The sequence below is a fragment of the Streptomyces sp. NPDC006551 genome (genome assembly GCF_040611675.1).
Classification (GTDB): Bacteria; Actinomycetota; Actinomycetes; order Streptomycetales; family Streptomycetaceae; genus Streptomyces.
Genome location: NZ_JBEXOT010000009.1, coordinates 112775 through 168889 on the forward strand (window position 1 = coordinate 112775; position 56115 = coordinate 168889).

Genomic DNA, 56115 nt, shown 5'->3' on the forward strand with positions numbered 1-56115 from the left:
CGCCATCACCTTCGGCTTCGGCGCCATTCTCACCACGTTCTTCGACGTGCCGACCGGTCATACCGGCTACTACTTCGCCGTCATCGCCGCGGGCAACTTCATCGGGCCCCTGCTGCTCGGCAAGCTCTTCGACACCGTCGGCCGCCGGATCATGATCTCGACGACGTACCTCCTCTCGGGTCTGCTGCTGTTCGGCACCGCATGGCTCTTCGACCGGGGCTCGCTGACCGCGTCGACGCTGACGGCCTGCTGGTGCGTGGTGCTGTTCTTCGCCTCGGCGGGCGCGTCGAGCGCGTATCTGACGGTCTCCGAGATCTTCCCCATGGAGACCCGTGCGATGGCCATCGCCTTCTTCTACGCGCTCGGCACGGCCGCGGGCGGTATCAGCGGCCCGCTGATCTTCGCCGACCTCACCGCGTCCGGCGTCGTCGGCGAGACGGTACTCGCCTTCCAGATCGGCGCCGGACTGATGTGCGCGGCAGGCATCGTGGCCGCGTTCCTGGCGGTCGACGCGGAACGGCGCTCGCTGGAGGACATCGCCGAGCCGCTGTCGGTGGTACGGGAGGGCGCGGCTCCGGCCGTCGCCACGACGACCAGCCATGGCCGGATGTGACAGGCAGCCGTCATTGCGGTCATGCCGCGCCACCGTGACGATGGACGCATGCCCACTCCCCACCGTGTCGTCATCGCGGTCTTCCCCGATGTCGATCTGCTCGATGTCACCGGCCCGGCCGAGGTGTTCGCCCTGGCCAACCGGGAGGCCGGCGACCGGGCCGCGTACACGGTCCGTCTGGCGGGCCCCGACGACGGCCCGGTCGTGACGTCGGCCGGAGTGCGCCTGCTGGCGGACATGGCCTTCGCCGAGGTGGGGGCCGCGGTGGACACAATGCTGGTCCCCGGCGCGGTGGAGCTGCGCCCGGAAGGTCCGGTGGCCCGGGTCGACGACACCGTGGTGGAGTGGGTGAGGGCCACGGCGCCGTACGCACGGCGGATCGCGTCCGTATGCGTGGGCGCGCATCTGCTCGCGGCGGCCGGGTTGCTCGACGGGCGGCGGGCGACCACCCATTGGTCGACCGCGGCGCAGCTCGCGGCCGACCATCCGCGGGTACGGGTCGACGCCGACCCGATCTTCGTCCGCTCCGGCCGGGTGTGGACCGGGGCGGGCATCAGCACCTGTATGGACCTGGCACTCGCGTTGGTGGCCGAGGACCACGGTGAGGAACTGGCCCTGGCCGTGGCCCGGCAGCTGGTGATGTACCTCAGGCGGCAGGGCGGGCAGAGCCAGTTCAGCGTGCCGCTGAGCCGGCCCGCGGCGGCCCGCAGGGACATCGACGAGCTGCGTGTGTTCATCACCGAGCACCTCGACGACGATCTGTCGGCGCCCGCGCTGGCAGAGCGCATGTGCCTGAGCGAGCGTCACTTCGCCCGGGTCTTCCGGCAGGAGACCGGCACCAGCCCGGCCGCCTATGTGGAAGCCGCCCGGGTCGAAGCGGCCCGCCGCCTGCTGGAGACCACCGATCAGCCACTGGAGCGGATCGCGGCGACCACCGGGTTGGGCTCGGTGGAGACGCTGCACCGCGCGTTCCGTAAGCAGATCAACACCACCCCGGCCTCCTACCGCCGCCGTTTTCGTACCGCTTCCTGACCCCCCGGGCGCGACGAGTTCGCCACAACCGCGGTCTTGTCATGCCCTTTTACGATCCGAAAGGTCCCTTTCACCCATGAATGCCTCCGCGTCCCTGCGTGACGTCATCGGTCTCGACACCACGCTCCCCCGTCTCGGCGAGACCACCTTGATCATGATCGATTTCCAGAACACCTACCGCACCGGTGTCATGGCCGTCGACGGCGTCGAGCCCGCACTGGCCGCCGGGGCCCGGCTGCTGGCCGCCGCTCGCGCGGCCGGCACGCCGGTCGTCCACGTCATCAACGACGGGGGCGAGGGCACCCCGTACGACATCCGCGCCGAGATCGGCGCCATCAGTCCCGAAGTGGCGCCCGTCGACGGCGAAGCGGTCGTGGTCAAGCGGTTCCCCGACTCCTTCCACCGCACCGACCTGGAGAAGACGCTGCGCGACCTCGGCTCGGCACCCGACCTGGTGCTGGCCGGTTTCATGACCCACATGTGCGTCGCCTTCACCGCGCAGGGCGCCTTCAACCTCGGTTACCGGCCCACCGTCGTCGCCGAGGCGACCGCCACCCGCTCCCTGACCGCGCCCGACGGCAGCACCGTGCCCGCCGCCCTCCTCCAGAAGGGAAGCCTGACCACCATCACGGACCTGTTCGGCACGGTGGCTCCCACCGTCGAGCACCTCACCACCTGACCCGACCGGTCAGGGCAGTGGTGCGGGCCGTTCCGGCCGTCCGGGCGCCGACGGTCAGCCGGCGGCGCGCTCCGCGCCGGCCCGTTGGTGGAACGTCCGTCGGTAGGCGCTGGGCGACATGCCGACGATCCGGGCGAAATGGGCCCGCAGGCCGGCCGGCCCACTGAAGCCGCAGGTCGCGGCTATCCATCCGATGGGCCGGTCGCTGGTCTCCAGGAACTGCCCGGCCCGGCGCACCCGCCGCTGGAGCACCCAGCGCAGCGGCGACATCCCGAGCGCTTCACCTCCGCGGGCGCGGTGGCCGGCATCACGCCGTCACCGCGCCGATCGTGGTCGAGGCCGCCGGGCGAATCCTGACCGGCCGCGGCCGGGCCACCGGGGTCGTCACCGCCGGGGAGATCTTCGACGCCCAAGGACTTCCAGCGCGGCCTGCCCCCGGACGGCCTGGCGCTGGGCACGGAGTAGTCAGGGCAGGCGTCGGCGGTCCTCGTCGGTCCACGCGCGGGTGTCGCGCGGTTCGACGTAGGGCTCCTCGTGCTCCGGATGGCCGCCGAGGATGGCCCGCTCGCGGGAGAGTTCGGCGTCGAACTCGAGGCCCAGCAGGATGGCGAGGTTGGTGATCCAGAGCCACACGAGGAAGATGATCACTCCGGCGAGGGTGCCGTAGGTCTTGTTGTAGGAGCCGAAGTTCGCCACGTAGAAGGCGAAGCCGGCCGAGGCGAGCAGCCAGATCACCACGGCGAGGGCGCTGCCCGGACTGACCCAGGTGAAGCCGCGGCCCTTGGCGTTGGGCGCGGCCCAGTAGAGCAGCGCGACCATCAGCATGACCAGGACGACGAGCACGGGCCACTTCGCGATGGACCAGACGGTCATCGCCGTGTCGCCGACTCCGAGGGCCGTACCGATCTGCCGGGCGATGCCGCCCGAGAGGACGACGATGAGCGCGCTCGCGCAGGCCATGAGCATCAGGGCCACGGTCACGCCGATCCGCACCGGCAGCACCTTCCACGCAGGCCGGCCCTCGGGCAGGTCGTAGACGGCGTTGGAGGAGCGGATGAACGCGGCCACGTATCCGGAGGCCGACCACAGGGCCACCAGCAGACCGACGATCGCCAGGACGGAGCCGACCCCGGCGCTGCCCTGCAGCTGGGTCACCGCGTTGGTGATGATGTCCCGTGCGGCGCCGGGTGCGAGCTGCTGGATGTTGTCGAGCACCTTCCGCGTGGTGTTCGCGCCGGCGATGCCCAGGAGGGAGACCAGCACCAGCAGAGCCGGGAAGAGGGCCAGGACGCCGTAGTAGGTCAGGGCGGCCGCCCTGTCGGTGAGCTCGTCGTCCTTGAACTCCTTGAGCGTCCGGCGCAGGACGTGGCCGAAGGATTTCCCCGACAGCTCGGTCGGCTTGTCGGGGGCCTCGCGCTCCACGTCCGGTCCGGGTCCGGGTTCCTCGCTCGCGCCGGTGGCCGGCCGGGGTTCGTCGTCACCCTCACGTCGTGGGTCAAAACGGTTCATACCCACCGTATGACCCGTGTAGCGGGGAGAAAACATGCTCGGTGGCCAGGGCGGCCGGCGCCGCCACCCGCCGGACCGGTCGGCGGAGACACCCCCGCCCCTGCGCGCGTCATCTCGCTCCGGCCGCCTCCTGTCCCGCACACTGTCAGGGCGCGCCGGCCTCCGAGCTGAGCTGCGCATACGTGACGGGAGGCAGACCCTGTTCATCAGCCACACCCTCGACAACGGCATCCTGCGTGTGAGGATCCACCAGAACCTCGACGTCACGAACCGTGCCGCCGCCGCGCTGCAGATCGAAGCACTCGTCCACGCCCACCGCCCCGCCGAGGTGACCGTGGAGCTGCCCGCGAGCGAGCCGTCCCCGGCGACGCTCAGCGCCGTCGCCCGCGCCCGCCGCATGTGCCAGAGCATCGGCGTCCCCTTCGGCCTGACCGGCCCCGGCGCTCCCCTCGCCGATCGCGACGCGGGGCAGGCACCCCAGCGGCTCGAGTTCGGCGCCCGGCGTGACCATTGACCCCGTACGGGGTGGGTGGGCAGCCCGACGGACCGCAACGTACGGTGTGGCCAAGGGTGTTGGTGAGGCGCGGGCCGGGGAAGGGGAGCCATGGTTCCGGGGACGGTGCAGCAGCTGACCATTCTGCTGATCCTGGTGCTGCCCGGCGTCTTCTACCAGGCCGTGCGCGAGCATCTGCGGGGAGCCGTGGCCGCCGAGCAGGAGCCCCAGAACCGGCTGGTGCGCGCGATCGCGGCGGGTGCGCTGCTCGACGCCGTGTACGCGGTGATCGCGGGGCCGTGGCTGGTACGCCTGCTCGTGGGCGACGGAGCGGGCCCGCTCGCCGGGGCGACGGCGCGGCCTCGGGAGGCGGGGCTCGCCGCGTTGCTCCTCGTGGTCCTGGTGCCGTCGGGCATCGCGTGGGCTGAGGCCGCGTGGGGCAGGCGTCGCAGCCGGGCGCGGTACGAACCGACGCCCACGGCCTGGGACGCGCTCTTCCGTGACCGGGGGTCCTGTTTCGTACGGGCGCGCATGAAGAACGGTCTGTGGGTGGGCGGTTGGCTGGGGACGCGGTCGGCCGTGTCGGCGTATCCCCAGCAGGGGGACGTCTATCTGCAGGCTCAGTACCGCATGGGGCCCGACGGCAGGTTCCTCGGGCGGGTGCCGGGGACCGGGGGCGTGTATCTGCGGGCCGCCGACGTCGACGTACTGGAGTTGCTGGATCCGCCCGCACCGGTTCACGTACCGGTTCCGGTTCCGCCGGACGGCTCCGCGGACACCGGGGAGGAAGGAGAGCAGGGTGACGCAGTACGAACACGAGCCCAGTGACGAGGAGTTGGAGGCGCTGCTCGAGGAGTTCTCCGAGCGCCGCACCTACCGGCCCACCGACGACGTCCCCGAGCCCGAGGACGTGCCGCAGGCCCCGTCGGGCACCGCACTGGGCGACACCGCGGATCCGGCGGCCGGCTGAGCCCGGGCCGTCAGGGCCCGGTGTGGATGTGCGCGGCCCAGAGGTGCGGTGCGTGGACGAGACGGGCCCGCAGGGCCCGGACCGGACCGTGCAGGGCCGTGGCCGGGTCGATGGGGCGGTCCCCCGCGAGGTCGTCCGCGAGAGCGGTGTAGAACCGCTCGGCCACGCGGGTGGCCACCTTGTCGGCGACGGGCCAGAGGGTGCTGATCACATGCGGGTACCCGGCCAGTTGGAACGAGGACGCCAGATGCACGGACTCGTCGGGGAGCAGAAGCCCGCCCTGGGCCGTGGAGCACGCCGAGAGGACGGCGAGGACCGCCTCGTCGGGACGTTGCGCGGCGGCGTCGAGCGCGGTGAGCCGTCCGTCGTGGAGGATCAGGCCGCTCTCGGACGGCTCGATCGGGTCGCTGACGCCGTGGCAGCTGAAGTGGACCCAGGGGTGGGCGGGGAGTTCGCGGCGCACGGCGTCGACGGTGGCCGCGGCGCCGGCCAGTTCGACCGCCGCGGGGAACAGGTCGCGCAGCAGTCGCGCTTCGTGGGACGCGCCCGGCAGCGGGTTCGCGCCCGGGGTCTCGGCGAGGGCGACGACCAGCGGGGCGGGGTGCCGCGGGGTGGCCGTGGCGGATGCGCGGCGGGCGCGGACCAGCGCGCGCAGGGTGGGTGTGTACGAGGAGACGACGCGGTCCATGACGTTCTCGGCCGAGCCGGGGCGCACGCGGCCCGCGGCGTGCAGCGGCAGGAAGGACAGCCACCCGGTGGGGCACCACCACAGCCGGGTCCAGGGTTCGTCGTCGATCGGGGTCGTGCGCAGGCCGAGGCGGTCCAGGACCGGTTCGGCGACGGCGTCCCACAGCCATTCCAGGGTGTCGGAGAGCGTCCGCATCGCGACGAGGGCCTGGGGGGCGGCCGTGGCTCCGTAGGCGTCCTCGACGGCGACGAGGAAGTCCGCGGCGCGGGTGACGGCTTCGGTCGGTGTGAGGGCGGGCAGCGGTACGACGTCGATGCCGCCGTCGGCGGTGACGACGAGCGCGTCGGAGCGGTACTGGCTGACGTTGACCACGACGACGGGACCCGCGGCGGCCGCGGTGAGCAGGTCCGCGACCGCCGGCGGGCTCAGGAAGCGTTCCAGGCCGGGAAGTCGGCGGATCCGGTCGAGCAGGTCGTCCCAGCTCCGGGCGAGTGCGTGCCGTGACTCGGCCAGCAGCCCGGCGTCGTCCTCGGCGTGCCGGCGGTCGGGAGCGGTGAGGTCGGTCCGGATGCCCGCGGGACGCGGCGGAGTCACGCTCAAGGCGTCGCGGACCCGCTCGAACTCGTCGGCGAGGGCGGGGTCGGCCGCACGCAGCCGGGAGAGGTCGCCGCGGGCCTCCAGGCCCTGGGCGAGCAGCACTCCGCGACCCTGTTCGAGGAGGGTGAGGGCAGCCACCGGGTCGTTCGCCCTCAGGGCGAGCGCGGCGGCGTCGGAGGCGAGGCCCGCGCCCGCGCCGAGCCGGTCCTCCTGGTCGGCGCGGGCGAGACTGCGCGGGGCGAGCCGGGGAAGCAGGCCGACGGCGTAGGTGTGACCGGTGAGCGCCTCGGAGTGCCGGCCCGAGGCGGCCGCCGCGTCGCCCCAGACCCGCGCGGCGAGCAGCCGGACCGCGACCGGCGAGACGGGGTTGTGCGCGGCCTGCCTGGCCAGCCGGGTCGCCTCGGCCAGGTCGGCCTGCTCGCCGATCAGGGCGCGCCGCGTCTGGGCCCGTGCGAGGAGCCACTGGATGCGGGCCTGGTCGGCGTGTCCGTCGGGGACGCGGGCGAGTGCCTCCCGGGCGGCGCTCACCGCCCGGTCGAGGGCGGAGCGGGCGGCGGGGCCGGTCTCGTCGTCGGCGAGTTCGGCGGTGATCACGCATGTGGCGGCGAGGTTCATCAGGGCGAAGGTACGGCGGGGGTGGCCGTCGTCGAGGCCCGCGACGGCGTCCTCCAGGACGTCGCGGGCCTCGGCGAGTGCGGCGGGGTCCGCGTCCCGGGCCAGGGCGTGGCCGGGGGTGGCGAGGCTGTGCAGGAGGACGCCGAGGCTGACGCGGGCGAGGTCCCTGCCGTGCCGCACGCCGTGTTCGAGGGAGATGGCCTCCCGCAGCAGGCGGGCGGCTTCGTCGGCGTCGGCCTGTTCCCCCGTGTTCTCGTACCGGATCCGGAGCGCCTCGGCGAGGTTGGTGAGCATCACGGCGCGCGCGAAGGCGGTCGGTGGGCTCTCGTCGACGGCGCGGCGCAGCACGGTCACGGCCTCGGCGAGCCAGGTGCGGTCTCCGGTGATCCGGACGCGCGTCATCAGGGCGGAGCCGAGGTTCGTGAGCACACCGCCGAGCCCCGTGTGCCGGGCGGGCACGGTGGCGGCCGCCTCGCGCAGCATGCCGATCGCGGTGTCCATGAGAGTGTCGTCGGCGGTGTCGACGGCTCGGCGCCACAGGGTGTATCCGTAATCGGTGAGGACGACGGTCCGGTCGCCGGGGGTGCGGGCGGCCGCGAGGGCCTCGCGGTAGAGCGCGAACGCCTCGGCGCGAAGCGACTCGTCGTGGGTGCGGCGGAAGCGGTCGACGAGACCGCTGGCGAGGCCGATCAGGGCGGCGGGCAGGGCCGCGCCCTGTTCACCGATGGGGTGCTCCGTGCCGTTCCGTGCCGCGTCGACGGCCTGCCGGTGCCAGTGGACGGCTTCGTCGAGCGGAGCGGCGTCTCCGGTGAAGCGGGCGAGCGAGCGCAGCGCGTTGCCGAGGCGGGCGAAGTTGCGGGATCTGCCGGTGCCGGCGGCGCGGCCCGCCTCGCGCAGCACCTCGACGGCCTCCTCCAGCAGGTGGGGGTCGGAGCGGAACTGGGCGAGGTGCTGGAGCGCGTCCCCCAGGTTGCCGAGGCGATGGGGGCGGTAATGGTCGCCCGGCGCTGTCACCCTGACGGCGTCCCGGTGGGCCCGCACCCCCTCGGCGAGCAGTTCCTCGTCGGCGTTCAGCGCGGCCAGGGTGATGAGGGCGGCGCCGAGGTTCGAGCGGCGCGCGGCCTCCTCGGCTCCGCTGCCGGGGGGTGTGCACGCCACGGCCTGGCGCAGGAGGCGCACCGCCTCCGCGTAATCGGCCGGGTCGCCGGTTTCGGCGGCGTGTTCCAGGTGGAGGCAGCCGTAGTCGGACAGGTACTCCGAGCGCCGCGGATCGTCGCGTTCCAGCAGCGCGAGTGCCTGCCGGACGAGGGCGAACCCCTCCTCCCGGTCCCGCCGCCCGTCTTCCCGCCGGGCGTCAGGGTCGGCGTCCGGGCCGGCGGCCTCCGATTCCGCCGCGGGCCGGTCCGTGCGACGGGCGAGCGCCATGCCGAGGGCGAAGCGTATTCCGGCTTCGTGGGAGCCCCCCGAGTCCGGCCTCGCCAGGCAGTCTCTGAAGATCCGTACCGCCTCTTCGGCGGCCGCCGTGGCCGCCTCTCCCGGGCCGTGTCCCAGAGCGTCGAGCGCCCTGGCCAGCTTCACCAGGACACGGACCCGATCGGTGGAGTGGGCGGGGGTGTCGTCGGCGAGGCGCCGCAGCAGGGCGACGGGCTCGGCGAGGGCGACGGGCCCGCCGACGGCGCCGGCGTGCATTCGCAGCAGATCGGCCAGGTCCACGCCGCGGTCCACCCGCTGCGGTTCGTCGGGCCCGGTGGCGTCCCACGCCTGGCGGACGCTGTCGATCGCGGCTTCGAGGTCGTGGAGACCGCCCCGGGCGACGTACCGGGAGCGCAGGACCTCGCCCATGATGTGCTGCGCCCGGACGTGCGCGGGGTGTCCGGGCGGTGCGGCCGCCAGGCCGTCGCGCGCGGCGTCGTGGGCGGCGTCGAGGACGCCGGGGTTTCCGGTGCGCAGAATACGGGCGTTGAGGACGAGGGCGAGGTTGGTGAGGTAGAGGGCGCGTTCGACGGGGTTGGGCGCCGTGTCGGCCGCTCGCCGGCAGGCGTCGATGCCTTCGTCGAAGAGGGCTTTACGGTCGGTGTCGGCGGGTGGTTGTTCCGTGGCCGTCCCGGGTGCGAGGGAGAGGACGACCAGAGCTGTCCCCAGGTCCGAGAGGTAACCGGCGGGCGGTGGCTGGTCGTTCGACTCGGCTGCCAGGGCCTGGCGCAGGACCCGCACGGCCTCCGGCAGCAGCGTGGTGTCCTCGAGCGACACCGCCGCGGTGACCAGCGCGGAGCCGAGCTGGGCGAGGTGAAGGCCGTGGAACGGGTCGCCCGGTTCGCTGATCCGCATCGTGTGCCGCAGCTCGGTCACGCTCTCCCGAGCCGTGGCCGGGTCCGCCGTCGCCTCCGCCCAGTGTCGGAGCACGAACCCCAGGTTGCCGTGCCGGCGCGCCTGTTCGACCCGTTCGCCGGGTGCGGCGGCCACCGCGGCGCGGCTGTGTTCCACGGCCTCGGCGAGCACGGCGTGGCCGGCACCGTCCCGGAACGCGTAGAGGTACGCCAGGCCGAGGTCGGACAGGCAGGTGCCCTGTTCGGCGCTGCCGGGCGGGAAGCCCTGGGCGGCGTGGCGCAGCAGGACGGCGGCGAAGGGCAGCGCCGCGGGGTGGCGGCGCTGCTGGTAGAGGACGAGGATCGCGGCGCCCGCCTGGTAGGCGTCGCCCGGGTCGGTGTCCGCTCGGGCGGGTTCGCCCGCGAGGATGGCCAGCAGCGGAGCGAGGACGGGCGGTACGCTCCCGGGATCGGCGTGGTAGGTGTCGACGAAGCAGAGCATGGCCGAGCCGAGCGCCGCCGCGTCCGTACCCTCGCCGGCGAGATACCGGCACCAGTCGTAGTACGCGATCGCGTGGACGCCGACGAGCAGGACGTTCCCGTCCGGCAGTCGGGCGTCGCGACGCACGTCGTCGGCGGCCGCCGCGGCCTCGTCGGTCAGGAACCAGCGCAGCGCCTCGGGATCGTCGTCCGCGCGCATGGCGCGGTCCAGAATGATGTGCGCCGTGTCGTCGACCGTCACGTGCCTGTGTCCTTTTCCCGTCCCCGCACCGCAGCTCACGCCGCCGGCGACCCGGTCTATGCGCCGGGTATGTCGTCGGCGAGCAGCAGGACGAGTTCCTCGCGTGTGGGTTGTTCGTGTCCGGCGAGCCGTCCGGCCTGGCTCTCGATCATCGCCTCGAACAGGGTGCGCGCGTCGCGTCCGTTGGCGGTGTCGCCGCGTCGGGCGCGCCGTTCGAAGCGTTCCGTGAGCAGCGCCGCGACCTCGGGGGCGAGACGGTATTCGAGGGTGTCCGCCTGGAGTTCGACGATCCGCGTCAGCTCGCCGGGCTCGTACGCGACGAATTCGATGGTGCGGGAGAAGCGTGAGCGCAGCCCGGGAGTGGAGTTGAGGAACGTACGCATCTCCTCGGTGTATCCCGCCGCGATCACCACGACGTCGTCGCGGTGGTCCTCCATGAGTTTGGTGAGGACGTCGATGGCCTCCTGGCCGAAGTCCGCCCCGGATCCGAACGTACGGGCCAGGCTGTACGCCTCGTCGATGAAGAGGACTCCGCCGCGGGCCCGTTCGAAGACGCGCTGGGTCTTCTGGGCGGTGTGTCCGAGGTACTCGCCGACGAGGTCGCCGCGGGCCACTTCGACGAGGTGTCCCTTCTTCAGCGTGCCGAGCGCGGCGAGGATCTGTCCGTACAGCCGGGCCACGGTGGTCTTGCCCGTCCCGGGCGGGCCGGAGAAGACCAGGTGGTGGGCGACGGGCGGTACGGGCAGGCCGGCCGCCTTCCGCCACTTCGCGAGCCGGATCAGATCGACCTGCACGTCGACCTGGCGCTTGGCGGCGTCGAGGCCGATCATGCGGTGCAGCGCGGTGAGGGGGGCGGCCTCGGGCGGGCGCGGGGGCCGGCCGGCGGTGTCGGCGCCCGTGGCATCGGTGCCGGTGGTCTCGGCGCCGCCGGTGCGGACGTCGTCGAAGCGGACGCGATCGCTCGTCCCGGAGATCGCCTCGCCTCGGTAACCGGTGATCTCGCAGTCCTCGAAACGGCCGAGGACCGAGGCGCCGAGACGGATGCCGTCGCCCTCGCCACCCCGCAGCACGGCGTGCGCCACCGACACCCGGCAGTTGTCGCCGGCGATGACGCCGCAGCCGCCGGAGTCGGTGACGGTGAGCCGGTCGACGTTTACGTGCGCGGTCGACACGGCGAGCAAGCCGGCCTCGCCGGGGGCCGTCACGACGCACTCCCGAGCCGAGAGGTGCGTGTCGTCGCGGCAGTTGAAGCCGAACAGCGACGTCCGCTCGATGGTGCAGCGCTCGACCGTCAGCCGCGCCGTGCCCTCCATGGCGACGCCCGCGTGGGTCACGTCGGTGAGGGTCGCGTCGGCGAGCGTGACGTTGACCGACGCGCCCCGGGCGAGCAGCCCGGTGGCGCAGCCCCGCAGGTGGACGTCGCTCAGTTCGACGGCGGACTCGTCACGGATCAGCACCGCGCTCGAGGTGTGGTCGCTGATCCGCAGGCCGGTGAACCGGCCTTGCGCCTTGTGGACGACGACCCCCAGCCGCCCGTCCCGGAGCCGGCAGTCGTCCACGACGGGCGCGCCGCCGTCCGTGACGTTGATGCCCGTGTCGCCGATGGTCTCCCAGGTGCAGTCCGTGAGCCGCCCGAGGCCCTGCTCGCCCACGCTGACGCCGGTGACACGGCAGTTGTCGAACCGGCTCCCGCGTACGGTCGGGTCGGCGCCGCGGGCGATGTACATGCCGTGTTTCGCGCCGGAGACGGTGGTGTCCTCGATGGTGCCGCGCGCCTGGTCGACGAAGGAGAGTGCGGTCGAGTGGATGTCGCGGGCGACGCAGCGCGCCATGCGGACCTCGGCGTGCTGGGTCGCGAAGACGGCGTGGCTTCCGGTTCCGTGCAGTCGGCAGTCCTCGATGGTGGCGGTGGAGCCGGTCACGCTGATCCCGCAGCCGCGGGCGTCGGCCACCTCGCAGTCGGCGAGGTCGGCGTGGGCCCCCTGGGTGAGGGCGACCGCGTCGCCCTTGGCGGCCAGGAACTTCGTGCGGCGCACCGTGGCGCGGGCTCCCGGGAGCGCGGTGCGGCCGACGCGGATCTCGCACTCCTCGATCGTCAGCTCGGCCTGGGGCAGCGCTTGTACGGCGTACTCCCCCAGCCCATCGACGCGGCATCCGGTCAGCTGGAGCCGGCCGCCGACGCGCAGGGCGGCGGTGGAGCGGTTGACGATCGTCAGGCCGGTGAGGGTGACGTGTCCGGTGCAGTCGACGGTCACCTCCTCGGTCGCCTCGATCACCACGGTGCCCTGTCCCTGTGCCGCACGGAGCTCGACGGTGCCGGGCAGCGTGAGCGGCTGGGGGTAGCGGCCGGGTTCGATCAGCACCCGTAACGGGCGGGCGCCGGCGTCGACGCGGAGGGCCGAGGCGATGGTGCGGTGGGCGCCGGGCGTGGTGGGCGAGACGTGGAGGATGAGGGGTTCGCCGGTGGCGGGCGGGGGCGGCACGCGGCCGCCGACCGTGTCCGCGGCCGCGGCGCCGTCGGGGCCCGCGGCCGCGCCGCTGCCCGTTCGCTCGCCGGCACCGGCGCCCGGTCCGACCCGGCGGAGCGTGGCGGCCAACTGGTCGGGGAAGACGCCGAGTCCGCTCCCGTACGCCTGGTGGGGGGAGCGCAGCGGCATGATCTCGACGAGCCGCCGGTCGGCCTGTGCGGGGAAGGCCCGGTGCGGGAGGGGAGCGGGCGGGGACGCGCCCGGGGCGAGCCGCGCGAGGACGGCGGTCGTCGGGCTCACGGAGCCGCCACGCCGGGCGAGAACCGGGCCGGTCGTCACTTCGCTCACCTCGCCCCAGGTCAGGGCGCGTTCGGTCGAGCCGACCCTGAGTCGTACCCCGTCCTGGTCGACACGCAGCAGGCACGGGTCTGCGAGGCGACGGGTCAGCCGGCCCAGACCCGTCACGGCGACGGTCAGCCCCGCTGTGGCGACCGCGATCGTCTGCGGGAACGCGATGGCCTGCCCGGCCGCCGCCGCGCCCGAGGCGCACAGAACGGCGAAGGCCGACAGCGGCCGTGTCCGCAGCACCAGGGACGCGTACCAGGGCAGCAGTCGTCCGGGGACGGTGACCCCGCCCGACCGGTCGAGGGGCAGCGCGGCGTCGCCGTGCCAACGGCCGCCGGCGAAAGGCGCGAAGAGCTCACCGAGGCGGGCGGGGGTCAGGGACAAGGCCCGCGGGTCGAACTCGACGGCCTGCCAGGGCGCCGACCACTTCGGTGTCCCTCGTGACGCCAGGCCCGCCGGGGACCCGGCGCGTGTCCGGACCATGAGCCGCCCCCGGAACACGGCGGGCGCGCCTACGGCGGGCGTCCCGTCGGCGGGCGGCGCGGTGCGGGGATCGGGCACCAGGAACACGCCCTCGACCTCGTCCCGGGCGAGCCGAACGCGCCGCCGCCCCCTGCGGAGTTCGAGTCGGTCGGGGGCGACGACGAGCTCCACCGTCACCACGGCCCGTGCCAGGAGCCGTAACAGCACCACCGCCCACACCACCGCGCCGAGGCCGACGACGGTCGTCCGCACCGGCGTGGCGTCGGCGGCGGCCGCCCCGAAGGCGCACAGCGCGAGCGCGCCGACGACGGGCACGGCGAGGAGGAGCGGTTCTCCGCGTGCCTCCCTCGGCATACGGACACGGACAGCCTCCGGCGGCGCTCCGTCACGGACGTCATGATCAAGCGCCTGTGCCATCACACCCCCGTCGGCATGCCCCCTGCATGTCCGCTCAACGTAGCCCAGCGCCGCCGCCGCCCGCGAGCGGTTCGTCCGACGACGCCCGGCCCCGTGTCGGCCTCACCGTCCCACGGCTTCGCGGCGCCGTGCTCACATACGGGCGTAACTTCCCTTCGGTGTCAGGGTGTCGAACGGCAGGCGTACCACCACGGCCGTGTCCGTGGCGAAGGAGTCGGCCGTCGATCGCAGCGTCGTCAGCTCGGTGTCCGACAGGGCCCGGCGGGCCAGGAAGAAGTCGTCCATCGCACCCTGGAGCCGGTCGGTGGTGGTTCCGTCGGGGCGGGCGCCCAGCTGGAATCCGCGGACCGAGAAGCTGTCACCGTAGGTCAGCGAGCCGGCCGGAGCGGTGGCGGTGGCTCTGGCGCTCGTGCCGCCGTCCGCCGCCGCGCCGTCGACCGACAGCGTCAGCGTGCCGGCCTGGCGGCGCAGGACCACGTGACGCCAGGTGTCGTCGCCGAACACCGTCCCGGCGGGGGCCCTCACCTCCACCGTGGTCGTCGCGGTGTCCGTCTGGAGCAGGGCGATGACCTTGTTCTCCTCGGGCACGGCGCGGATCCACAGCTGGCGCTCCGCGGAACCCACCCCGTACGCCCACGCCAGGACGGGAGTCTCGTTGTCCGCGGCCGTGTAGCGCACCCAGGTGGCGAGCGTGAAGTCGCTCCCGCCGAGGGCCTTGGCGTCGCCGTACGGGAGTTCCACGGCGTCGTCGGTGCCGTCGAAGGCCAGGCCGCGTCCGAAGGCGCCGGTCGGGCTGAGGGCCGCGCCGCCGCGTACGTAGGCGTGGCCGCAGTGCTGCGAGGCGTCGGGGGTGGCCCGAGTGGCCGCGTCGACGGCGGGCCTCATGACGAGGTGCTCCTCGGTGTTGCCGCCTTCCATGGACCACCACAGGGAGGGGTTCTTCGGCGGGCTCCAGCCCTGCGGGGCGGTGTCGAGGATATCGGCCACCTCGGCCTCGGTCAGCGCCCGCTTGTAGTAACGGACGTCGTCCAGCCTGCCGGTGAGGACGTCCGACCCGTCGGGCTTCGAACCGACCCTGATCCCCTCGGGCGCGTCGACCCCGTCCGTGAAGGAACCCGTGGAGCCGTTCGCCGTCACCACATGGGCGCCGGGCGCGCCGGGGACGATGCCGTCCACGCCCACCGCGAAACGGTCGCCGCTCCGGGTCACGGTGAGCAGGTGCCAGGCGTCGTCGCCGAACGCGACCCGGTCCTCGCGGGGGTCCAGAAGATCCACCGCGATCGAGCCCTCGGTGGTCTCCGCCCGTGCCACCAGCCGGTCTCCGGAGGGCCTGGCCCGCACCCACAGGGACGGCGCCCCGGAGGTGGATCCGTACGCCCACATCAGTACGGCGTCCTTGGTGTCCTTGGTGGCGGCATAGCGGAACCACAGGGAGAACGTGAAGTCGCCGGCGCCGTTGTCCACGGCGGGTACGTAGGGCACTTCCACACCCGGCAAGGTGGGGGACACACCGAGCGCGCCCTTGCCCACGCGCCCTTCGACCAGCACGTCGCCCGACTCCGTACTGGCGGTCCCCAGCAGGGTGCCGTCGGCGCAGTGGCCGGACACGTCGTCCTGGATGCGTGTGGTGGTCAACGGTGCGGTGTCGGCGGTGTCGACGACCTGGAAGGGAAGGTGCGCGGCCAGCCTGTCCGCGGCGACCTCGCTCGCGCGCGTGCCGCGCAGCAGCCCTCGCTGTTCCTCGGTGAGAGCGGTGCGGTAGAGCCGGAACTCGTCGATGGTGCCCTTGAAGCCGTCGTAGGGCTTGCCGGGTTCGTCCTCGACCGGCTTGTCCCCGATCCGGATGCCGAGGCCCTTGACGTTGTTCTCGCGGGGCCCGGCGAGTGCGCCGACGACCTTGCCCTCCTGGGGCGCCGCGTTCCCGCCGTCCACCTGGAGGGTGACGGTCTCTCCGGTGCGTACGAGTGTCAGGTGGTGCCACCGGCCGTCGCCGAACGCGGGCTTGGAGGTGTCCGGGCCGGTGAGCGCGGCCCACGCGGTCCCGTTCGCGCCTTGGACCCAGGCGAGGATCCGGTTCTGTGCGGGCTGCGCCCTGACCCAGACCTGCGGTGTGCCGGAGCCCTCCCCGTACGCCCAGAACAGTGCCTGCTGCGGTGTGGTGGAGGTCGCTTCGTATCGGAAGTGGAGGGAGTAGGTGACGTCTCCCGCGCCCGGGTCCAGGGACGGGGTGAAGGGGAGGTCGGCGTGGCCGGTGACTCCGTCGAGCTGAAGGCCCTGACCGAAGTACACCGGCTTGGGGGTGGCGGGCAGGACGGCTCCCGCGCCGAGGGTGGCGCCGGCACCGAGGTAGGCGTCGTTGGCCTCGGGTGTCACGTCGGGTGTCGTCCGCCCGGGGGCGGGTGTCGGCTGTGGAAGGGCGGAGCCCTTCGACGTGACGCTCGCCGGGAGGCCGAGCTCTCCGGCGGTGAAGCGGTTGAAGTAGATGTGCTGGGCGGAGAAGACGGTGCCGCCCTCGTAGACGAGACCGAACTCGCCCTTGGCCATCTCGGCCATGTCGGAGTACCCGGCCCGGTCGGCGAGCACCTTGCTCACCTGGCCTCCGGGAGCGTCGATCCAGTTCACGCCCTTGTCGAGGGAGTAGCGGATCCTCATGCCCTGGCGCAGGGTCTCGTGCGACGGGGTGGACATGAGCAGGAGGTCGCCCGGGGTCTGCCGGTAGGTCCGGCGCGGCGCCAGGACGGACACCTGGACGTCGGGGCCCTTCCAGTTCTTGGTCGGTCCGAAGACCGGGACGGTGGCGCCGTCGTCGGTGCTGACGGTGTGCATCCGGTGACCCGCGATGTCGTACGGGCTGCGCGCGCTGAGGTGGACGTCGCCACCGGGGAGTTCGGCGACCACCGGCTCGCCGGGTTTGAACATCGGGTCCTCGGGCTTGGTGTTCGGCGGCGGGTCCGCCAGATCCTCGGCCCGGAGGAAGGAGTTGACCGTCTTGCTCGCTTGCCAGGTGTCGCCGTGGTCGTCGCTGTAGAGGACGCCGGCTCGCTGGTCCTCCGCGCCCGGCGTGCCGCTGACCGTCTCGTACGCGCCGACGATCAGACGTCCGGCGTGCGGGCCGTCGTGGAGCTGGATGCCGTGGGAGGGCCCCGTGCCGAACCAGCCCTTGCCCGACTCCGTCAGGCGGGGTGCGGGCAGGGGCGCCCCGAACGTGATGCCGTCGTCGGAGCTCCTCTGGAACCACGACCTGCGCACGTCTCCCGGTGTCGCCTTCTCCGAGTTGGAGAAGAGGAAGACGTCGCCGTCCCGGTCGGCGACGGGTGAGGGGTTGCCGCGTACGTGGGGGGCCTCGGCGTCGGTCTCGCTGCCCGAGGACACCACCCGGATCGGGCTCCAGGTCCGCCCGTCGTTCGTGGACCTGCGCATGACGATGTCGATGGGGCCGCGGTCCGCGCACGAGGGAGAGGTCCGTCCCTCGGCGAACGCCAGGAGCGCGCCTGTCTTGGTCGTGACCAGGGTGGGGATGCGGAAGCAGCCGTAGCCGGCGGTCCCGGAGCGGAAGAGGACCTGCTGGGTGCCGAGGGCGGCGCTGCTGGAGAGCTCCGTGCCGCCGGCCGCCGCGGGGGACGCGGTGGCCAGGCCGGCGAGGGAGGCGAAGGAGAGCAGCGCCGCCAGAAGTCTTGTCCGGTTCATGATCGTGACGCTAACCCACCGTCAGAGCCCTTACGACACAGTTCTGTCCGATCGCGGGTCACGAAATTCGTCCCCGGCGCCGTCGGGTCCGCGGCCAGGTCGTCGGCGGCGCGCGTCCGGGCGCGGCGAGGACGTCGTCCAGCCACGAACGCGCGGGGTCCTCGGCCGGCGCCCGTGGCGTGGACGTCTCCCGTGTCGCCGCCGGGGACCCGGCCGCGGCGGCCCACCGGGGCGGGGAGGGGATGACGAGGCGCGGGAACCGGCCTGGCCGCAGGGCCTGGGGCCCGGTCGCGCCGTGGGTGCGAGCGTCGCCCTGCCGCGAAGGGCCCGGAGACGTACCGTCGTACGGAATCGCCTGAAATTGGGCGCATCGGTCACGTTCAGGTCGAGCGCGACCGGGAAAGCGCGCAAACAGACACCTGATCGACCCACTCAGAGTGAGGCAGGTATGACTACGGCACGCGAGATCATGACCGAGGGCGCCGAGTGTGTGGACGAGCGGGAGACGGTCCTCGCCGCCGCCCGGAAGATGACCGAGCTGGGGGTCGGCGCGCTGCCGATCTGCGGCGAGGACAAGCGGCTCAAGGGGATGCTCACCGACCGTGACATCGTGGTGAAGGTGCTCGGTGTGGGCAAGGACCCGGCCACCTGTACGGCGGGCGAGCTCGCCCAGGGCGAGGCGGTCACCATCGGCGCGGACGACGACAGCGCCGAGATCTTCCGCACCATGGCCGAGCACAAGGTCCGCCGGCTTCCCGTGATCGACGGACACGACCTCGTCGGCATCGTCGCGCAGGCCGACGTCGCCCGTGCCCTTCCCGACCCGCAGGTCGGAGACCTGCTCCAGGCGCTGTCCACGGACTGACCGCCGAGACCACCGGGCGGGCGATCCGGGCCCGGCCCGTTCCCGGGGGCGGCCCCCACTCAGGGGCCGCCCCCGCCCTCGGCCGCGACGGCCCCGGTCCGGGGCACGCGCGCCTCTCCCGTGACTTTCACCGCCCGTACGGCCCAACCCTCGCGCGATTTCGCCCTCCGTACGGCCCAACCCTCGCCCACTTGTCCGGCCGGCCCTTGGGCCGACCCCTCCCGCACGGCTGCCCGCACCCAGGAGAGCCCCATGACCGAGAATCGTTCAGCCCAGGAACAGCCGGCCGCCTCCGGCCAGGACCAGCCCGAGGCGGTCGTCCCCGGGCGCCCCGCGGCCGAGCCGCCCTCGCTCCGGGAACCCACCGATCCCCATGGGCCGCTTCCGGCCAAGCCCGACCAGAGCGGGCCGGAGACGGTCGGTCCCACCGGCCAGGCGACGGGCGAGGACCCCGCCCGCTCCGCGCAGAGCGGCTCGTACCTGACCACGGCCCAGGGGGCGAGGCTGTACGAGTCGGACCACTCCCTCAAAGCCGGCCCGCGCGGTCCGGTGCTCCTCCAGGACCATCACCTGCGGGAGAAGATCACCCACTTCGACCATGAACGGATCCCCGAGCGGGTGGTGCACGCGCGGGGCGCGGGCGCTCACGGCGTCTTCCAGAGCTACGGGACGGCGAGCCGGGTGACCAAGGCGGCGTTCCTCGCCGAGGACGTCGAGACGCCTGTGTTCGTACGGTTCTCCACGGTGCTCGGCTCGCGCGGCTCCGCCGACACGGTGCGGGACACCCGCGGGTTCGCGACGAAGTTCTACACCGAGGAGGGGACCTTCGACCTCGTCGGCAACAACATCCCGGTGTTCTTCATCCAGGACGCGGTCAAGTTCCCCGACATCATCCACGCAGGCAAGCCGCATCCCGACCGGGAGATCCCGCAGGCGCAGAGTGCTCACGACACCTTCTGGGACTTCGTGACCCTCCACACGGAGGCGACCCACCACACCCTCTGGAACATGTCCGACCGCGGCATCCCCCGGTCCTTCCGCATGATGGAGGGTTTCGGCGTCCACACCTTCCGGCTGGTCGACGCCGAGGGCGGTACGACGCTGGTCAAGTTCCACTGGAAGCCGAAGCTCGGCGTGCACTCCCTGGTGTGGGAGGAGGCGCAGATCGTCGGCGGGATGGATCCCGACTTCCACCGGCGGGACCTCTTCGACGCCATCGAGGCCGGGGCCTTTCCCCAGTGGGAGCTGGGGATCCAGACGTTCCCCGACACCCCGGAGCAGACCTTCGAGGGCATCGATCTGCTCGACCCGACGAAGATCGTGCCGGAGGAGCTGGCTCCCGTGCAGCCGGTCGGTCTGCTCACGCTCAACGCCAACACGAAGAACTTCTTCGCCGAGACCGAGCAGGTCGCCTTCCACCCCGGTCACCTCGTCCCCGGCATCGACATCACCGACGACCCTCTGCTCGCCGGCCGGCTCTTCTCCTACCTGGACACCCAGATCAGCCGTCTCGGCGGCCCCAACTTCGCCCAGATCCCGATCAACCGTCCGCACGCCCCCGTCAACGACATGCTGCGCGACGGCATGCACCAGACGGCGGTGCACACGGGTACGGCGCCCTACCGGCCGAACTCCCTCGACGGAGGCTGCCCGTTCCTGGCAGACGCGGAGACCGGCGCGTACATCGAGACCCCGGTCCCCGTGCCGTCCTCGGTCAAGCGGCGCGAGGCACCGGAGTCGTTCTCGGACCACTTCGGCCAGCCCCGGCTCTTCTGGCTGAGCATGACGCCGACGGAGCGCGAGCACATCATCGCCGCGTACACCTTCGAGCTGAACAAGTGCTATGAACAGGCCATCAAGGAACGGGCGCTGACGGTACTGGCCAATATCGACCCGGTGCTGTGCGAAGGTGTCGCGACCGGACTCGGGCTTCCCGTGCCGCCGGCCACGGTGCCGCTCGCGGCGGCGGAGCCCAGTCCCGCGCTGTCGCAGCTGGGGCGGACGTGGCCGCTGAGCGGGCGCGTCATCGGCATCGTCACCGACGGGAACGGTACTTCGGCCGATGTGCGGTCGGTCCGCGCGGCCGCGCTGGACGCCGGGATGGTCCCGCTGGTCATCGCGCCGACGGGCGGCACGCTCGACGCCGACGGCGAGTCGGTCACGGTGCAGCGCACCTACGCCACCGCGCGCTCCACCGAGTGCGACGTGGTCTTCGTGGTCGGCTCGCCGGCGCCGGGACTGGACGCGACGGGGGCGCGGGACGCGAAGGCGGGCCATCTTCCGGCGGACGCGCCGCCGGTCGACCCGCGGGTGCTGCTGTTGCTCACGGAGGCGTACCGCCATGGGAAGGCCATCGGTGGTACGGCCGGGGCCGACACGGCCCTGGAAGCCGCTCGTCTGCCCGCGGACGCCCCGGGGATCGTCCTCGGTGACAGTCCGGAGGGCGTCTGGGAGGAGCTGGCTCGGCTTCTGGCGGGCCACCGGGTCTGGCAGCGGTTCCCCGCGTCGATCTGAAGTCCGCCCGGGTCCCCGGAGCATCGGCTCCGGGGACCCTGCCGCGTCGCGGCGGGGGCGGACGAGAAATCAGGCGACCGTGATGTTCTCGGCCTGCGGGCCCTTCTGGCCCTGGGTCACGTCGAAGGTGACGGCCTGGCCCTCCTGAAGCTCACGGAAGCCCGTGGAGTTGATGTTCGAGTAGTGCGCGAAGACGTCCGGGCCGCCGCCGTCCTGGGCGATGAAGCCGAAGCCCTTCTCCGAGTTGAACCACTTCACAGTTCCGCTGGCCATGGGTGTTGCCTCTCCATTCGATGTCGGGACCGCACCGCGCGGACCCGGAGGTGATCGCCCTGGTCCTCAGCGCTGCACAGCAAAGCGCCCGCACCGAAGCACGGGCGCCGGGTTTGCGAACCACGACATCTGAGGACGACGCTACACGGCGGAACCGCTTGTTGCCAGAGAGCAACGGTTTCGTCGTGGACGTCGTGGCCTTCGTGTCGGGCGTCCCGACGGCGTCGTTCGCCCACGTCGGCCTAGTCCGGAACCTTCTTCCAGGCCGTCGTGCCGAGCAGTCCCGTCTCGCCGATGTGCAGTCCGCCATCCGGCTGAACGGTCTGCTGCGCCGCCCCCGCGGCCGGCGCGATGTCGACGTGGACACCGCTCCCGCGCCGGGTGGCCGCGTCGACGGTGGAGTACCGCCATACGAAGACGCTGCGCGCCGACTCCCCCGGTCTCAGGGTCACGGGATGCGGTCCCGGGTCGTCCAGGCTGGTGATCGGTTCCGGGCCCTTCAGGACCGTCACGTCCATGGGCCGGCCGTCGACATCCCGTACCCGTACGCCGGGGTAGCCGTTCAGCCGCTGTTCGCCCGTACCGCAGTTGGTGAGGGTGACCGGCATGGCGCGCAGTCCCATGGCGGCGTTCACCGCGCCGGTCGACACTCGCACACCGGAGGCCGGGCACTCCTCGGCGGCGGTGGCGGCGGGGCCCGGCGCGGCAGGGCCGGGGGCCGCGGGCCGTGTCCCGGGGGACGGCGCGCCGGTGGCGGAGGGCCGGGGCTGTGTCGAGGCCCGGGTCCGGGCGGGGTCCACCTCGCGATCGATCTCGGCCGCGAGGCCGCAGCCCGCGGTGACGGCGGCGAGAGCCGCCAGGAGGAGCGTTCGCCGCACGGGTATGCCGGTCATGCCGCGATCATCACACGCGCTCGTCCCGGCTCCGGCACGCCTGGGCGCCGTCCGCACCCGCCGCACCCGCCGGGTCCGGCGCGGGCGCGCGGGCCGCGATGGCGTCGAGCATCAGGTCGAGGGCGAAGCCGAAGTTGGCGTCGTCCTCGACCGAGGCCAGGTAGGGGGCCGCCGCCGCGATGTGGGGGTGGGTGGCGGCGGGCACCGCGGCGTACGCGCCGGTCCAGGCGGACTCGTCGGCGTCGCGTGCGTGGGGGTCGAGCGTGGAGTAGGTGGCGTCCATGCACGACCAGCCCAGCACGAAGTCGACCAGGGCGCGGTAGTGGCGTACCGCCTGGTCGGGTGGGAAGCCGGCGTCGGCGAGCGCGGCGAGGACCATCTCGATCACCCGCATCTCGGCGGGCCGTCGCGTGATGCGGACGGTGGCCAGCACGGCGGCTCGGGGGTGCGCGAGGTAGACCTTGCGGTTGCGGATGAACAGCGTCCGCAGGGTCTGCCGCCAGTCTTCGGAGGGCTCGAAGCCCTCGATGCTCTCTTCGAGCAGATGGTCCGCCACCGCGAGCAGCAGATCGTCCTTGTTGCGGAAGTGCCGGTAGAGGGCGGTCGGGTCGGCGCCGAGCCGGGCGCCGATCCGCCGGAACGTCAGGGCGTCGGCGCCTTCGGCGTCCAGGAGCCGGAGGCAGGCCTCGACGATCAGCCGGGGGCTGAGAGAGGGCCTCGCACGGCCGGAGGGGGCGGCTTTCCCCTTCGCGGCCGCGGTCCGCTTCCCCGTACGTGACGCCACTGCGCACTCCCCTCGCTCCGGTCGGCTCCATTGTGCCGCCCGCCCCGAGTGAACGGTGTTGTCAACGCTGTTGACTTCACTGTCGTCCGGCTGCCACGCTGCCGCCACCCCCACCCCGCCGGCACGTCCCGTCCAGCCCTTCAGGCGCCGAGGAGAAGCCCATGCCCGGTCAGCCGCCCGCCTCCCCCGCACCTGTCGACCCTGCGGATCCCCGCGTCAGCCTGTGGACGTCGTCCGCCGATTTCGCCTTCGCCGCCGGCAACGGCCGCTTCCTCACCCTCGTGCCGGTGGTCATCCCCGCGGCCGGCGTCCCGGCCGCGCTGTGGGCCGCGTACGGGCGGCGCGCCGCGTACTTCCACCGCGGCCGACCGTCCGTCACCGCGTCCCGGCCGGTGCCCGCACCGGCCGACGGCGGGGCGTCACCGGGCACGCAGGGCGACCGCCCCACTCCCCCTCGTACCTCGTATCTAACTCCCCGACCCGGCGCCCCTTCTCCAGGAGGACCCCTCTGATGAGCCACGCGGATCTCGTCTTCACCTCAGGCTCCGTGATCACCATGGACCCCGCGCACACCGGCGCCACGGCCCTGGCGGTGCGCGGGGAACGCATCACGGCGGTCGGCGGGGAGGAGGTGCGCGAGCTGATCGGGCCGGACACGCGAGTGGTCGATCTGGCGGGGCGCGCCTTGCTGCCCGGCTTCCAGGACGCCCATGTGCACGCCGTGTTCGGCGGGCTCGAACTGGGGGCCTGCGACCTGACGGGGACGACGGACGTGTCCGAGTACCGGCGGCGGATCGCGGCCTACGCGGCCGCCCACCCCGAGCGTCCGTGGATCACCGGAGGCGGCTGGTCGATGGAGAGCTTCCCCGGCGGCCAGCCGACCCGGCACCTGCTCGACGACCTCGTGCCCGACCGGCCCGTCCTGCTGGCCAACCGGGACCACCACGGCGCCTGGGCGAACACCCGCGCGCTGGAACTGGCAGGGGTGACCGCCTCGACCCCCGATCCCGCCGACGGGCGCATCGAGCGGGAGCCGGACGGCACCCCCTCGGGGATGCTGCAGGAGGGCGCGGTCGAACTCGTCGGCCGGGCCGCTCCGCGGCCCACGGAGGAGGACCTGCTGGACGGCCTGCTGCGCGCCCAGCGACTCCTGCACTCGTACGGCATCACCGCCTGGCAGGACGCCCTGCTCGGCGCGTACGGAGGCCACCCGGACGTCTCCCCCGCCTACCGCGCCGCGGCCCTGCGCGGACTGCTCACCGCCCGGGTCAACGGCTCCCTGTGGTGGGACCGGGATGCCGGCGCCGAGCAGATCCCCCACCTCGTCGAGCGCCGCGAGACCCTGCGGTCCGGCCGGTTCCGGGCCGACACCGTCAAGATCATGCAGGACGGCATCGCCGAGAACCACACCGCCGCCATGTCCGCGCCCTACAAGGACTCCTGCGGCTGCGCCACGTCCAACTCCGGCCTCAGCTTCGTCGACCCCGTGGCACTGCGCGGGTACGTGACCGAGCTCGACGCACTGGGCTTCCAGGTCCACTTCCACGCGCTGGGCGACCGGGCCGTACGCGAGGCCCTGGACGCGGTCGAGGCCGCCCGGAGCGCCAACGGGCCGCGCGGAAACCGGCATCATCTCGCCCATCTCCAGGTCGTACACCCGGCCGACGTGCCGCGCTTCGCACGGCTGGGGGCGGTCGCCAACCTGCAGCCGCTGTGGGCGGCCCACGAGCCGCAGCTGGACGAGCTGACCACACCCTTCCTCGGCGGCGAACTCGCCGACTGGCAGTACCCCTTCGGCGACCTCCACCGCGCGGGCGCCTCGCTGGCGGCGGGGAGCGACTGGCCCGTCAGCTCCGCCGACCCGCTGGAAGGCATCCACGTCGCGGTCAACCGGATCCTTCCCGACGGCGACATGCCCCCCTTCCTGCCCCGGCAGCGGCTCGGCCTGAGCACCGCCCTCACCGCCTACACGTCGGGCTCCGCGTACGTGAACCGGCTCGACGACACCGGCCTGCTGCGGCCCGGCCACCTCGCGGACCTGATCGTCCTCGACCGGGATCCGTACACGGTGGATCCGTCGGCCCTCGCCTCCCTGCGCGTGGAGGCGACGTACGTCGGTGGGGAGCGCGTCTTCGGCGAGTGAGACGCCGCCGAGGCGAGGGCGCCGGCGGGCGGGGGAAGCGGAGGACGCCGCCCGCCGAGCCCGTCGCCCCGCCTCAGGCCTTGCCGCGTCCGCTCATCGCGTCGCGCAGACGGTCGACCAGGCCGACGCCGGGGGCGAGCAGCTTGTTGGCCGGCGGAGTGTCGGGGGCCGAGGGGTGCGGGCGGGTCGGCGCCATCTTCTTGGCCTGGCGGACCTTGTCGCCGAGTTCGTTCAGCATCTCGGCCGAGCACGCCTCCCTCAGCCGGGGGAAGAGGTTGTTCTCCTCGTCGGCCATGTGTGCCCGGATCTCGTTCATGAGCTTGATGATCAGCTCGTCGAACCGCGGATCGCCGGCGTCACAGCTCTCCAGATCCTTCATCGTGCGCTCGGCGGCGGCGTGATCCTGGAGTTCCTTGTCGGCGATGTCGGAGCCTTGGGGAAGGTGCTTTCGGACGGCCGGGTAAAGGTATGACTCCTCCGCGACGGAATGCCGGACCAATTCCATGGTGGCCTGGTCGGCGTAGTGCTTTCTGCGCGGGTCACCCGAGGGCAGTTCCTCGATATTGGCGAACAGCTCTTCGACCTCTTCGTGGTCGGTGGTCAGCTCAGCGATGACGTCGCCGCCGTGTCCCATGCGTTTCTCCTTTTCGCTTTCTCTCCGTGGGATTCCCCATGAAACGCGGTCGACGAGTGGGGGCGCGCATTGCGCCTCATTCAGCGTGTCGTCGCAGGCGACGCTCACCGGCCCCGTCGTCGCGCTGTTTCTCGCGTGACCTGCGCCATTTCATGAGGGGTGACGGGACGGTTATGGTGCAGGTGTTTTCCGCTCCCCGATCCGTCCGGATGGTCAGCCCGTGCCCGCAGATTCCCTTCTGTCACCGCTCATAGCGGCCACGACGCAGTGGCTCAACCGCGCCTATCCGTCCGGCCCGGGGGCGTTGCAGCGCGGGCTGGCCGAGGCCCAGGCCCGGCAGGCGGTGACCGTGGCTGCCTGGCTTCGCTACCCGACGGACCTGGACATGGAACTGGTCGCCCTGTCCGGTCCGGGGGGCACCTCCCGCCTGGACTGGATCACCGGGGCGGACGGCGCCCGACCGGAGGACACGGACGCCTGGCGCACGTGGGTGGACGAGGTGGTGGCCAGCTGGGCGGCGTGCCTGCTGGGCTCGCCGGCCCTGGCGAGCGCCGCGGCGGAAGCCGTCCGCACGGAGCGCGGGGAGGGGGCGCCCGTCGCCTTCCGGCGCCTGACCGATCCGGGCGAGCGGGACCGCCGGGCGGCCGGTCTGCTGCGCCATCCCGACTTCCTCGCGCCGATAGCCGACCTCCACCGCGCGCAGTTGCTGAACCGCCTCCAGGCAGCCGGGAGCACCCTCCCGGCCTGACGGGCCGGTGTTCGAGATTTGCCTGTTCACCGGGTTTGGTACGCGATCTGTCGGCAACGCTCCCCTCAGACACCAGCGCACCACGGGAGGCGGTTTCATGATCCAGATGTCCATACCGCTGGTTCCCACCGCCGACGGGGGTCTGCTCATCCCGGCCGGCCATGTCACCGCCCTGCTGCGCGGCCTCGCCGCCGACTGGGTGCGGTCGGGCAGCTCGGGGGAGATGCGCGGCGACGAACAGACCATCCGTGATCTGGCGGCCGTGCTGACCGAGCTCGCCGATCAGGTCGACGTGGAATGCATCGGGTTCGCGTCGGAGAAGGACGACGAGGCCTGAGCACCGCCTCGGGCGGCCGCCCCGCGGCCCGGCGCTCCCCCGGCCGGGTGGCCTCTTGGCCGTGTCGGCACGCGGGCGGCCCGCCCCGGTACGAAGATGTGCCCCACGCCTTCCGACTGGCAGGAGCCCATCCCATGCTCGAACGCAAGCGCCGCAAGGGCGGCAAGCCGCACACCGAGGTCACCTTCGTCCTGCCGGCGGACACGCCGCCCGGGCCGGTCAGCGTCGTCGGTGACTTCAACGGCTGGAAGCCCGGCACGCACCTGCTCCAACCGCGTAAGGACGGCACCCGGGCCGTCACGGTCACCCTGCCGGGCGAGAGCACGCACGCCTTCCGGTACCTGGCCGCGGGCGACTACTGGTTCAACGACGAGGGGGCCGACGCGCTGGAAGGGCCCAACAGCCTCGTGCGTACCTGAGCCGCCGCGGACCCCTCCCCGAGCCCAGCCCGCCCTGCCGGCGCGCTGCCGCGAGTACCGTGGGAGGGGTTCCCGGGTCCTGTGAGGCGGATGGGGTGACTGTCGTGTCGACTTCGAGTCACGAAACATTCGGGGCACCGTGCTGGGTCAGTCTCATGGCCCCCGACCTCGGCGCCACCCAGGACTTCTACCGCGCCGTTCTGGGGTGGGAGTTCCGCGCCGCCCATCTCGGGGACGGGTTCTCCATCGGCTTCAGCGAGGGCGTCCCGGTCGCCGGCATCGGCGCGCTGGCGCCGACGCTCTCGATCCCCGTGGCCTGGACGCCCTACTTCGCCGTCGAGGACGCCGACGCCACGGCCGCGCGCATCCTCGAACGCAGCGGGACCGTGGCCGTCGGCCCCATCTCCTTCGGTACCGGCCGCGCGGCGCTCGCCGCCGACCGTGACGGGGCGACCTTCGGGATCTGGCAGGGCAGCGCCATCCCCGACTGGGGCATGGGGGACGAAGCCGCTCCGGCCTGGCTCGAGCTGCGTACCAGAGACGCCTTCGACGCCGCCATCTTCTACGGCGAGGTCCTCGAGTGGGCCTGTGACCAGCCCGGCTGCTGCGAGGTCACGTACGTGGAGGACGACAACCACATCCTGCTGCGCCACGGACGGCAGACGGTGGCCCGTCTGCACAGCGGAGCCCTGGCGGAAGCCCCCGACCCGCGCGTCCGTCCCCGCTGGCACGTCCACTTCCGGGTTCCCGACATCGAAACCGCTGTCAAGACGGCCCACGGACTCGGCGGCCGGACCCTCTCCGACAACCCGGTCGATCCCCTGACCCGCGGCATCACGCTGCGCGACCCCGACGGCGCGCTGTTCGGTCTCGCCACCGCCGCCGGGCCCGTCCCGGCCTGACCGGCCCGACCGGCCGGTCCGCGCACCGCTGCTCCCGACGTGCGAGGCGTGCACGGGGTGGGAAGACTGAGGGCATGGCGAACAAGGCAGCACTGGAGGGCGGTCCGGACGATCTGCGGGAGCGCGTCGTCCCCCTCACCGCCCCGGCAGAGGACCTCAAGATTCCGCACCGTGGCGGGTACGAGCACTTCAGGGCCACGGCACGACGTCAGGACAGCCCTGAGGGGCAGCTTCCGGTCTACGAGTGGTGGGAACGCACCGAGATCGCGGAGTGACGGATGAGCGCGGCGCAAGGGATCGGCCGCGTAAGAGGGTTCACCCGGCGGGACGGAGCGCCGCCGCTAGCGGCGGCATGCCGTGCCGAGGTCGGCCGCGAAATCGAGGACCTTCTCGACGCCCGTGAGCAGGAAGAGCCTGCGCAGATGGTGCGGCAGGGGGCCCGCCAGGACGAGGCGTTCCTGCTGGTAGTGAGCCGCGACCAGCAGATGCAGGAAGGTGGAGTCCCCGAAGCCGACTCGCGACAGGTCGAGGACCGTGCGGGCGTCGCCTGCGGCGCGGGACTCCGCGAGCGCCTGACGCAGGCAGCTCACGGTGTCGATGTCGAACTCCCCCGACGCTCTCAGTACGCAGACGCCGGGGACCACGCCGGGCGAGCGGATGACCCGAGCCCTGCCGCTGGGCTCGGTGTACGTCCGGCGGTCGGTCAGGGTGACGAGACGCCGGTCGGCGTTCTCAGGTGACGTGTGCGGTGTGCTCATGGCGGGCCTCGCCCGAAGTGGGGAGCCACTCGACGGCTACGCCTCGATTCTCCCACTCCGCGGCACCGTCGTCCCCTCGCCGCCTCTCCCCTCAGCGGGTCGTCGGCGTCAGCCGACCGGCTCCGTGGGGGCGTGTTCCGTCGTGGGGCGGCGGTTCCCGATCCCTCGGTAGACGACCGGGACGCGGTGCATCAGGACGGGAGGCAGGCAGTTCTTGGCGTCGACCACGACCCGGGGCTCCGCCATCCGCGCGGCGAGGTCGGCCCAGTCGGCTTCGACGACCTGGGGCCACTCGGTCAGCACGAGGACGGCGTTCGCACCGGCGACGGCCGCGCGCAGGGCGGTGTGCGGGACCGCCCGGGGTGACAGGTGCCGCAGTTCGTCCGGGGTGAGACCGGGGTCCCAGAGCCGGACATGGGCGCCGTGTTCCTGGAGCAGGGGCAGGAGGGTACGGCTGGGCGCTGCCCTGAGGTCGTCGCTCCAGGGCTCGTACCGGACGCCCAGGACCGCGACCTCCACACCGCTCAGATCCCCGCCGACGCTCTCCTCGAGCAGATGCAGGATGGCGCCGGGCTGCTGGAGGTTGGTCTGGACGGTGGCGTTCAGGAGGGGCGTCGGGATGCCGCGCTCCGCCGCCCAGCGAGAGAGCGCGATGGTGTCCTTGGGCAGGCAGGAGTCGCCGTAGCCGGTTCCGGGCTGGAGTAGCGCGTGCCCGATGCGCGGGTCGAGGCCGACGCCCTGGATGACATGGTCGATGTTGAGGTCGGGTCCGGCGCACAGCCGGGCCAGTTCGTTGGCGAAACTGATCTTGGTGGCGAGGAAGGCGTTGCTCGCGTACTTGATCATTTCGGCGCCGGCGGGCGTGGAGGTCACCCAGGGGCAGGTCACCGACCGGTACAGCTCGCGCAGCCGGTCGAGCGCGGCCGCGTGGTGTGCGCCGGCGACGATCCGCGCCGGGGACTGCCAGTCGTCGAGGGCGCTGCCCTGATTGAGGAACTCGGGGTTGCAGACGAACCGTTGCCGCAGCTCCGGGTACTCGGCGAGCAGCATGTCGCTGGTGCCCGGCGGAACGGTCGACTTGAGCACCACGAGCGGGGCCCCCGCCAGCTCGGCGGCCTCGCCGATCGCTGTCAGGACCTGGGAGAGGTTCGCCGTGCCGTCGGCGGCGGGCGGGGTCCCGACGCAGATCAGCACCGCGTCGAGCGGGTCGGCGACGACCGCGTCGGGGAGGTCCTCGACGAAGTCGAGCCGGCCGGTGCGCAGCACCGCCGTCATCTGCTCGACCAGGCCGGGCTCGACGACCGGCGGCTCACCGGAGCGCAGGCACGCGAGCCGCTCCCCGTCCTGTTCCACGCCGAAGACCCGATGCCCCTGCTGTGCCAAGGCGACGGCACCCGTCACTCCTACGTAGCCCTGACCCACCACCGCTGCCCGCATCGTCGCTCCTTCGGGGGTCGCCTACTTCTTCTCCTCCCACGAGAGCACGAACAGTGACGGGGCGACCTGTTTTGATGACCCTATGCGGTACGGGAGCGGTGCGAGCGGTCCCCGCATCAGTCCGCCTCGGGATGGCGACGCATCGGGCCCCAGGCGCCGTTCTGGCCGTTCACGACGGCCTCGGCCTCCTTGATGACGGCGTCGGCCACCCAGCCGATCGGTGCCACGTCACGCACCAGCGGCTCGTTGTCGGGCCCCCGACCCGCCTCGGTGCCGCGCAGCAGCCAGGGGCGGACGCCGGGGCCGCGTTCCCGGGGCAGGTGCGAGTAGTCGTGGAGGCGGCGCGCCACCCAGAGGCGGAGCGGTCTGTCCTCCCACCACGGCTCGGCGTCGAGCGGATTGGCGGAGAGCCCGGGGAGTTCGAGGCCTGTGAGCCCGTCGCGGCTGCTGTTCTCCACGAGGTCGACGGCGGGACCTCGGGACCACCTGATGTACAGCCCGCTGCGGGCGGAGAGGAATCCGGCGAGCTCGTCCAGCGATCCGATGACGGGCAGGTCGGGCGCGGCGGTCAGGTCGTCGGGGTCGTTCATGGACGGCGGCTACCCGTGCCCGCGCGGCGTACGCGCGGCGTCGGGAGGTCCGGCACCCGCTCCCCCGCCCGCGCCTGAGTTCGCGCGCGATACCCCGTTTCGGCCGGTTTCGAACGGGCAGCAGCGCCGCTGACAGACGTACCCGAAATCGACCGAGGGGGCGGCCCCGATGTCAACAGGGACGCTACTCGCCATCATCATCCCCGCCGTGGTGGTGATCGCCCTGATCGCCGTGGCGCTGGTGGCCGCACGGCGGCGCCGCCGTCTGCAGGACCGCTTCGGGCCGGAGTACGAACGGACCGTCGAGGACGCCGGCAGCCGAAGGGCCGCCGAGCGGGACCTCGCCGACCGGGAGAAGCGCCACGACTCGCTCGAACTGCGGCCCTTGTCGGGCAGCGAACGGGACAGGTACGCACGGGAGTGGAACGGCGTGCAGGAGGAGTTCGTCGACCGCCCGGAGGAAGCCGTGCACGACGCCGACCGGCTCGTGACCGCGCTCATGAAAGCCCGCGGGTATCCCACCGAGGACTTCGACCAGCAGGTGCGGGACCTCTCCGTCGAGCACGGCCGCACGCTGGAGCACTACCGGGCCGCCCACGAGATCAACACGCTCAGTACCCGTCGGCAGGCCACCACCGAGCAACTGCGCGGGGCGATGGTGCACTACCGGGCGCTGTTCGACGAGTTGCTCGCCGACGGCCACCGGTCCGACCCCGCCGGTGCCTGATCCGTCCGCGGAAGCGGACGGCGGCCGGCGGAGGACGGACAGCGGATGTACGAGGCGACGCCATCACGATGAGACGTCATGACGAGGAGACGTCATGCAGCACAACGACATGCCTGACCGGGCCGACGACAGCGGTCTGACCACCGAGGACATCGCCGGCTTCGGTGACCCGGAGGCGGGCGCCGGGCAGGAACCCGAAGCGCCTGTGTACCCGGGCGAGGCGGCACGAACCACCGACGAGACGACGGACGAGACACCGGGCGAGCCCCCTGGCGAGGCGCTTGCCGAGACGCCTGCCGAGACGCCTGCCGAGCCACCTGGTGAAACCGCCGGCGAGACCGCTGGGGAGACATCCGACGAAGACCTCCCGGAATTGCTGTCGTCGCAGGACGTGGACGCGTTCCGTTCCCGCTGGCAGCAGATCCAGAACCAGTTCGTGGACGACCCGCGCGAGGCCGTCCACTCGGCCGACGGCCTCGTCGCGGACGTCATGCGGACGCTGGCCGAGACCTTCGCCGACCACAAGAAGGGCCTGGAAGGGCAGTGGAACCAGGGCGAGCAGGTCGACACGGAGAACTTGCGGATGGCCCTGCGCCAGTACCGGTCGTTCTTCAACCGGCTCCTGACGAAATAGACGGAAGGACGGACGAAGGGGCCGGCCCCCGCCCGACGGGCGGGGGCCGGCCCCTTCGTGATCCCCACCGGCACCGTCAGGCGTGCCGGCGCGTGCGCCCACCGGTGAACAGCCGGTACAGGGCGAGCAGGATCATCGACCCCACGATCGCCGCGATCCAGGTGGACAGCTCGAAGAAGCCGTCGATCGACTCGACACCGAAGATCACCTTGCCCAGCCAGCCGCCGAGCAGCCCGCCGGCGATGCCGATCAGCATGGTGATGATGAGCCCGCCCGGGTCCCTGCCCGGCATGAGAGCCTTGGCGATCAAACCGGCCAGCAGTCCGATGACTATCCAGGCGATGATGCCCATGGTGGTCCTCCTTCTGGGCTTGGCGTCCTGCCTCGTTCTCCTTCCTCCATCGGATGCGCGCCACGGCCGGATCCAAACGCGCGAGACGCCCTCAAGGCACTCCTACACCCCGGCCGTGGTGATGCGTGCGCAGCTGGCGACCACCGCGGCGAGGCTGCCCTCGGCGCGCAGCAGCTCCCGCTGGACTCGCGCGCCGTTGCCCCGCGCCATCAGGTCGGCGATGCCCTGCCGGACCCGCTCGGCGTCGCCCAGGTCCTCCAAGGCCCGCTCCACATGGCGGTACAGCGCCTGGACGACGCTCTCGGCCGGCGCCTCCCGCATCGTCTCGGGGTGGATGAGGGGGCCGTCGAGACCCGAGCGGCCGGCCCGCCACGAGGCGAGCCGCAGCAGGCTCGTGCCGATCCTGGGCGGCGGTTCGCCTTCCCTCCAGGCGCGCGCCGACGTCTCGACCAGGCCTCGTATCAAGGCCGCCAGGAGGACGGGCGTGGACGCGTCCAGACAGACGTCCGCCACCCGCACCTCGACCGTGGGATAGGACGCGGACAGCCTCGCGTCGAAGTAGATCATCCCCTGGTCACGCAGCACCCCCGTGTCGATCATGGCCTTGACCTGCTCGTGGTAACGGTCCGCGGAGCCGAAGACGTCCACCGGACCGGCCGAGGGCCATCGGTTCCACACGCGGCTGCGATAGCTGCCGTAACCGCTGTCCTCGCCCTGCCAGTACGGCGAGTTCGCGCTCATCGCCAGGAGAACGGGAAGCCAGGGCCGCATCCGGTCCAGTACGGCGACGCCTTCCTCGTCGGACTCGACCGACACGTGCACATGGCAGCCGCAGGTCAGCTGTTCCTGCGCGGTCAGACCGAACTGCCGGCCCATCCACTGGTACCGCTCCCCCACGTTGAGCGAGGGGCTCACCGGCAGCGGCGATGTCGCCATGGCGGTGACGACCGCGCCGACGGTCGCCGCGTGCCGGGCCGACTCGCGCCGCCACCGGACGATCTCCTCCTGGAGTTCGTCCATCCTGGTCACCGGCTTGGTGGCGAACTCCAGCTGTTCCTTCTGCAGTTCCTTCTCGAAGTCGCGGTCGTCGTCCCGGCTCTCGCGGTCGGCCGCCCGCTCCGCCGCCGCCAGTACGGCGCCGGCGAGAGCGCGCGGCTCACCGCTGTCCGCGTCCACGATCAGAAGTTCCTCTTCGACACCTACGCTGCGCACGTCTCCACCCCTCGGTCGGACTCTTTGGTTGCTGCCTCTGTCCACGCACTCGGATCGGAAACGCCCAGGACCGCGAGGAGCTGGGACTCCTTCCTGAACGTGACGAGTTGACGCCATAGCGTGAGCATCCTCGTATGGTCGCGGCGCGGGGCGGGCAGAACCCGTTCGGACAGTTCGTACCGGCGGGCGGAGGAGTCACCGATGCTGCGGAAGATCATCGACCGGCTGAAACGGCTCCGGCGCGGACGGGGCCAGGTGACCCCCGATGGAGCGCCCCGCACCGCGGAGCCCGTCTTCACCGCGGACTTCGCCTCGACGGAGCAGTGGGTCGCCGGGCGGTCGTGGGCCTATCCGAACGGCGGGCCGACCAACCCGGGGGACAACAAGCTGGACCATCTCGTCGAGGACGCCGCTTACAGCCGCTCGGGGCGGTTCCGTGCGACCCGGCGCACCGACGGCAACTGGAGCACGGGCCTGCTCACGACGGAGGGCAGCGCGGAGGGCTTCATGGTCCGCGCCGGCGACATACTGGAGGCGCGGGTGCGGCTGCCCGAGGAGCTGGGCGCCTGGCCGGCGATCTGGACCTGGCTCGACGGGGACCAGGAGATCGACGTCTTCGAGTACCACCCGGACAACCCCGATCTGCTGGAGTTGTCGAACCGGGTGCGGGGAGGGCACCTCTACTACCGGGATCCCTCCATCCGGCCCGGCGCGTGGGTGGACCTGAGGGTCGAGTTCGGTGCCCGCTCGGTGGTGTGGCACGTGAACGGGCTGCGGGTGTTCGCCGACCGGCGCGGGGTGGGTCGCCGGTGGCGGGCGTATCTCATCGTGAACCTGTCCGTGTGCGCCGGGCGCCACCACCCGCCTCCCGACCCCGGCACATCGGAGATGTCCTTCGAGGTGTCGGACCTTCGCGTCCACCGGCCCTGAAGGCGGGCCCCGGGGATGAAAGTGCGCGCCGCGGGCATCAGGAGAGGATGCGAGAAGGTGAGGAGACTCCCCCGCGCGAGCTGCCGGCCCGCGGGCGTGCGGCCCGCCGCGGGCCGGTCGTCGCCGTCGCCCTCCTGGCGGGGGCGCTCCTGGTCGTCCTCCTCGGGCGAGTCAGCCTCGTGCCCGGTCTCGACGGGGTCCTCGGCCTGGAGACGAAGGACCGTTCGGGCCCGGCGCTGCTGAAATCCGTTCAGGACATGCACCGTTACGAGGGTGCCGCCGGGAACTTCCAGATCGTGGTCGACCTGGAGAAGGACGCGCGGCTTCTTCCTGACGCGATCCGGGGCACCCGTACGCTCTACGTCGCCAGTGGCACGGTCGGCGCCTATGTCGATCTCGGCGCCATCGGTCAGGACAGCGTCACGGTGGACGAGAAGCGCAGCTCGGCCACGCTGCGCCTGCCGCACGCGCGGCTCGCCGAGCCGTCGCTCGATCCCGAGAAGTCGTACGCGGTCTCCAAGCAGCGCGGGCTCCTGGACCGGCTGGGCGACCTGTTCTCCGACAACCCCGCCGACGAGCGGGCCGTGCACGCGCTCGCCGCCCAGCGCATCGGCGAGGCCGCGCGGGAGAGCGACCTGACCCTGCGGGCCGAGAAGAACACCACGGCCATGCTGGAGGGGATGCTGCGCGCTCTCGGTTTCGAGCGGGTGACGGTCACCTACGTCTGACGGGCGGCAGGACCGCCCGTCACGCGCCGCCCTCCCAGCGCGGGAGCAGCGCCTTTCACGGCACTCGCCCGATCACGTACTTCCCTGCGCGTCGTCAACCGCGGGCACCGGTTCCACCTTTCACCCGCCTTTTACCGGATCGGTGCGTGAATTCGCCGTCGGCGGTTACGAGGGAGAAGCACGGCGCCGCTCAGGCAGCGCGATCTCCCCGAGGGAAGTGGTGACGATGTCCGAACCGAACCGACCCGAGACCGCGGAGCGGCAGCTGACGCCTCCGGTGCGGTCGTGGCACACGACGGCCCGTCAGGTGCAGGAAGGCGTCGACCTTTCCATCGCCGCCGCGTTCGACTACGACCCCGACGATCCCTGGGCGGTACGCGTCAGCTTCCGGCTTCCGCTCGGCCGGGTCGTCGTCTGGACCTTCTCCCGGGACCTGCTGCGCTCGGGCACCCGTGTCCTGAGCGGCGAGGGCGACGTGCGGCTGTGGCCGCTGCGCTGCGGCGGCAGGGAGGGGCGCGTGCGCATGCGGCTGGGCGCGGCCGGGGCTTTCGCGCTGGTCGACGTCGACCGTGCGGGCCTGCGGGACTGGCTGGGCGAGACGTACGCCGCCGTGCCGGAGGGGAGCGAGGGCGGGCGGATCGACTGGGAGGCCGAGACCCCGCACTTCTTCGCGCAACGGTGAGGATCCGCCGTAGGGGTGACGGAGTTTCAAGTACCGCACACGGGTGAGCCGAGAAGGAGAGACACGAACACACGCACACGAACAGGAGGAACCGATGGAGAGCTGGCGCGCATCCGCGGCCTGCCAGAATGTCGACCCCGACCTTTTCTTCCCGGTCGGGACCGGCGCACCCGCCCTGATCCAGGCCGAGGAGGCCAAGGAGATCTGCCGGCGATGCCCCGTGCGCGAGGCGTGCCTGCGCTGGGCCATGGACGACTCCCGCCAGGTGACCGGGGTGTGGGGCGGTCTGCGGGAGGACGAACGACGGTCGCTGAAGCGGCGGTTGCGCCGCCGGGCCTCGGAGACGAAGTGAGCCCGGCGGGCGCGCCGCCGGGCCGAAGAGACACGCCGGGCCGAAGAGACACGCCGGGCCGAAGAGACGGACGGAGCCCCGGACCGAGGCTCGGCGCGGGTCGGCGCGGCATGGCCGGGGCACAGGTCGGGGTGGAGCGGGTCGGGGCGCGGGTCAACCGAGAGGGAGACGCGCCCTGACCCGCTTGCCGTAGGGCGCCACGGCCTCGGTCTCGACGCCGGCGCAGAGCGCCAGGACGATCTCCATGCCGTGCTGCCCGAGCCGGTCCGGGTCCCGCGGGCGGGCCACCGGGGTCACGGGGCGTGTGTCGAGCACGCAGATCTCCAGCATCCCCGCGTGCAGCGAGAGTTCCAGTCGGCAGGGGCCGGGGGCGTACTTCACGACGTTGGTCACGAGTTCGCTGACGACAAGGCGGGCGTCGTCGACGTCCTGCGCCGGGTACGGCCCTCCGGGTGTCTCCGCCCCCTCGAGGAACGCCGCGGTGAAGTCCCGGGCCTCCGCGATGGCCCCCTGGGCCCTGTCGAACTCCACGACGGCGTGCAGGGCATCGCCCTCGCACAGGGTCACACTCACCTCGGTCATGTCGTTCCCCGTTCGCCTTCCTCACCCTGTCCCTGGCCCTTGTCGCTGCCCCGATGCCCTTGTCGTTCTCCCGTCGGACGTGGTCTCCGGCCGCCCAGCACGGAACGGCCTCACCAGAAGGGGGTTGGTGAGGCCGTTCCGTTGGAGAGAAGGGAGCCCGCCCCTTGGCGTGACGCGGTCCGCGTCACGCCTGGTCGAGCATTCCCTTCCGCAGGCGTTCCAGATTGCGGGAGAGCAGCCGGGAGACATGCATCTGGGAGATCCCGAGCTCCTTGCCGATCTCCGACTGCGTCAGCTCCTCGACGAATCGCAGATGCAGGATCCGGCGGTCGCGGTCGTCGAGCTCGACCAGCAGGGGCGCGAGGGTATGGAAGTTCTCGAAGAGCTCGAGCGCCGGATCCTCCACTCCGATGAAGTCGGCGAGCGCCGCGTCACCGTCCTCGCCGTCCGGGCCGACCGCGGCGTCGAGCGACGTGGAGTTGTACCCGTTGGAGGCGATGCGTGCCTCGATCACCTCGTCCTCGGAGAGGTTCATCAGGGCCGCCAGCTCCGCCACGCTCGGCGCGCGGCCGAGGCGGGAGCTCAGCTCCTCCGTGGCCTTGGCCAGCTCGACCCGGGCTTCCTGCAGCCGACGCGGTACGTGGACCGCCCACGACGTGTCGCGGAAGAAACGCTTGATCTCGCCGACGATGTACGGAACGGCGAAGCTGGTGAACTCGACCTCACGGGAGAGATCGAAGCGGTCGATGGCCTTGATCAGGCCGATGATGCCGACCTGGACGATGTCCTCCATCTCGTCGCCGCGGGCCCGGAACCGGCCGGCCGCGTAGCGCACGAGGGACATGTTCATCTCGATCAGCGTGTTGCGCGCGTACTGGTACTCGTGGGTCCCCTCCTCCAGTACCGCCAGCTTGTCGAAGAACACCTTCGACAGCTCACGTGCGTCCTTCGGGGCGACCTTGCAGGGAGCTTCGAGTACGGGAAGGTCCCCCACACCCGTCTCGACACCGGCCCTCGTCTCCGTCGTCACCTCAGTCGGCACTCTGATGACCTCCCTCGTCCATCGGCTGCTCGTCTCCCCCCGTGAGAGCCTCGCCTACCCCCGCTTCCGCGAGGCATGCCAGGGAATTCTCATCGGGAAGAAAAAATTTTCGGCCACGCCAGTCCACCACGCCGGAGCTGATCACGCGAGGGAGAGGCGGGCCCGGACACGCTTGCCCGACGGCTGCGGCTCCACGCTCACGCTCTCGCAGACCGCCACGACGATCTCGACACCGTGCTGGCCGATGCGACGGGGGTCGTGCGCCCGAGGTACCGGGGAGGCGTCGAGGTGGTCGAACACCGAGATCTCCAGAGCGCCGTCGAACAGCTCCAGGAGGACACGGCAGGGGCCGGGCGCATGCCGCACCGCGTTGGTCACCAGCTCACTCACCACGAGACGCGCGAGATCGACGCGCTCCCGGCTCACCGGCCCGCCTCCCGCGGCCGGTGCGGCGGCGAGGAAGTCGGCGGTGAAGTCACGGGCCGACGCGATCATGCCGTCGCCGGCGTCGGACCCCTCGTAGGCCACGCTCGCGCACAGCGACGGTCGGCGCACCGCGCTTCTCCTGGCGATCGCCTCGGCCATCGCCCCTCCTCCCTCACGTGGCTGCTCGTTCCTCGCCTCATCCGGCGCATTTTCCCATGCGCGCCCGTTCCATTCCGTTCACATCCGAGAAATGTGGACGCGGACGGGCCTGGCGCGGTTGCGGGCCGTGCCAGTCCAGGCACAGGACGAGGACGTCGTCCGGCGCCCCTCGGCCGGACTCCCGCAGCGCCCGGACGACGGAGCGGGGGATGTCCGCGCAGGCCATGTGTCTCGTGGACTCGATCGCCCGGACGACCGGCCGGTCCAGCGCTCCCTCGTCTCCACCCCCGGCGGGCTCGACGGGGTCGCACGCGACGAAGACGAGCCGGTCGCCGGGCAGGACGCCCAGGCGCTGGGCCGCGTAGACGGTGTCCTCGAACATGCCCAGGGGGAGCTGGCGCTCCAGTTCGAGCCGCTCGGTGACGGCGCCGCGGATGCGCCAGACCGTCGGCGAGCCGGCGTCGACGACCTGCACCTCGCCGGTGGCGCGCGTGAAGCTCATCAGCAGGGCGGAGAGACATCTCTCTCCTCCGTGCTGTCCGTAGAGCGCCTGGTCGGTCAGGCTCGCCTGGCCGACGACGTCGAGTCCGGCACGGCGGGCGTTGCGGATCGCGTTCAGGGCGAGGTTGCTCACCAGGACGGCCTCGGTGCCGGGACCGGTGCCGTTGGCGACGACCAGCGTGAGCTCCTCCCCCGTCACGGACCAGTCGAGGACGTGTCCGCCGGAGGAGTAGGCCGGCTCCCAGTACGCGTGCAGGTCGAACTCCTCGCCCACACAGCCCCGCCCGGGCATCAGGTCCCACTGCATCTCACCGGGGACGTCGAGGGCGCGCGCCCTGCGCGTCCGCCGGTAGACGTCGGTGTGCCGGTCGGCGACGCGCAGGGCGTGTCCGAGCATCTCGGCGATGGCCGCGAGGTCCTCGGTCGTCTCCGGCGTGGCCCGCTCCGAGGGCAGGGCGACCACAAGAACCCCACATCGATCGCCGCGAACCGTCACAGGAAGGAACGCGGTCGCCGTGGGTCCGTCTCCACCGAAAAGATATGGTTGCTGTGTGGAGAAGGCGTGCCCCGCGGGCCCCGAGTCCACGGTCATGGGCTGCGACCCGCCCGGAGCCTGCACGGGCTCGACGGGGCGGAGTTCCGTGAGGCCGTAGTCGACGAGCAGGAGGTCGGCGGAGAACGCGGCGAACTGCTGTGCCAGATCGATACGGAGGGAGTCCAGGAGGCGGTGTGCCGGCGCCGCGCGCAGAGCGCGTTCCACTGTCACGCGTCGATCCACCGAATCCGTACCGCCTTCTGGAGAGATGTAGATGACCGGCGCGTCGCGAGACCGACGCCCTCGGCCCCGGACGCCTGAGGAGTGTCAGTAGCCATGGACACGAACCCCGCCCCGTCTCAGCGGGAGCCGCAGGAGACGACGGAGGCAGCGCGGGAGCTCATCGAGCTCCTGGAGGTGTTGTGGGAACGCGGCCGGGACATGGTGTCGTCGACGCCCGTGTCGGCGTCTCAGCTCCGTGTGCTCTACAGCCTCGACCGCGAGGAGGGCATCAACCTCCGCGCCCTGGGCGAGCTGCTCGGCTCCGCGCCGCCTTCGGTGAGCCGGATGTGCGACCGGCTGGAGGCGCTGGGATTCGTGCAGCGGCTGCCCAGCCCCGTCAGCCGCCGCCAGCTCGAACTGCACCTGACCGTCCGGGGCAAGGCGTACCTGCGGGACCTCCGGGTCCAGCGGGAGGAGTCCCTGCTGGCCGTCATCACCGCCATGACGCCGACGACCCGCAAGGCGCTGCTGCGCGGACTGACCGGGTTCCAGGAGGCGTTGGACAAGGAGAATCCCTCTCCGCGCCGCAGCACGCCGCTCGGGAACGCCCGGTCCGCCTGACCACCGTCCGCCGTGATCGTCGTCCGGTCACGCGCCCCATGTCCCACTTGTCACCCTCTGGTCGCCTACGACGTGTTCACTCCCGGGCACGAGCCAGGTGTTGCACCAAGGATACATTTGCCGGACGACAACTGTTGACACATGGTCATGTGATGCGGGGCGCGCCCCGGGGAAATCCGGCCCCGGCTACGGTCGGCGGGCGTCCGGCCCGTCAGGCGTCGGCGGGCTCCGGCGGTGCGCTCTCCCGACCACCGCCGCCCCGAGCGTCGTCCTGGCGGCCCCGCCAGTCGAGACAGACCACCAGCGCGTCGTCCTCCAAGGGGGTGTCCCCGTGGTACGCCGCGAGCTCGCGCAGGACGGCGCCCGGGACCTGGGTGGGAGGCAGCAGCCTCGTCGAGGTGAGCGCCCGGGCGAGGGCCCGTTCGCCATAGCTCTCCCCGTCCGGGGACGCCGCGTCGTACACCCCGTCGCTCCCGAACAGCAGCCGGTCACCGGGGCGCACCGTGAAGCGCTCGGCGGTGTAGACCGTGTCCTCGAACATCCCGAGGGGCAGCTGGGACTCGAACGAGACCCTCTCGACCGTGCGGTCCCGCAGGCGCCACAGCCGGGGCGAACCGGCGTCCACGGCCTCCACCTCTCCGCTGGTGAGGTCGAAGCGCAGCAGGAGGACGGAGACGTAGGAGCGGCCGCGGTACTGCGCGTACACGGCCTGATCCGCGAGCGCCGCCTGGTCCGCGAGGCCGAGGCCGGCGCGGCGGGCGTTGCGCAGGGCGTTGATGGCGAGATTGGTCAGCAGGGCGGCCTCGATGCCCTCCCCCATCCCGTTGGTGACCGTCAGCGTCAGGTGGTCGGCCGACGCGGACCAGTCGTAATTGTCCCCGAAGATGGCGTAGGCGGGCTCCAGATGCGCCCCCAGCGCGAACTCGGGCCGGGCGCAGGACCGGCCCGGCAGCAGCTGCCACTGCATCTCGGCCGCCAGCGTCAGCCGGGCGGCCCGGCGCGCCAGGACGTACAGGTCGGTGTCGCGCTCCGCGACCAGGATCTCGTGGCCGAGGGCCTCGCAGATGTGCTGGAGCTCCGGCAGCTGCGGAACGATGTCGTGGTCCTTCGCCACCGTCACCGTCAGGACGCCCATCCGGTCTCCTCTGATGGTGACCGGCAGGTGCGCCTGGACGGAGTCGGCCGTGCGCGTCACGTACGGCTCCTGGGCGCCGAAGGCACGACCCTGCGGGCTGCTGTGGATCGGCAGCGGCTGCACCGCGTGGGGGTTGCTCCCCACCAGCTGGAGCGAGCGCAGGCCGTAGTCGGCCAGCCGGAGTTCCACGTCCAGGGCGCCGTAGTACCTCCGCAGAGCCTCCTCCACGACACTCATCAGCATGTGCGGAGCGGCCCGGCGCAGCGCCTGCTCGACAATGGCGATCTCGTCCACGTGCTTCCGCTTCTTTTCTGTTCTGTCCCGTCCGGGGCTATCTGGTGTGGCCGGCGGCGACGAGCGCCTGGGCCACATCGGCGTGCAGCGGCGTCGTCATCGTGAGGCCCGTGATCTCCAGGATGCGCCGAACGGCCGGGGTCGGCGCCACGAGATGGAGGTCGCCCCCGGCCTCGCGCGCGTCGCGCGCCGCCCGGATGAGGACGTTCAGGCCGGACGAGTCCATGAAGGCCAGACGGGACAGGTCCAGGACGAGGTGGCGGCGGCCGTGCACGAACTGGTTGGCCAGGTGGTGGTGGAGCAGCGTGGCCGTGTCGATGTCGAGCTCGCCGCCCACGGACAGTACCGCCGTGTCGGTGTCGCGGATCTCCACCTCGACGTCCAGGTTCGCTTCTCGCTCGGTCATGGTCCTGCTTTCGTGATGAGGGGTCGGTCCTTCTTGGGGAGGGGGTCAGGAGACCCGTACCCCGATCAGGCATGTGTCGTCGTCGGTGTCGGACTTGCTGTGGGTCAGCAGGGTGTCGAGCCGGCGTTCCAGGGTGTCGGCCGGCGCCTGGGCCGAGGCGATGAGCTGGGCCAGGGAGTCGTGCACGGCCGTGTCCCGGCGCTCGACCAGACCGTCGGTGTACATCAGCACCGTGTCGTCCGCCTCCAGCTGGATCTCCGCCTCCTCGTACTCGGCCTCGGCGAGGGCGCCCAGGAGCAGCCCTTTCAGCAGGGGCAGCGTCGTGGCTCCGGTGCCGCGCACCAGGACCGGCGGCAGGTGCCCGGCCCTGGCCCAGCGCAGTGTGCGGCTCTCGGGGTCGAAGATGCCGCAGACGGCGGTGGCCGTGACCTGTTCGGTGAGGTGGTGCGCCACGATGTTCAGCCAGGAGAGCAACTGCGCGGGGCCCGCTCCGGTCACGGCGAGGCCGCGCATGGCGTTGCGCAGGACGACCATCCCGGTGGCGGCCTCGATGCCGTGGCCGGCGATGTCCCCGACGCACAGCAGGACCTTCTTGGACGGCAGCACCACGGCGTCGTACCAGTCGCCGCCCACCAGGGACTCCGTCTCGGCGGGCCGGTAGCGCACCGCGATCCGCAGCCCCGGGGCGTCGAGCGGCCCCCTGGTGGGCGGCATGATGGCGTGCTGCAGCTGGAGCGCCAGCCGGTTCCGCTCCGCGGACTCCTGCTCGGTGACGGCGAGCCGGTCGCGGGTCGCCGCCAGCGCGACCTCCGTCCAGTGCTGCGCCGAGATGTCCTGGTAGGCGCCCCGTACGGCGAGGAGGCGCGTGTCCGGACCGAGGACGGGTTCGGCGATCACCCGGATGTGCCGGGTCACCCCGTCGGGCCGCAGCAGCCGGAAGGCGGCCGAGGCCGCGCGCCGGTGGCGCAGGACCGCCTGGAGGAAGTGGCCGATGGTGTCGGCGTCGTCCGGGTGGGCGTGGGCGGCCAGGTCCCGCAGGGGCACCGGAGCCTCGCCGGCCTCTCTGCCGTACAGGTCGAAGAGCTGCCCGTTCCAGGTGATCTCGCCCGTCAGGACGTTCTCCTCGAACCCGCCGATGCGGCCGAGGCGCTGGGCGTGCTGCAGCAGACTCGCGAGCCTGGCCGCCTCGTCCTCGATGCGCCAGATGAGCAGCACACCGCCGCCGTGGCGGCTGATGCTGAGGTCGGCGGCGGAGGCGAGCGGCACCTGGTCCACCAGCGCGGTGAGCGGCGCGCGCCGGGCACGGAAGGGTTCACCGGTGGCGTAGACGCGCTCGATCCGCTCGAAGAGTTCGCTGTCGCCGGCCGCCGTGGGATACGCCTCCAGGAGCAGGGACCCGTCGACGGCGCTCCTGGGCCGGCCCGCCGGGTCCTGGAAGTGCTCGTTGGCGTGGCGGATGCGGAAGTCGCGGAGATAACCGTCCGCGTCCAGGTACGGGGTGAGCACGAGGGCGGGGTCGTAGAGGCCGTCGGAGAGGTCCACCAGTTCGGAGACCCCGGGCGGCTCGTGCGGGGGCGCCGGCGCCGGGCCGCCGACGAGGTTGTCGAGCGTGTGGGCGCACAGCTCGGCCAGCGCTTCGATCTGACGCTCCACGGCCTGCGGCTGCCGTTCCAGCGGCTGGGGCCAGCAGATCTCCAGGACGCCGAGAATCCGCCCGCCGGTTCCGGCGGGCACCACCACGCGGCCGCCGTCCGGGTTCCGGGCGTAGCCGATGGAGGGGACGCCGGTGGCCCCGAGCGAGGGGAACCAGACGGTGCCGCGCTCGGTGAGGGCCTGGCGCGCGGCGGTGGCCACCCCCGGCGGTACGTAGCGCCAGCGCACGGGTTCGTCGGTGCTGAAGCCCGCATGGCCGCAGAGGGTCAGGGAGGCGTCGGATCCCGCGGTCCAGACGGCGACGGCCGTGGCTCCCAGCGGCGCGAGTGCGTGTTCGAGGAGGGACTCGGCCACCGCCTGGGTGTCGCCGGCGTTCAGGGCGGCGCTCTCGGCCGTGCGCAGCCGGACGGCGACCGACGGTCCGGGCCGGTCGTCGCCGTCCGGCTCACCGACCGCCCGTCGGACGAAGTCCTCGGCGACCTCGGCGACGCGGTCGTGAGCGGCCTGGTTGACGATGTCGGCGGCCAGCTCCAGGGGGGAGAGCCCGGCCTGCGCCGCGAGTTCGGCGAGTTGCAGGGCGGCCTGCGCCGGGCCGCATCGCAGCCGCTCGACGATGACGCCCTTGGCCAGTTCGATCAGGGCTCGTCCGTCGGCCGCGGCGTGCGCGGCCCGTACCTCCCCGCGAAGCCGTTCCACCGTCGCGGCCAGCCGGCCGACGGTCGAATGCTGGTCCGACAGGAGGTCCTCCTCATAGGGGGCGGCGGACGCGTCGGCGGCATCGCCGTGCGGGCCGTCGCCCGCCGCGCTCCGGGGCGCCGGCACCACGCCCCCTGCTGAGGCGGGCCGGACGGCGCCGGGCGCCGGTGCGGGCGGCGTCGGCGATGAGCCGTCGCCGAGGTGACGTGCGACAGGGTCTCCGCCGTGGTCGGGGGGAGCACTCATGGCGCGGACTCCTCGGATGCGACGGCCTCGGGGGCCGCGGGAACGGACGGGCGGGACAGGACGGCTGTGCGGTTCTGGTCGGGCGACGGACGCGGCTCACTGCCCGTCGCGCAACCACCGGCGGATGCAGGCGATCAGGTCGTCGGAGTCGACGGGCTTGGTGACATAGTCGCTGGCGCCGGCGGCCAGGCTCTTCTCCCGGTCCCCCGGCATGGCTTTGGCGGTGACCGCGATGATCGGCAGGCCGGCGTGGGCCGGCATCTGACGGATCGCGGCGGTGGCGGCGTAACCGTCCATCTCGGGCATCATCACGTCCATCAGGATCAGGTCGATGCCCGGGTGGGCGGCGAGCGACTCGATGCCCTTGCGGCCGTTCTCCGCGTGCAGGACCTTCATGCCGTGCAGCTCCAGGATGCCGCTGAGGGCGTAGAGGTTGCGGGCGTCGTCGTCGACCACGAGCACCGTACGGCCGTGCAGGGCGGCGTCGACGGTGTGCGGGGCCTGCTGCCGCTGGTCGCCGCGGAGCAGGGGGACGACGTCGCCCGGCCGGTCGGCGAGCAGGTGCAGGGCGATCCGCTCACGGAGTTCGTCGAGGCTGGACAGCAGCTCCAGGGGCCGCTGCCGGGCGCGTGACTGCAGGGTGCGCTCGTGCTCGGCGGTGAGCCTGCGGTTGTTGTGGGCGAGTACGGGAACGGTCCGCAGCGCGGCGTCCCCGTCCATGGCGTCGAGGAAGTTCAGGGCCTCGTCGTCCGCCATGTCGAGTTCGAGGACGACGCAGTGGAACGGCTGGGTGGCGAGGGCGGTCGCGGCCTCCTGCGGTCCCACGGCCGTCATCACCTCGATGTCCGCCCGGTCGGTGAGGTCCCGGCTGTCGACCAGCTCGGCCACGGCGTTCTCGGCGACCAGCGAGAGCAGCCCGCGGGGGCGCTCCTCGATCACCAGCAGCCGCCTGGGCTGACGTGCCTGCGGGGCGGCGGGCAGCGCGGCCCTGCCGGGGCGGGCACCGTCCGGGATCTCCGCGGGCTCCGCCGTCTCGGTGTCCTCCCCGCCCTGGTGAGCGGCCTGGGCCTGGAAGTCGGCCCGGGCGACGGGCAGATACAGGGTGAAGGTACTGCCCTCCCCGGGCTCGCTCTCGGCCGTCAGTGCGCCACCGAGCAGGTAGGCGATCTCCCTGCTGATGGACAGCCCGAGGCCGGTGCCGCCGTACTTGCGGTTGGTCGTCCCGTCGGCCTGCTGGAAGGCGCCGAAGATGGCTTCGAGGTGCTCGGCGGCGATGCCGATGCCGGTGTCCTTGACGCGGAAGGCGACCACGGCGCCCCCGCGGTACACGGTGGCGGGCAGTTCGTCGTCCGTGGCCGGCTCGATGCGCAGTTCCACGCTGCCGCGTTCGGTGAACTTGACGGCATTGGAGAGGAGGTTGCGCAGCACCTGCCGGAGCCGGGAGTCGTCGGTGACCAGGTCCACCGGCACACCGGGTGCGGTGGAGAGGGTGAAGGCGAGGTTCTTCTGCGCGGTGAGGGGGCGGAACGTCGCTTCGACGTAGTCGAGGAGCTGCCGCAGCGCGATCCGTTCGGGGTTGAGGTCCATCTTCCCGGCCTCGACCTTGGACAGGTCGAGGATGTCGTTGATCAGCTGCAGCAGGTCGGAGCCTGCCGAGTGGATGATTCCGGCGTACTCGACCTGCTTGGCGGTGAGGTTGCGGGTCGGGTTCTGGGCGAGCAACTGGGCGAGGATCAGCAGGCTGTTGAGCGGGGTACGCAGTTCGTGGCTCATGTTGGCGAGGAACTCGGACTTGTACTTCGACGCCAGTGAAAGCTGCTGGGCGCGGTCCTCGAGCTCCTGCCGGGCCTGCTCGATCTCCAGGTTCTTGGCCTCGATGTCCCGGTTCTGGGACGCCAGCAGGGCCGCCTTCTCCTCCAGTTCGGCGTTGGAGCGCTGCAGCTCCTCCTGCTGCACCTGCAACTCCTCGGAGCGGGCCCGCAGCTCGTCGGCCAGCCGCTGCGACTCGCCGAGCAGTTCGTCGGTACGGGCGTTGGCGACGATCGTGCTGACGTTCACGCCCACCGTCTCCATGAGCTGCTCCAGGAAGTCCCGGTGCACGGAGGTGAACGGGGTGAAGCTGAGCAGTTCGATCGCGCCCAGGACCTGGTCCTCGACCACGATCGGCAGCACGATCAGGCTGCCGCGGGTGGTGCTGCCGAGTCCGGAGGAGATGGAGACGTAGTCGCCCGGTACGTCGTCTGCGGTGATGACCCGGCGGCTGCGGGCGGCCTGCCCGACGAGGGACTCCCCCAGCCGGAATCGGCGGTCTGCCGGGCTGCCGACGGGGCGGCCGTAGGAGCCGACGATCCCGAGTTGGATGCCGTCGGGCCCCTCCTCCGCCAGGTAGAACGCGCCGTACTGCGCCGAGACGAGAGGGGTGAGCTCGTCCATGACGAGTTCGGCGACGACGGCCAGGTCGCGGTGGCCCTGCATCAGCGCCGAGATCCGGGCGAGGCTGGTCTTGAGCCAGTCCTGCTCCTGGTTGGCCCGCGTGGTCTCCCGTAGCGAGCCGACCATCGAGTTGATGTTGTCCTTGAGCTCGGCGACCTCGCCGGAGGCGTCGACGGTGATCGAGCGGGTGAGGTCGCCCTCCGCGACCGCGCTCGCGACCTCGGCGATGGCGCGGACCTGCCGGGTGAGGTTGCCCGCGAGCTCGTTGACGTTCTCCGTGAGCCGCTTCCAGGTGCCGGAGACTCCTTCGACCTCGGCCTGACCGCCGAGCCGGCCCTCGCTGCCGACCTCCCGGGCCACGCGGGTGACCTCTGCGGCGAACGACGACAGCTGGTCGACCATCGTGTTGATCGTCGTCTTCAGCTCCAGGATCTCGCCCCGGGCGTCGACGTCGATCTTCTTGGACAGGTCGCCGTTGGCGACGGCGGTCGTGACCTGGGCGATGTTGCGGACCTGCCCGGTCAGGTTGTTCGCCATCGAGTTGACGTTGTCCGTGAGGTCCTTCCAGGTGCCGGCGACGTTGGGCACCCGGGCCTGGCCGCCCAGCCGGCCCTCGGTACCCACCTCGCGGGCGACCCGGGTCACCTCGTCGGCGAAGGCCGACAGGGTGTCCACCATCGTGTTGATGGTGTCGGCGAGCGCGGCGACCTCGCCCTTGGCCTCCACCGTGATCTTGCGGGACAGATCTCCCCGGGCCACGGCGGTGGCGACCTGCGCGATCGAGCGCACCTGACCGGTGAGGTTGGACGCCATCACGTTGACGTTGTCCGTGAGGTCCTTCCAGGTCCCCGAGGCGCCCCGCACGGTGGCCTGGCCGCCGAGGTTCCCCTCGGTGCCCACCTCGCGGGCGACCCGGGTGACCTCGTCGGCGAACGACGACAGCTGGTCGACCATCGTGTTGATGGTCTCCTTCAGCTCCCGGATCTCGCCGCGCGCGTCGACCCTGACCTTCTGCGAAAGGTCTCCCTCGGCGACGGCGGTGGCGACCTGCGCGATGGAGCGGACCTGGGCGGTGAGGTTCCCGGCCATGGAGTTGACGGAGTCCGTCAGGTCGCGCCAGGTGCCGGAGACGCCCTTGACGTCGGCCTGGCCGCCGAGGATCCCCTCCGTACCGACGTCGCGGGCCATGCGGGTGACCTCGTCGGCGAACGACGACAGCTGGTCGACCATCGTGTTGATGGTGTTCTTCAGCTCCAGGATCTCGCCCCGCGCGTCCACGTCGATCTTCTGCGAGAGGTCGCCCTTGGCCACGGCGGTGGCGACCTGTGCGATGTCGCGGACCTGGGTGGTGAGGTTGCCTGCCATGGCGTTCACGGAGTCGGTGAGGTCCGCCCAGGTGCCCGAGACGCCGGGGACGACCGCCTGGCCGCCCAGGGTGCCCTCCGTGCCGACCTCCCGGGAGACCCGGGTCACCTCCGAGGTGAAGAGGGACAGCTGGTCGACCATGCCGTTGAACACGGCGGAGATCTCGCCCATCAGACCGTCGGCGTCGTCCGGCAGCCGGGTGCCGAAGTCTCCGTCCCGCACGGCGGTGAGGCCCACCAGGAGCTGACGCAGTTCCGGTTCCTCCACGGCGGCCGGTCCCGGCCGCCGTGCCCCTGAGGAGCTCTTGATCGTCGTCTCGGACATGACCCACCCTCGTTGGCTTCACCTACAGGCACCGAGGGGCTTGCACAGCGCCGTGTCCCGTGGTCGGGACACCGCCCCTCCCGCACGCCTCCGGCACAGACCGTTGTCGTACGGCAATAAAGACGAGCCTACCCCCCGTGATCGACAGGAGGGAGACGGGAGGGATCCCCCTGACCGAACCGCTCCGGTCCTACCCCGCTCCCCGGCCCGCATACAAACAGAGAGCCGGGGTACGCGGCGGTTCGAACCGGGCGGTCGGCGCCCTGACGGCGAGGGGAGTTGCACTGTGTTGATGGCCCATCCTGCGGTGCTGAGCAACCTGATCGAGCAGTACGAGACGCTGAGGGTGCTGCACGCGGAGAACGGGAGCGCGGAGGTACGGCAGCGCATGGACGACATCGCGTACACGCTGTGCGTCTCCACCGGCACGCGCGATGTGGACACGGCGCTGATCGCCGCCCGCCATCGGCTGCCGGGCGCGCGTCCCGAGGACGACTCGGTGCTCATGGCCTGACGAGGCCGCACAGCCGAAGAGCCTGAAGGGCTTGAAGAGCCCGAAGAGCCGGAAAGGCTCGAAAGGGTCGCATCCGGTGGGCCGAATCCGGCACATCCCGACGAGGGGTGTGCCGGATTCGGCGCGTTTTCAGGCCCGGCCCCGCGCGGAAGCGCCCTCAGAAGTGGTGCCGACCCCCTGCCACGACCGGCGATTCTGCCGATGCCTTCGTCCCTCGTTGCCCGGACATTGACCGGGCCAGTCATTCCACGGCCGCTCCCGGCCGCCTCGGGAGCCGCCGCACACGACACGAGAGGACGACTCCGTCGTGAAACGACACCTCGCCGCCGCCGCGGCCGTCTGCTGTCTCACGGTACTCACCGCCCCCGGCGCCCGGGCCGCGGACAACCCCTACGAGCGTGGCCCCGCGCCGACCGTCGCGAGCATCGAGGCGCTGCGCGGTCCGTACGCCGTCGCCGAGACCAGCGTCTCCTCCCTCGCCGTCACCGGGTTCGGCGGCGGCACCGTCTACTACCCCACGTCGACCGCGGACGGGACCTTCGGGGCGGTGGTGATCTCGCCCGGCTTCACCGCCACCCAGTCGTCCATCGCCTGGCTCGGCCCGCGACTCGCCTCCCAGGGCTTCGTGGTCTTCACCATCGACACGAACACCACGATGGACCAGCCCGACAGCCGCGGCCGTCAGCTGCTGGCGGCGCTCGACTACCTGACGCAGCGCAGCGTGGTCCGCGGCCGGATCGACAGCACCCGGCTCGGCGTGATGGGGCATTCGATGGGCGGCGGTGGGGCGCTCGAAGCGGCCAAGAGCCGGCCTTCGCTGCAGGCCGCGATCCCCCTGACCGGCTGGAACACGGACAAGACCTGGCCGGAGATCTCCACCCCGACGCTCGTCGTGGGCGCGGACGGCGACACGATCGCCCCCGTGGCCTCGCACTCGGAGCCGTTCTACGAGAACCTGCCGAGCTCCCTCGACAAGGCGTACCTGGAGCTCAACGGCGCCACACACTTCACCCCGAACACGTCGAACACGACGATCGCGAAGTACAGCGTCTCGTGGCTCAAGCGGTTCATCGACAACGACACCCGGTACGAGCAGTTCCTCTGCCCGCTTCCCCGTCCCAGCCTGACCATCGAGGAGTACCGGGGCACCTGCCCGCACTCCTGACCTCTCACCCCGACTCCGCGGTTCGGGCCCCGCGGTTTCGGCGACGAACGGTTTGTGCGCGCTCACAGAGCCGCGCCCCCAGGTGTGGGCCAGGGTCCACACCTGGGGGCTGTCTTCGGTCCCTACGGGGCAGTAACGTGGCGGCCGTGAGCGGAGGGACGAACGCGGCCGCTGCTCCGCGGCTGCACGACCGGACGACCGAACTCGCCGTGGTGGCCTCGCTCTCGGCCCGCGTCGGCGCCGGGGCGAGCGGCGTACTGCTGATCACCGGTGGCCCGGGAACGGGGCGCACGGCGCTCCTTCGCCACGCGGCGCGGGATTTCGCCGGAGCGGCGCGCCTTGTCACCGCACCGCCCGGCAACAGAGTCCCGTGGAGCGGTGTGCGGTCCCTGTTGTCCGCGCTCGGCTCCGGCCCGTCGGCGACGCGGCGCGCCCTGCGCGTGGCGCGCGGTCCGGACGGACTCGCCGCGGCCCTGGCGGGCCTCGACCCCGAGCGGCCGCTGCTGCTGTGTGTGGACGACCACCACCTGTGGGACGCCCACTCACGCGCCGCGCTCGTCTCGGCGCTGCGCGCCGACGGCGCACTCCCGGGTGTGGGGTGGGTGGTGTCGCTCGCCCGTCATCACCGTCCCCCGGACGTACCGGGGGCGCCGTTGCTGCGGCTGGGGCCGCTGAGCCGGGAGGGAGCGAGCGGTCTCCTGGACGACGTCCGGCCGGGCCCGCTCGCTCCCGACGTGCGGGAGCGGCTGCTCCGGGATGCGGCGGGCCACCCCGGCGTCCTGGCCGCCACGGCCCGGCGCCTCTCGCCCGCGCAGCTCGCGGGCGACGCGCCCCTCCCCCACCCCCTGACCGACGCGTGCGTTCTCACCGACGTGTACGGCGGGCTCCTCGACGCGCTGCCCGCCGAGTGGCGACGGCTGCTCGCGCTCGTGGCCGTCGCCGGCGAAGCGGCCACGGCGGGCCCGGACGCGGACACGGCGCGGCCCACGGTGGACGCCGGCGCCGTCCTGGCCGCCGCGCGGGCGACGCGTACGTCTCCGGAGGCGCTGGACGGGCTGGTCGCTGACGGGCTCCTCGGCGGGGCGCGTCATGCGCTGCGCTTCGAGGACCCGTTCCTCCGCCGTGCCGTGCTCGCCGCGACACCGGCCTCCTGGCGCCGTTCGGCACGCGCCCTGTTCGCGCCTCCGCTGAACGACGGGGCGCCGCCCGACGACACACCGCGGAACGGCACGGTGCTCGGCCAGGCGGCGCGGGTGAGGGGCCGTGGCCCTGGTGGGTCCGGTCGGAGCGCGGTGCTTGCCGGTACGGCGGGCGCCGACAGGCGGGGCGCCCTCAGGGGGGTGCGCGGCGACGGGGCCCCAGGCCCCGGAACCGGCCGCTCCACGGCCGCCGCCTCGCCGGCCTCGGGCGGTGGCGCGCGAGGCTCGCGAGGCGCGGTCACGCCGCAGACGTCGCCCTTGCTCAGGGCGCTCGGTCACCGGGCGGACCGGCTTCACGCCGCCGACGAGGTGCGGTCGCTCGCGGACGTGGTGCGCGGCCGGGCCGAACTCGTGCGCGGGCTCTCGGATCTGGCCGACGGTCCGGTCGGGGACGCCCATCAGGCACTGCTCCTGGCCTCCGCGCTGCTGCGCGACGAAGCCCCGCAGGAGGCGGCGGACGCCCGGTTCCTCGCCATGGAGGCCGCCTGGGCGGCGGGCGACCCCGCGGCCTGTCTGGTGGCGCTCGAACTCGACGAGACGAACGCCGACGGGCCCGGCGTCGACCGGCACGACGTCGACGGGCACGACGCGGCGCCGGGCGCCGGGGAAGGCAACGCGGCGCCGGGCAACGCCGCCCGGCACGACGTCGACCAGCACGACGTCGACGGGCACGATGTCGACGGGCACGACGTCGACGGGCACGACGCGGCACCGGGCGCCGGGGCCCGGGAAGGCAACGCCGACCGGCACCACGCGGCGCCGGACGGCCTCCGGCCCAGCCGCGGCCCCGGTGCCGAGCGGGACTTTCTCGATGGTATGCGCGCTGCGCTCACGACTCGGTTGCACGAGGCCCGGGCGCCGCTCGCCCGCGTCGTGGCGTGCGACGGCGGGGCCGACGAACCCCGGCTCCTGCTGCGGGCGGGATCGGCCGCGCTGGTGCTCGGGGACACGGCGTCGGCGGCCCGCATTCACGCCCGGGCCCTCGCGCGCGTCCGCGCGGAGGGCCGTACCGCCATGCTCCCCCGCGTGCTCGAACACCTCGCCTATGCCGAGCTCCGGGCCGGACGCCACGCCCGGGCCGGCACGCACGCCCGGGAGGGGCTGCGGGCCGCCGAACTGAGCGGCCAGCACAATGTCGCGGCCCATCAGCACGCCGTCCTGGCCCTGGTCGCCTCGGTGGCCGGCGACGCGGAGTCCGTCGGGGACCATGCCCGGCAGGCGCTCGCGGTCGCGCGCCGCCACGGTCTCGCGCAGGCCGCCACGCTCGCCGAGTGGGCGCTGGCCCGGGCGGAGCTGGGCCGTGGCCTCGCCGCCCAGGCCGCGGCGCGGCTGGCGCGGCTGGTCCGCCCCGGACCCGGCGCCGGTCACTTCGCGCTGCGCATGCTCGCAGTTCCGTGCTTCGTGGAAGCGGCGGACGCGACGGGCCGGGCGGCCGAAGCGCACCTGGCAGCCGAGGAGTTCGCCGTCTGGGCGGCCCAAGGAGTCGATCCGCAGGCCCCCGCCCAGCTGGCGCGCTGCCGGGCGCTTCTGGCGGCGGCACCGGAGGACGCGGCGCACTGGTACGGCGAGGCGATGCGGCGGCACGACGCGTCCGGCAACGACTTCGAGCGCGCCAGAACCCTGCTCGCGTACGGCAAGTGGCTCAGGCGGCGCAGACGCCCGCTGGAGGCGCGCGTACGCCTGAGCGACGCACTCGTCACGTTCGAGCGGGCGGCGGCCGAGATCTGGGCCGCCCAGGCCCGGGCGGAGCTCCGGGCCACGGGCGGAGCGGGAGGCGGCGCGAGCGGGCCCGCGACTCCGGACGACCTGACCCCTCAGCAGCAGCGCATCGCCGCGCTGGCCGCCGAGGGCGCGACCAACCGGGAGATCGCCGGCCGGCTGTCCATCAGCCCCCGCACGGTCGACCACCATCTGCGGAACGTCTTCGCCCGGCTGGGCGTCCGTTCCCGGGTCGAGCTGTCGGGCGCGCTGGCGCGGGCCGCGAGGAGCGCCGACGGGCCCGCAGCCGTCCCGCGCCGCCCTTCCTGAGGCCCTGGTGAGGCGGTCGCCGTATGTGTGTCACTTGCCCCACGGCGGGAAGGCGAGCGGGGAGCGAATGCAGGGAAATCGGGAGGAAGGGTAACCAACATGCAGCCTCGGGACGAGGCCTGGCCCCATTTGTCCACTCGTATACGTCCTCTTGGGGCGCCGCCCCACGACGGCCCGGCGGTGCGCACCTCCGCCGAGGCTCGGGAAGCCACCAGACGACGACTCGCGAGCATCCGGCCGGTGAACCGGTCGCAGGTCGACGATCTGATGCTCGTCGTCTCGGAGTTGGTCACGAACGCCGAGCGGCACGCCGGCGGCGTCACCGGTTTCCGCCTCGACCTGGCGCGTGACAGTGCCACGGTGTCCGTCACCGACGGAAGCCGTGAGCCGCCGACGTACCGGAGGAGCGAAGACCTGACACCGGGCGGCTACGGCTGGCCCATCGTCCTGCGCCTGTGCCGTGAGGTGATCGTGTCGGTCCACGCGGCCGGGAAGACGATCCGTGCGGTCGTGCCCCTGGAGCAGTGACACACAGGCGGCGGGGGAGGCATTTTTTGTCCGCCTGGTTTAACACCGCGATTCGAGGTCAGGCGCCTTGTCGTCAGACCTGATCCATGGCACCAGGGAGTGATCAGACATGTCGGGTGAGCAGAAGTCGAAGGCCAAGACCGAGCAGGCCAAGGGGAAGATCAAGGAGGCGGCGGGACGCCTGACGGGTGACGAGCGCCTCGAGGCCGAAGGCCGGGCCGAGCAGGTGAAGGGCGACGCGCGGGACGCGAAGGAGAAGGCGAAGGACGCCTTCAAGCACTGACCTCGTCCGGGCGGCGAGTGGGGCGGCTCCACGGTGGCGGAGCCGCCCCCTCCGCGCGATCTTCCGCTTCCGCCGTGCGGCCCGGAGAGAGGCCGACCGCTTCAGGAGCCTTCGTTGAACCACGGGACCACGGGACACGAACAGCCCGGCTTCCACTCGCCCGCCGTCGCCTTCGAGTCCTATATGGCCGTGTTGGAGGACAGCGCGGAGGAGCTGTACGAAACCGCTCCGTGCGGCTATGTGTCGATCCTGCTGGACGGCACGATCGCGCGGATCAACACCACCCTGCTGCAGTGGCTCGGGCTGAGCCGGAGCTCCGTGGTGGGCCGCATGGGCTTCGGCGACCTCCTCACCCCGGCCGGGCGGCTCTCCTACGAGGCGCAGCTCGCGCCCGCGCTCCGGCTGAACGGCGAGGTGGGCGGCGTACCGCTGGAGTTGACCCGGTCCGGTGAGCCGCTCCCGGTCCTGGCCAGTGCCATAGTGCGTTCGAGCTCCGACGGACGGCCGCTGCTCGCGAGGATCACCCTGACCGACGCACGGGACCGGCGCGCCTACGAGGCGGAGCTGCTGCGCAGCAGGTCCGAGGCCGAGGATGCCCGCCGCGCGGCGGAGGCCGACCGGGCACGGCTGCAGGACGCCCTGGCGGTGCTCCAGCGCAGCCTGTTGCCGGCGCGCCTGCCCTCCGTCCCCGGCCTCGAGGCCGCCTCGTACTACCACACCGCCTCTCCCGACCGGCTCGGCGGCGACTTCTACGACCTGTTCCCGCTCGACGGGAAACGCTGGGCGTTCTTCCTCGGGGACGTGTGCGGCAAGGGACCCGAAGCCGCCGCGCTGACCTCGCTGACCCGGTACACGCTGCGGACCGCCGCGCTCCACGACTCCGACCCCGTCGCCGCTCTGCGCACGCTCAACACGGCGCTGACGGAGCAGAGTCCGGCGGGCGAGACCTGCTACTGCACCGCCGTGTTCGGCGTCCTGGAGCCTCAGGGCGAGAGCGGGTCCTTCGCGCTCGAACTGGCCTCCGGGGGCCACCCGCCCGCGCTCGTCCTGCGGAGCGACGGACGGGCGGACTTCCTGCCGACGCCGGGAGGACTGCTCGTCGGCATCCTTCCCGACGCGCGGTTCGTCGCCGCGCGTACGATCCTGGAGCCCGGCGACAGCGTTCTGCTGTACACCGACGGCCTCACCGAGGCCCGTACG

At 72.4% G+C, this 56115-nt stretch carries 49 protein-coding genes (2 of these 49 only partly in view); 27 read left to right on the forward strand and 22 right to left on the reverse strand.

The features are described 5' to 3' along the window. The 3 genes from ABZY12_RS12550 to ABZY12_RS12560 all read left to right on the forward strand — a co-directional run. Nucleotides 1–613 carry the 3' end of an MFS transporter gene (locus ABZY12_RS12550; RefSeq protein ID WP_356889282.1) on the forward strand. It extends 905 nt beyond the left edge of the window, so 613 of the gene's 1518 nt are visible here — the last part of the coding sequence; its start codon lies off the left edge, out of view; it ends in the stop codon at nucleotides 611–613. Between the two features lie 48 nt (nucleotides 614–661). After that, complete coding sequence (locus ABZY12_RS12555; RefSeq protein ID WP_356889283.1) at nucleotides 662–1645, forward strand: DJ-1/PfpI family protein; 984 nt, start codon at nucleotides 662–664, stop codon at nucleotides 1643–1645. Nucleotides 1646–1721: 76 nt separating this feature from the next. After that, nucleotides 1722–2324, forward strand: a complete 603-nt coding sequence (locus ABZY12_RS12560) for an isochorismatase family protein (protein ID WP_356889284.1) — start codon at nucleotides 1722–1724, stop codon at nucleotides 2322–2324. Nucleotides 2325–2378: 54 nt separating this feature from the next. On the opposite strand, the gene ABZY12_RS12565 is transcribed toward ABZY12_RS12560, so the two are convergent. Next, complete coding sequence (locus ABZY12_RS12565; RefSeq protein ID WP_356889285.1) at nucleotides 2379–2594, reverse strand: helix-turn-helix domain-containing protein; 216 nt, start codon at nucleotides 2592–2594, stop codon at nucleotides 2379–2381. A gap of 195 nt (nucleotides 2595–2789) precedes the next feature. Beyond that, the gene (locus ABZY12_RS12570; protein ID WP_356889286.1) at nucleotides 2790–3833 is read right to left on the reverse strand and encodes a YihY/virulence factor BrkB family protein; all 1044 of its coding nucleotides are present in this window, start codon (nucleotides 3831–3833) and stop codon (nucleotides 2790–2792) included. Between the two features lie 238 nt (nucleotides 3834–4071). Here ABZY12_RS12570 and ABZY12_RS12575 point away from each other — a divergent pair, with 238 nt between their 5' ends. The 3 genes from ABZY12_RS12575 to ABZY12_RS12585 all read left to right on the forward strand — a co-directional run bounded on the left by ABZY12_RS12575 (nucleotide 4072) and on the right by ABZY12_RS12585 (nucleotide 5296). Then, complete coding sequence (locus tag ABZY12_RS12575) at nucleotides 4072–4347, forward strand: hypothetical protein (protein ID WP_356889287.1); 276 nt, start codon at nucleotides 4072–4074, stop codon at nucleotides 4345–4347. A gap of 90 nt (nucleotides 4348–4437) precedes the next feature. Next, nucleotides 4438–5154: a DUF6338 family protein gene (locus ABZY12_RS12580; protein ID WP_356889288.1), complete on the forward strand. Its 717-nt coding sequence runs from the start codon at nucleotides 4438–4440 to the stop codon at nucleotides 5152–5154. After that, entirely contained in the window at nucleotides 5126–5296 is a 171-nt protein-coding gene (locus ABZY12_RS12585) for a hypothetical protein (protein ID WP_356889289.1), read from the forward strand. Before ABZY12_RS12580 ends, ABZY12_RS12585 begins: the two co-directional genes overlap by 29 nt. 10 nt (nucleotides 5297–5306) lie before the next feature. Here the strand turns inward: ABZY12_RS12585 and ABZY12_RS12590 are convergent, their stop codons facing one another. The 3 genes from ABZY12_RS12590 to ABZY12_RS12600 form a co-directional block, all read right to left on the reverse strand. Further along, entirely contained in the window at nucleotides 5307–10244 is a 4938-nt protein-coding gene (locus tag ABZY12_RS12590; protein ID WP_356889290.1) for a CHAT domain-containing protein, read from the reverse strand. Nucleotides 10245–10300: 56 nt separating this feature from the next. Beyond that, entirely contained in the window at nucleotides 10301–13894 is a 3594-nt protein-coding gene (locus tag ABZY12_RS12595) for a right-handed parallel beta-helix repeat-containing protein (RefSeq protein WP_356889291.1), read from the reverse strand. Between the two features lie 195 nt (nucleotides 13895–14089). Further along, on the reverse strand, nucleotides 14090–17644 hold the full coding sequence (locus ABZY12_RS12600) for a sialidase family protein (protein ID WP_356889292.1): 3555 nt from the start codon (nucleotides 17642–17644) through the stop codon (nucleotides 14090–14092). Nucleotides 17645–18092: 448 nt separating this feature from the next. Here ABZY12_RS12600 and ABZY12_RS12605 point away from each other — a divergent pair, with 448 nt between their 5' ends. Then, nucleotides 18093–18509, forward strand: a complete 417-nt coding sequence (locus ABZY12_RS12605; protein ID WP_356889293.1) for a CBS domain-containing protein — start codon at nucleotides 18093–18095, stop codon at nucleotides 18507–18509. Between the two features lie 252 nt (nucleotides 18510–18761). Continuing rightward, entirely contained in the window at nucleotides 18762–21023 is a 2262-nt protein-coding gene (locus ABZY12_RS12610; protein ID WP_356889294.1) for a catalase, read from the forward strand. A 69-nt stretch (nucleotides 21024–21092) separates the two neighbouring features. Here the strand turns inward: ABZY12_RS12610 and ABZY12_RS12615 are convergent, their stop codons facing one another. From ABZY12_RS12615 to ABZY12_RS12625, 3 genes are all read right to left on the reverse strand, one after another. After that, nucleotides 21093–21296 (reverse strand): cold-shock protein, encoded by a 204-nt coding sequence (locus tag ABZY12_RS12615; RefSeq protein WP_356889295.1) that lies wholly within the window; start codon nucleotides 21294–21296, stop codon nucleotides 21093–21095. A gap of 242 nt (nucleotides 21297–21538) precedes the next feature. Continuing rightward, complete coding sequence (locus ABZY12_RS12620) at nucleotides 21539–22189, reverse strand: DUF4232 domain-containing protein (RefSeq protein WP_356889296.1); 651 nt, start codon at nucleotides 22187–22189, stop codon at nucleotides 21539–21541. A 10-nt stretch (nucleotides 22190–22199) separates the two neighbouring features. Next, complete coding sequence (locus tag ABZY12_RS12625) at nucleotides 22200–22973, reverse strand: TetR/AcrR family transcriptional regulator C-terminal domain-containing protein (protein ID WP_356889297.1); 774 nt, start codon at nucleotides 22971–22973, stop codon at nucleotides 22200–22202. A 511-nt stretch (nucleotides 22974–23484) separates the two neighbouring features. On the opposite strand from ABZY12_RS12625, the gene ABZY12_RS12630 reads away from it, so the two are divergent. Further along, nucleotides 23485–25116 (forward strand): amidohydrolase family protein, encoded by a 1632-nt coding sequence (locus tag ABZY12_RS12630; protein WP_356889298.1) that lies wholly within the window; start codon nucleotides 23485–23487, stop codon nucleotides 25114–25116. Between the two features lie 73 nt (nucleotides 25117–25189). On the opposite strand, the gene ABZY12_RS12635 is transcribed toward ABZY12_RS12630, so the two are convergent. Next, nucleotides 25190–25750: a hemerythrin domain-containing protein gene (locus ABZY12_RS12635; protein WP_356889299.1), complete on the reverse strand. Its 561-nt coding sequence runs from the start codon at nucleotides 25748–25750 to the stop codon at nucleotides 25190–25192. A gap of 220 nt (nucleotides 25751–25970) precedes the next feature. Between ABZY12_RS12635 and ABZY12_RS12640 the strand changes: the two genes are divergently transcribed. The 5 genes from ABZY12_RS12640 (at nucleotide 25971) to ABZY12_RS12660 (ending at nucleotide 28431) form a co-directional block, all read left to right on the forward strand. Then, nucleotides 25971–26498: a hypothetical protein gene (locus ABZY12_RS12640; protein ID WP_356889300.1), complete on the forward strand. Its 528-nt coding sequence runs from the start codon at nucleotides 25971–25973 to the stop codon at nucleotides 26496–26498. A 97-nt stretch (nucleotides 26499–26595) separates the two neighbouring features. Next, a complete protein-coding gene (locus ABZY12_RS12645; RefSeq protein WP_356889301.1) occupies nucleotides 26596–26835 on the forward strand; it encodes a DUF6213 family protein in 240 nt (79 codons plus the stop codon). A gap of 134 nt (nucleotides 26836–26969) precedes the next feature. Next, nucleotides 26970–27254, forward strand: a complete 285-nt coding sequence (locus ABZY12_RS12650; protein ID WP_356889302.1) for an isoamylase early set domain-containing protein — start codon at nucleotides 26970–26972, stop codon at nucleotides 27252–27254. Between the two features lie 155 nt (nucleotides 27255–27409). Then, entirely contained in the window at nucleotides 27410–28156 is a 747-nt protein-coding gene (locus ABZY12_RS12655; protein WP_356889303.1) for a VOC family protein, read from the forward strand. Nucleotides 28157–28230: 74 nt separating this feature from the next. After that, nucleotides 28231–28431, forward strand: coding sequence for a DUF5988 family protein (locus ABZY12_RS12660; RefSeq protein ID WP_356889304.1), 201 nt, complete (start codon nucleotides 28231–28233; stop codon nucleotides 28429–28431). A gap of 66 nt (nucleotides 28432–28497) precedes the next feature. Here ABZY12_RS12660 and ABZY12_RS12665 read toward each other — a convergent pair whose 3' ends face one another. The 3 genes from ABZY12_RS12665 to ABZY12_RS12675 form a co-directional block, all read right to left on the reverse strand. Further along, nucleotides 28498–28914, reverse strand: coding sequence for an STAS domain-containing protein (locus tag ABZY12_RS12665; protein ID WP_356889305.1), 417 nt, complete (start codon nucleotides 28912–28914; stop codon nucleotides 28498–28500). A 108-nt stretch (nucleotides 28915–29022) separates the two neighbouring features. Further along, complete coding sequence (locus ABZY12_RS12670; protein WP_356889306.1) at nucleotides 29023–30351, reverse strand: nucleotide sugar dehydrogenase; 1329 nt, start codon at nucleotides 30349–30351, stop codon at nucleotides 29023–29025. Nucleotides 30352–30467: 116 nt separating this feature from the next. After that, entirely contained in the window at nucleotides 30468–30941 is a 474-nt protein-coding gene (locus ABZY12_RS12675; protein ID WP_356889307.1) for a DUF6098 family protein, read from the reverse strand. 169 nt (nucleotides 30942–31110) lie between these two features. On the opposite strand from ABZY12_RS12675, the gene ABZY12_RS12680 reads away from it, so the two are divergent. Continuing rightward, nucleotides 31111–31668: a hypothetical protein gene (locus tag ABZY12_RS12680; RefSeq protein ID WP_356889308.1), complete on the forward strand. Its 558-nt coding sequence runs from the start codon at nucleotides 31111–31113 to the stop codon at nucleotides 31666–31668. A 94-nt stretch (nucleotides 31669–31762) separates the two neighbouring features. Next, nucleotides 31763–32302, forward strand: coding sequence for a hypothetical protein (locus ABZY12_RS12685; protein WP_356889309.1), 540 nt, complete (start codon nucleotides 31763–31765; stop codon nucleotides 32300–32302). Between the two features lie 76 nt (nucleotides 32303–32378). Here ABZY12_RS12685 and ABZY12_RS12690 read toward each other — a convergent pair whose 3' ends face one another. Continuing rightward, nucleotides 32379–32654, reverse strand: coding sequence for a GlsB/YeaQ/YmgE family stress response membrane protein (locus ABZY12_RS12690; RefSeq protein ID WP_356889310.1), 276 nt, complete (start codon nucleotides 32652–32654; stop codon nucleotides 32379–32381). A gap of 102 nt (nucleotides 32655–32756) precedes the next feature. Continuing rightward, entirely contained in the window at nucleotides 32757–33866 is a 1110-nt protein-coding gene (locus ABZY12_RS12695) for a glutamate--cysteine ligase (RefSeq protein ID WP_356889311.1), read from the reverse strand. Nucleotides 33867–34067: 201 nt separating this feature from the next. Here ABZY12_RS12695 and ABZY12_RS12700 point away from each other — a divergent pair, with 201 nt between their 5' ends. From ABZY12_RS12700 to ABZY12_RS12715, 4 genes are all read left to right on the forward strand, one after another. Further along, entirely contained in the window at nucleotides 34068–34796 is a 729-nt protein-coding gene (locus tag ABZY12_RS12700) for a beta-glucanase (protein ID WP_356889312.1), read from the forward strand. Between the two features lie 47 nt (nucleotides 34797–34843). Next, nucleotides 34844–35524 carry a DUF4230 domain-containing protein gene (locus tag ABZY12_RS12705; protein ID WP_356889313.1) on the forward strand — a complete coding sequence of 227 codons (681 nt, stop codon included), beginning with the start codon at nucleotides 34844–34846 and terminating at the stop codon, nucleotides 35522–35524. 226 nt (nucleotides 35525–35750) lie between these two features. Continuing rightward, on the forward strand, nucleotides 35751–36206 hold the full coding sequence (locus ABZY12_RS12710; RefSeq protein WP_356889314.1) for an SsgA family sporulation/cell division regulator: 456 nt from the start codon (nucleotides 35751–35753) through the stop codon (nucleotides 36204–36206). Nucleotides 36207–36300: 94 nt separating this feature from the next. After that, on the forward strand, nucleotides 36301–36558 hold the full coding sequence (locus ABZY12_RS12715; protein ID WP_356889315.1) for a WhiB family transcriptional regulator: 258 nt from the start codon (nucleotides 36301–36303) through the stop codon (nucleotides 36556–36558). A 153-nt stretch (nucleotides 36559–36711) separates the two neighbouring features. Here ABZY12_RS12715 and ABZY12_RS12720 read toward each other — a convergent pair whose 3' ends face one another. The 4 genes from ABZY12_RS12720 to ABZY12_RS12735 form a co-directional block, all read right to left on the reverse strand. Further along, nucleotides 36712–37140, reverse strand: coding sequence for an ATP-binding protein (locus ABZY12_RS12720; protein WP_356889316.1), 429 nt, complete (start codon nucleotides 37138–37140; stop codon nucleotides 36712–36714). Nucleotides 37141–37324: 184 nt separating this feature from the next. Beyond that, nucleotides 37325–38134, reverse strand: a complete 810-nt coding sequence (locus ABZY12_RS12725; protein ID WP_356889343.1) for an RNA polymerase sigma factor SigF — start codon at nucleotides 38132–38134, stop codon at nucleotides 37325–37327. A gap of 189 nt (nucleotides 38135–38323) precedes the next feature. Then, nucleotides 38324–38767, reverse strand: coding sequence for an ATP-binding protein (locus tag ABZY12_RS12730; RefSeq protein ID WP_356889317.1), 444 nt, complete (start codon nucleotides 38765–38767; stop codon nucleotides 38324–38326). A 37-nt stretch (nucleotides 38768–38804) separates the two neighbouring features. Beyond that, nucleotides 38805–40034, reverse strand: a complete 1230-nt coding sequence (locus ABZY12_RS12735) for a GAF domain-containing SpoIIE family protein phosphatase (protein ID WP_356889318.1) — start codon at nucleotides 40032–40034, stop codon at nucleotides 38805–38807. 105 nt (nucleotides 40035–40139) lie between these two features. Between ABZY12_RS12735 and ABZY12_RS12740 the strand changes: the two genes are divergently transcribed. Next, nucleotides 40140–40646, forward strand: coding sequence for a MarR family transcriptional regulator (locus tag ABZY12_RS12740; RefSeq protein ID WP_356889319.1), 507 nt, complete (start codon nucleotides 40140–40142; stop codon nucleotides 40644–40646). A 211-nt stretch (nucleotides 40647–40857) separates the two neighbouring features. Here ABZY12_RS12740 and ABZY12_RS12745 read toward each other — a convergent pair whose 3' ends face one another. From ABZY12_RS12745 to ABZY12_RS12760, 4 genes are all read right to left on the reverse strand, one after another. After that, nucleotides 40858–42075: a PP2C family protein-serine/threonine phosphatase gene (locus ABZY12_RS12745; protein WP_356889320.1), complete on the reverse strand. Its 1218-nt coding sequence runs from the start codon at nucleotides 42073–42075 to the stop codon at nucleotides 40858–40860. Between the two features lie 37 nt (nucleotides 42076–42112). Continuing rightward, nucleotides 42113–42481 (reverse strand): STAS domain-containing protein, encoded by a 369-nt coding sequence (locus ABZY12_RS12750; RefSeq protein WP_356889321.1) that lies wholly within the window; start codon nucleotides 42479–42481, stop codon nucleotides 42113–42115. A gap of 45 nt (nucleotides 42482–42526) precedes the next feature. Further along, nucleotides 42527–45076 carry a SpoIIE family protein phosphatase gene (locus tag ABZY12_RS12755; protein ID WP_356889322.1) on the reverse strand — a complete coding sequence of 850 codons (2550 nt, stop codon included), beginning with the start codon at nucleotides 45074–45076 and terminating at the stop codon, nucleotides 42527–42529. 96 nt (nucleotides 45077–45172) lie between these two features. Further along, nucleotides 45173–49198 carry a HAMP domain-containing protein gene (locus ABZY12_RS12760; protein ID WP_356889323.1) on the reverse strand — a complete coding sequence of 1342 codons (4026 nt, stop codon included), beginning with the start codon at nucleotides 49196–49198 and terminating at the stop codon, nucleotides 45173–45175. A gap of 286 nt (nucleotides 49199–49484) precedes the next feature. Between ABZY12_RS12760 and ABZY12_RS12765 the strand changes: the two genes are divergently transcribed. The 6 genes from ABZY12_RS12765 to ABZY12_RS12790 all read left to right on the forward strand — a co-directional run. After that, nucleotides 49485–49712 carry a DUF5133 domain-containing protein gene (locus ABZY12_RS12765; protein ID WP_356889324.1) on the forward strand — a complete coding sequence of 76 codons (228 nt, stop codon included), beginning with the start codon at nucleotides 49485–49487 and terminating at the stop codon, nucleotides 49710–49712. Between the two features lie 307 nt (nucleotides 49713–50019). Next, entirely contained in the window at nucleotides 50020–50877 is an 858-nt protein-coding gene (locus tag ABZY12_RS12770) for a dienelactone hydrolase family protein (RefSeq protein ID WP_356889325.1), read from the forward strand. 146 nt (nucleotides 50878–51023) lie between these two features. Then, a complete protein-coding gene (locus tag ABZY12_RS12775) occupies nucleotides 51024–54104 on the forward strand; it encodes a LuxR family transcriptional regulator (RefSeq protein WP_356889326.1) in 3081 nt (1026 codons plus the stop codon). A 99-nt stretch (nucleotides 54105–54203) separates the two neighbouring features. Continuing rightward, nucleotides 54204–54632, forward strand: a complete 429-nt coding sequence (locus tag ABZY12_RS12780; RefSeq protein ID WP_356889327.1) for an ATP-binding protein — start codon at nucleotides 54204–54206, stop codon at nucleotides 54630–54632. A gap of 109 nt (nucleotides 54633–54741) precedes the next feature. Next, nucleotides 54742–54915, forward strand: coding sequence for a CsbD family protein (locus ABZY12_RS12785; RefSeq protein WP_356889328.1), 174 nt, complete (start codon nucleotides 54742–54744; stop codon nucleotides 54913–54915). A 183-nt stretch (nucleotides 54916–55098) separates the two neighbouring features. Then, nucleotides 55099–56115, forward strand: the 5' portion of a protein-coding gene (locus ABZY12_RS12790; protein ID WP_356889344.1) for a SpoIIE family protein phosphatase. Its footprint extends 222 nt past the window's final position; 1017 of the gene's 1239 nt are visible here — the first part of the coding sequence; the start codon lies at nucleotides 55099–55101; its stop codon lies beyond the right edge, outside the window.

What these genes read in the sequence shown, in the direction of transcription:
- ABZY12_RS12555 (WP_356889283.1), top strand. Translation starts at nt 662, where the DNA reads ATGCCCACTCCCCACCGTGTCGTCATCGCGGTCTTCCCCGATGTCGAT.
- ABZY12_RS12560 (WP_356889284.1), top strand. Translation starts at nt 1,722, where the DNA reads ATGAATGCCTCCGCGTCCCTGCGTGACGTCATCGGTCTCGACACCACG.
- ABZY12_RS12565 (WP_356889285.1), bottom strand. Translation starts at nt 2,594, where the DNA reads ATGTCGCCGCTGCGCTGGGTGCTCCAGCGGCGGGTGCGCCGGGCCGGG.
- ABZY12_RS12570 (WP_356889286.1), bottom strand. Translation starts at nt 3,833, where the DNA reads ATGAACCGTTTTGACCCACGACGTGAGGGTGACGACGAACCCCGGCCG.
- ABZY12_RS12580 (WP_356889288.1), top strand. Translation starts at nt 4,438, where the DNA reads ATGGTTCCGGGGACGGTGCAGCAGCTGACCATTCTGCTGATCCTGGTG.
- ABZY12_RS12595 (WP_356889291.1), bottom strand. Translation starts at nt 13,894, where the DNA reads ATGCCGAGGGAGGCACGCGGAGAACCGCTCCTCCTCGCCGTGCCCGTC.
- ABZY12_RS12600 (WP_356889292.1), bottom strand. Translation starts at nt 17,644, where the DNA reads ATGAACCGGACAAGACTTCTGGCGGCGCTGCTCTCCTTCGCCTCCCTC.
- ABZY12_RS12605 (WP_356889293.1), top strand. Translation starts at nt 18,093, where the DNA reads ATGACTACGGCACGCGAGATCATGACCGAGGGCGCCGAGTGTGTGGAC.
- ABZY12_RS12610 (WP_356889294.1), top strand. Translation starts at nt 18,762, where the DNA reads ATGACCGAGAATCGTTCAGCCCAGGAACAGCCGGCCGCCTCCGGCCAG.
- ABZY12_RS12615 (WP_356889295.1), bottom strand. Translation starts at nt 21,296, where the DNA reads ATGGCCAGCGGAACTGTGAAGTGGTTCAACTCGGAGAAGGGCTTCGGC.
- ABZY12_RS12620 (WP_356889296.1), bottom strand. Translation starts at nt 22,189, where the DNA reads ATGACCGGCATACCCGTGCGGCGAACGCTCCTCCTGGCGGCTCTCGCC.
- ABZY12_RS12630 (WP_356889298.1), top strand. Translation starts at nt 23,485, where the DNA reads ATGAGCCACGCGGATCTCGTCTTCACCTCAGGCTCCGTGATCACCATG.
- ABZY12_RS12635 (WP_356889299.1), bottom strand. Translation starts at nt 25,750, where the DNA reads ATGGGACACGGCGGCGACGTCATCGCTGAGCTGACCACCGACCACGAA.
- ABZY12_RS12645 (WP_356889301.1), top strand. Translation starts at nt 26,596, where the DNA reads ATGATCCAGATGTCCATACCGCTGGTTCCCACCGCCGACGGGGGTCTG.
- ABZY12_RS12650 (WP_356889302.1), top strand. Translation starts at nt 26,970, where the DNA reads ATGCTCGAACGCAAGCGCCGCAAGGGCGGCAAGCCGCACACCGAGGTC.
- ABZY12_RS12655 (WP_356889303.1), top strand. Translation starts at nt 27,410, where the DNA reads ATGGCCCCCGACCTCGGCGCCACCCAGGACTTCTACCGCGCCGTTCTG.
- ABZY12_RS12660 (WP_356889304.1), top strand. Translation starts at nt 28,231, where the DNA reads ATGGCGAACAAGGCAGCACTGGAGGGCGGTCCGGACGATCTGCGGGAG.
- ABZY12_RS12665 (WP_356889305.1), bottom strand. Translation starts at nt 28,914, where the DNA reads ATGAGCACACCGCACACGTCACCTGAGAACGCCGACCGGCGTCTCGTC.
- ABZY12_RS12670 (WP_356889306.1), bottom strand. Translation starts at nt 30,351, where the DNA reads ATGCGGGCAGCGGTGGTGGGTCAGGGCTACGTAGGAGTGACGGGTGCC.
- ABZY12_RS12675 (WP_356889307.1), bottom strand. Translation starts at nt 30,941, where the DNA reads ATGAACGACCCCGACGACCTGACCGCCGCGCCCGACCTGCCCGTCATC.
- ABZY12_RS12680 (WP_356889308.1), top strand. Translation starts at nt 31,111, where the DNA reads ATGTCAACAGGGACGCTACTCGCCATCATCATCCCCGCCGTGGTGGTG.
- ABZY12_RS12685 (WP_356889309.1), top strand. Translation starts at nt 31,763, where the DNA reads ATGCAGCACAACGACATGCCTGACCGGGCCGACGACAGCGGTCTGACC.
- ABZY12_RS12690 (WP_356889310.1), bottom strand. Translation starts at nt 32,654, where the DNA reads ATGGGCATCATCGCCTGGATAGTCATCGGACTGCTGGCCGGTTTGATC.
- ABZY12_RS12700 (WP_356889312.1), top strand. Translation starts at nt 34,068, where the DNA reads ATGCTGCGGAAGATCATCGACCGGCTGAAACGGCTCCGGCGCGGACGG.
- ABZY12_RS12705 (WP_356889313.1), top strand. Translation starts at nt 34,844, where the DNA reads ATGCGAGAAGGTGAGGAGACTCCCCCGCGCGAGCTGCCGGCCCGCGGG.
- ABZY12_RS12710 (WP_356889314.1), top strand. Translation starts at nt 35,751, where the DNA reads ATGTCCGAACCGAACCGACCCGAGACCGCGGAGCGGCAGCTGACGCCT.
- ABZY12_RS12715 (WP_356889315.1), top strand. Translation starts at nt 36,301, where the DNA reads ATGGAGAGCTGGCGCGCATCCGCGGCCTGCCAGAATGTCGACCCCGAC.
- ABZY12_RS12720 (WP_356889316.1), bottom strand. Translation starts at nt 37,140, where the DNA reads ATGACCGAGGTGAGTGTGACCCTGTGCGAGGGCGATGCCCTGCACGCC.
- ABZY12_RS12730 (WP_356889317.1), bottom strand. Translation starts at nt 38,767, where the DNA reads ATGGCCGAGGCGATCGCCAGGAGAAGCGCGGTGCGCCGACCGTCGCTG.
- ABZY12_RS12740 (WP_356889319.1), top strand. Translation starts at nt 40,140, where the DNA reads ATGGACACGAACCCCGCCCCGTCTCAGCGGGAGCCGCAGGAGACGACG.
- ABZY12_RS12750 (WP_356889321.1), bottom strand. Translation starts at nt 42,481, where the DNA reads ATGACCGAGCGAGAAGCGAACCTGGACGTCGAGGTGGAGATCCGCGAC.
- ABZY12_RS12755 (WP_356889322.1), bottom strand. Translation starts at nt 45,076, where the DNA reads ATGAGTGCTCCCCCCGACCACGGCGGAGACCCTGTCGCACGTCACCTC.
- ABZY12_RS12760 (WP_356889323.1), bottom strand. Translation starts at nt 49,198, where the DNA reads ATGTCCGAGACGACGATCAAGAGCTCCTCAGGGGCACGGCGGCCGGGA.
- ABZY12_RS12780 (WP_356889327.1), top strand. Translation starts at nt 54,204, where the DNA reads ATGCAGCCTCGGGACGAGGCCTGGCCCCATTTGTCCACTCGTATACGT.
- ABZY12_RS12785 (WP_356889328.1), top strand. Translation starts at nt 54,742, where the DNA reads ATGTCGGGTGAGCAGAAGTCGAAGGCCAAGACCGAGCAGGCCAAGGGG.